Here is a 57,671-nt window from a genome sequence, read left to right as displayed (position 1 = left end):
TATTTTTCCATGCACGTTCATCGTGCTGTTTTTTCCGATCGTGATGAAATTCACGCATGCAGGACTATGAAAAATTCCATCCACACAGCGACCATGCACACCGGCAGCGGTGAGCACCGGCTAGAACTCAAGCTGGCCGACAATTTTCTGCGGCGCTTCCTGGGCCTGATGATGACCCGGCCGATGCGCATGCAGGCGGACCGGACGCCGGGCATGCTGATCACGCGCTGCCCGAGCGTGCAAACCGCGTTCATGCGCTATGCGATCGACGTCATCTACCTCGACGGCGGCGGCACGGTCACCAAATGCACGCCCAATCTCAAACCCTGGCGTGGCAGCACCAGCTCGGGCACCGATGCGCAAGGACAGCGCTATGCGCGGGCGGCGCACACGCTGGAACTGCCGGCCGGCGCCATCGACAAACTTGCCATCCGCCAGGGCGACCGGCTATGCCATCCGTATTTTGATCGGCAGCAACAGCGCCAGCCCGCCGCAAAAAAAGCCGTGCCGTCCAGCCGCATGCAGCGCGGCGCATCGATGATCGAGTTTGCCGTCGTCGGCCCCGTCATCAGCCTGCTGGGACTGGCGGTACTGCAATACGGCATGCTGTTCTTCGCCAAGAATCAAATGAACCAGGCCAGCTTCATGGCCGCGCGCGCGGGCAGCATGGCCAACGCCAGCCTGTCGTCGGTCAGCAAAGCCTATACCACCGCGCTGATCCCGCTGTACGGCGGCGGGCTGACCACGCAAGAATTGGCGCGCTCCCGGGCGCTGGCCATCTGCGAAACCAGCAAGGACCCGACCGACCTGGCCGCAGCCAAGGCCCTGGCCGGATCGGCGTTTACCGCAGCCGACCAGAAAGCCTGCGAAAAATCGCTGACTGAAGGCGGCGCCTGGATCGAGCTGCTCAACCCCACCAAGCAAAGCTTCGACGACTGGAAGGACGACAGCCTCAAGCAAACGGTCGGCAAGGGCAAGCGCGTCATCCCCAACCGCAACCTGGCCACCAAGGATTCGAGCCAGATCGGCGGCAACTCCGGGCAAAGCATTCAGGACGCCAACCTGATCAAGCTGCGCATCACCCAGGGCTACGCGCCCAAAGTCCCGCTGATGGGCCTGATCTACACCAAATACCTGAAATGGCTGGACACCAAAACCGACCCGGTCTACACGCAGCTGGTCGAGAGCGGCCGCATACCTGTGGTGACCCACGTCACGATGCAAATGCAATCGGACGCGATCGAACCCGATAACCCGGTATCGGCGCCGGGCATGGGCAATGGCGGCGCTCCCAGCAATCCGGGCGACCCGCCGGTCGTCACCACCGATCCGCCGGCCTGCGGCACCATCGGCTGCACGGTGCCGCCGACGCCGGTCGACCCGGGCGGCAATCCCTGCACTGGCGACAACTGCCCGGTCTGTAACGGAGGCAAGTAGCCATGCGCCCAGGCACGACACTGTTCTCCACCCTCATTCTTTTCTCACGGGAGCCTCGCATGACGGCACTCACACAAAAACTATTCGCCACCCTGGCCCTGCTGGGTACTTTGTTGTTAAGCGTCGCGCCGGCGCAAGCGGACCTGCCGCCCGGCTTCGGCGGCGGCGGCGGCAGCAACGCCTGCGACCCGACCAAACAAAGCTGCGCGCCGCAACCGTGCAGCGCGGCCGACCAACTGCTGGGCAAATGCGGCAGCGGCACCAATCCCACCACGCCGCCGGGCGGCGGCACCTGCAGCCCGAGCCCGGGCGGCCAGACCTGCAAAAGCAGTACCCAGCCGGCCAGCCTGGGCAACAGCAGCAACACCAACCAGGGCGCAGGCAACCCGATCAACATCATCAACGGCAATAAATACCAGCAGGAAGTCGATCTACCGGCGCTGCCGGGTGTGCTGGGGTTGGAAATCGTGCGCCACTACAACAGCCAGTACAGCCTGCCGAACGTGCCCAACGGCGCGTTCGGGCGCGGCTGGAAGCTTAGTTACGAGACCGAGCTGTACGTACAAACCGACACGGTGCAGATCGTGCAGGCCGACGGCACCCGCATCATCTTCAACCGCGATGCGCAGCATCCGAGCCTGTGCAGCAGCGCCGACCCGGCCAACGGCCGGCTGCGGATCGACAAGAAGGGCAACGGCAACGAGTACGTCTGGACCTGGCCCAACGGCCGCCAGCTCGATTTCAACAGCGACGGCCAGCTGGTGCAGATCGCGGCGCCCTCCGGCGAATTCGTCAGCCTGACGCGCGACGCCAAAGGCATGCTGCTCAAAGTGACCGACCCGCAAGGGCGCAGCCTGCGGCTGAACTATCTGGACAACCAAAGCGCGCGCGCCGGCGACCGTTTCCGCGGCGCGCAAAGCATAGACAGCCCGGTCGGCCGCTTTGAGTACGCCTATGGCAGCGCGGCGCCCAAGGGCAGCACGCTGGACAAAACGCTGTTGCTGGCCAACTTGGTCAAAGTCACAATCCCGACCAGCTACGCCGCCAACCAGAAAGTCCACGCCTACACCGAGCGCGGCATCAGCAGCAGCACCATCAGCCGCAGCTATCACTACGAAGACCCGCGCTTCCCGACGCTGTTGACCGGCGTCAGTGTCGACGGCAGCGGCAGCGACGGCCAGCAAGTGCATCAACGCCTGAGCACCTGGGGTTACGACCAGAACGGGCGCGGCATCCTGAGCGTCAAGGGCAGCCCGGCGCAATGGCAAAAGGGCGCGGACGGCAAACTGCTGGAACCGAAACGGCTGGTGCCCGGTACCGGGCTGGAGCAAGTCACGTTCGACCGCAGCCCCGTCAACCAGGTGATCCTGACCAACAGCCTGGGCCAGCGAACCAGTTATCGTCATGCGATCATCGGTGGCCAATACCGCTTGCTGGAAGTGCGCGGCGCCGGCTGCGCCAGCTGTGGCCAGAGCAATGTGCGCTACGGCTACGACTTGCTGGGACGGATGACCGAGACCACGCAGCTCGACGACAACGGGCAGCCGGTGGCCGGCGACAAGACCGAGTACGACGCCTACGGCCGAACCGTGCGCAGCGGCCGCATCGCTTACCGCGACGGCAAAGCGCAAGCGGTGCAATGGCTGATCCGTTATGAATATCCGACGCTGGAGGCGAATGCGCCCGAAGCCCAAGCCAGTACTAACCCGACGCTGATCGCCCGCCCCAGCGTGATCCCGGGCCGGGAAGCGGTCACCCGCATCGCCTACAACGCCGCGGGGCAGGTGACGCAGGTCAGCGAGAGCGGCTACGCGCCCGCCCTCGACGGCAAAGATTCCGAGTTGATCGAACGCAGCACCCGCTACGGCTATCGCACGATCAACGGCCGCAGCCTGCTGGCGCGGATCGACGGCCCGCTGGCGCATGGACCGAACAACGACCCGAGCGACTCGGATGTCACCTTGATCGACTACGACCAGCGCGGCAGCTTCGTGACCGCGATCACCACTCCGCAAAACCTGGTGCGCCGCTTTACGCGCGACACCGGCACCGGCCGCTTGACGCGAGCCATAGGTGTCGACGGCATCGCCACCGACTATGCGTACAACACGCAAGGCATGCTCACGCGCACAGCGCGCGCCGGCCAAGTCACCGAGCGACAATACGATGCGCTGGACCAGGTCAGCGCGCTGTCGGACGGCGCCGGACGCGGCATCAGCTTGCGCTACGACGGCGCCGGACGGCCGGTGCGGCTACAAGACGCGCAGGGCTACTTCAGCCAGTTGAGCCTCGACAGCGAAGGGCATATCCAGGTCAGCGGCTTGTACGAGCCGGCGGCGGAGCAAGGCAAGCTGGTGCGGGCGAGCTACCGCAGCTACGACCAGCACAACCGGCTAGCCAGCCAATTGCAGCCGGACGGCCGGCTCGACACCTATGGCTACGATGCGCAAGGCCGAGTGGTACGGCACGTGGACGGCGACGGCGTGCGTCACTTCTCTGCGGACAACCGCGAACAGACTGCGCGTGCCGACATCGACCTGGCTGCAGACGGCATGCTGCGGGTCAATCTGCAATTGGTGCCGCCGACATCCAACAAAGCATCGAGCCAAGCGCAACCTGACATCGTGCGTGACGACTTCGGTCGCATCCTAAAAATCCGGTTGGCCGATTACGGCAACAAGACTGCTCGCTACGACGTGCGTGACCGCATGCTGGAACTGGTGCAAGCCGACGGCAGCCGCATTGCGTACCGCTACGACCTGGCCGGCCGCTTGACCGAAAAAACCACGACCGCCGCCGGCAGCGCAAAAGCCGCCACAGTGAGCATGCGCTATCAAGGCAACCGGCTGATCGAAATCACCGACCCGGTGCAGCGCACCGCCTACAGCTACGACGCCGCCGGCCGCATCGCGCAGACCCGGATCACGCTTGGCGAGTACAGCTACACGCTGGCGACGACCTACGATGCGCGCACCGGCCAGCCGAGCACGCAACGCCTGGCCGATGGCCGGGAAATGCAAATCGAGCGCGACCCGGCGACCCAGGTGGCGCGCAACATCAAATTGCAAGGCGAACGGATGGCCGCGATCGCGCACCGGATCGACCAATTGCCGTCCTGGCTGCACTGGCTCAAGGCTGCATTGCCGCAACAAACGGTGGTGGCCGGGATCGGCTTCCATCCATACAACGGCGTCACCGGTTACGCCCAGGGCAATGGCATTCAAACGGCAAAAGGCTTCGACATTGCCGGCCGCCTGACCTCGGTCAAGATCGGCGCGGATCGCAATAGCATCGCCGACTGGCGCTACGACTACGGCGTCGGCCCGCGCATCCGCGCACTGCAGGCTGCCAATGCCAGCGGCGGCATCGTCAAAACCGGCTACGACTACACCGGCTTCGGCGCGCTGAAACCGTTTGCCGCCGCGCGCAATCCGCGTAATGAACGCGACGCCCTCGGCCGTATCGTGGACGATGGCCATTACCGTTATGGCTACACCCCCGAAGGCCAGATCGAGACGGTGACCGACGCCAAAAGCGGCAAGCCGGTCGCGACCTACCGCTACAACAGCTTCCACCAGCGCGTCGCCAAAACGGTCGGCAGCAGCACCACCTACTACCTGTGGCAGCACAACCGCCTGGTGGCGGAAGTCGACCAGCAAGGCCACATCAGCGCGCAATACCTGTACCTGAGCGAAGACGGCAAGGCGACCCCGGTCGCCAAGCTGGAAAGTGAAGCGGGCAAGGCGGAACGGCTGCTGTACATCCACGCCGACCAGCGCGGCGCGCCGGTGGCGATGACCGATAGCGAGCAAAAGGTGGTGTGGCAAGCCGAGGTGTCGGCATGGGGCGACGCCAAGGTGCAGAGCAAGGACGGCAGCACACTCAACTTGCGCCTGCCGGGCCAGTACTACGACGCCGAGACCGGGCTGCACGATAATTTCCACCGGACATACAACCCGGCGACCGGGCGCTATTTGCAGCCTGATCCGTTGGGGTATGTGGATGGGCCTGATCCTTATTTGTATGTGCAGGGCGATCCGGTTAACAAGATTGATCCGTTGGGCTTGTACCAATCGGATATCCATTACTACATGACGTATTTCCTGGCGATGGCGGCCGGCATGGATGTTAATGATGCACGCGTTATGGCATTGGCGGCCCAATACGTCGACGACAACCCGGACACTGAACCGATGAACCTGTCGGGCGGTCTCGATGATTCCCATCGGGCGCGCTTGCTGTCTTACCATTTCACGATGGTGTCTTCTACGGTCGATTCTGTAACGGGAAGGATCAAGGGAGGTGTTAGCGATTACGGTAGCCCAACCAACAGTACCGACTATATAAACATTCCTGAAAATGACCAGCTAGGAAGGCTATATGCCGCTGTGTCGATGAGTGCGACCGAATCAAACCTGGTCAACAAGCGTTGCACAAAGCTGCAATTCATGGGGGAATATTTGCACGCATTCGAAGACACGTTTGCTCATCGTGACTCGAACAATCATCCGTTTGCACTCGATGTTGGGTTGGGGCATGGCGGTTACGGCAGTAATCCTGACTACACTTATAACCATAAGGCGCCTTTGCCATTCCCCGGAGCGTTTAACTGGAATCACAACGAAGAGCGTACGCTGGAAGCGGAAAAGGAAGTGTTCAACAAACTCACTGGTTTAGGGGATCCATCCAAGGCACAGAAATGGAGCGACATTGAGCAGAAGCTAAAGGATTACAACGCAATTCCTGAACATGAAGGGCATGGTTTCGAGCCTAAAAATCCATCAACTAGCACGAAGATTCAGATGTTGCAGAGTATTTTGCAGAGCTGGGATACGACACGTCCTGATCTAAAGGACATTAATTTATCTGATCCAAATAAACCAAACTTCATGGGATATCTAGCCTCGAAGGGCGAAGAAAATCGCATGCAATATCTCTGTGATAAGGATGGCAAGCCGTTGAGTCAGACCTTGTATGCCGGTACGATCTTGCCTACTGAGCTTGAGTGTAAAAAATAGGAGCAGCCATGAATAAATTACTCGTTTTGCTTGGTGTTTTAGGAGTAGTAAGCATGCATGGTATGGCGCAGGAATGTAAATCCATCTATCAATTAGAAAACCATGCTTCGCGTACAGGGTATGTCAGTACTACGGGAAAGCACTGCCTGACCTACGACATTGTTCAATCACGTGTCTTTGATATCCATGCGGGGGGGGATAAAACACTTTCCACTGCCCTTATGGAAATTAGCTATCCGGATGAATACTTGGATCGATCAAAACATAAATTTGTTCGTAATTCACCATGGGTAGAAGGCAGCAATTTTGATATAGACCTGCAAGGACATTTGCTAAAGAGCGATGAAGAAAATTCAATTGGTGTGCGAGCCTTGGGCGGGATTCGTCATGTCCTTGTGCGAAATGGTACGGTCGTTGTTCCTGGTGCACGCAGCTCATTGGGCGTGAGTCTTCAAAACGGAGACGGTGATCTGAGAATTGCAGGCCTCCCATCGTATGCCAATCGGAAGAGTGTTAGCTATGCAGATTACGAAGACCTGCCCGCCTCCGAAGCACTAGATAAAAAAGCCCCCAGCTACCAGCCAACCGGCAACCTGGTCGAACACGTGACGATCCATGCCGGCTGGCGCGGCGTCGTCATGGCTGGCGGCGGCAACGTGCTGCGCGACAGCACTATCGACGTCGATGGTCACACGGCCGTGTATATGTACGGCCCCGGCAGCATCATCGAGAACAACACCATCATCATTCACGGCAAGGGCGACGCCAAGCCGTTCGATGCGGCAATCAAGTTACGCGATGCGCACGGCGCGGTGGTGCGCAACAACCGGATCATTTATAAAGGCGGATGGTTTGGCAAAGCGCCGGCCGCGGTCAACCTGCTCGATTCCACCGATGTGCAAATCGAAGGCAATACTGTAGAAAATTTCGACAAGCTGGTGCGCGTCAATGGGGAGAGCAAATATGCGGAAAAAGGCAATTCGCTGAAATGAGACAAGCCGCGATATAGGCCTGTGTCATTAGCCGAGAAATCAAATGAATCGTCGGACCTTATTGCAACTAGGCTTGGGCGCAGCACTGGGCCAACTGGCGTCCAGGGCGTCAGCCCAGACCGATCTGCTGAACGGCTTGAATCCCAATATTTGGCCGGGCCAGAAGCGTGTGGATTACAACACAGCGCAGTCGCCGTTGATCGAATGGGAAGAAGTCAAGGACGAGTCTGTCAAGCGCAGTCAGCCGGAAAAAAGGAGGATGCTGGGATTTATCGAGGGCATGGCGACCGAGACGGTGCTGCCGGTACTGATGCCTATCGGCCTGGGCGTACAACCGCGGCCGTGGGAGGGGCGCGACGAGACGGAAAAGAGCGTGCCGACGTTTCCGCGTTCGGGCTTGTACATGGGCTTTCGGCAAGCCGTAGGGATGTTGCCTCTTCCACGCCGTGGTCAAAGACCGGACGGATCACCAATACCTCGTCACGCATATTTTGATCTTATGGACTTGGACAGTCACGACCGAATAGCGGCCCCGGCTTGCCTGCTTAAACTGGACCATCGAAAGATCCGTCTGATTACCGATAGCCGCACCTATCATCCGGATCCAGAACTGTGGCACGTCTATTCGTATCAGCGCGGGATCAGCTCCGTCGATGTCGAGCATCCGGAAAGTCGTGTGCCGAAATATTATTTGCGCCCGCCAGTTCCGGCCTGCAGCTACAGCTCGCCTGTTCAGTCAATTGTTTCGATTGATTTCATCATGCGCTTCAACACCGGCCCGGTGATCCCGACCCGCTTCCGGATGGCACTGCCGCCACTGGAATACGCCGGCAAGTCGCTGCCGATGCCGACCGTGTATTTCGAGCCATATAACATGCGCACCGACGATTGGGTCAAGTAACGTATCTCGGGCACCCGGATGGATCGTAGAAACCTGGTTTGGCTAAAGAATCAGGTTTTTTTTATAACAAAACACCTTACATCATCATGCGTACTCAACTACATCAATTCTTAAAAGTGGCCGTCATGGTCAGCGCGTTGTTATCGCTGACCGGGTGTGAGTCCATTGCACGATTCATCTTTAACGATGGGAGCGGCCTGCGCAATTTGCAGTCGGAAAATTCGAAGTTCTAAATCAGAACTTCATTCACATTAAAGGCAAATTGCAATGCGACACCTGCTATTGACATTGTTGTGCATGGCTGGCGCATCCCATATTTCAGCGTGGGCTTCCGATACGTACAAATGCCATGTCAATTCTTGCGCGTCTGGAGACGGGCCATGCGTAGTCGCACGGATGATTGACCCTGACACGACCACCGAAATAACGGAAGACGCGCAAGGCGTGAATATCACCTTATGTGAGCCTGTCAGGGGAAGGAACATTTCAGCAGAAGGTGCTTGCGAGGCATATCGTACCGACCAGGTTGAAGTTCGAAATATCTGTGGAAGGGGCGGCCGTCGTTTCAACAAGGGGGAAGAGGGCTATTGTGGAGCGCATCAAAAATACTACATCTTCGGCTCTCAGAAAGATTTTCAAATATTCACCCATGCAAACTCAGAACCGAACCAGTTTACTTTTTAATATGGGGAGCGGAGTGATACTTTTTGGCAGCTGCGACATCGCCAAATGAGTAGGCCTTTGCAAGGCTGCTTGATATTTAGCCTGTTAGCCACCGCCTTTCCAATGGAGGCTGAAGAAATCGCATTTACTCCAGCTTTCGTTTTTCGAGAGTTCATTCTCAAGAACCCTCAAGCTGATCAGCGCTCGCAGGCTGATGCTGCAAAGTCTGAGCCAACGCATTCGTCAGCCGACGCGCAGAACGACTCCGACAGCGGGTGTGCCGTATTGCGCTGGGATAAAGCGAGTTTTAACAAGCCCTACATCGCTATTAGAAAGCCGGGTCGCTATTGCCTGGACCAGGACTATGATTTTTCCTGTTCACCTTGGACTCATGGATGCGGCGGAAATTTTATTGATATTGAAGCGGATGATGTTGACGTGGACTTGCGCGGACATACGCTCAGCACGAGCGGTACGCGAGGGTATGCAGGCATAAAAGGACACGGAAAGAATATCCGTATTCACCATGGGACGATGAAAGGTGTAGGTACGGGAATCAAGCTGGCTCAGCGCAGTACAAATTGGCAAATGGCTCCTGTTTATTCCTATCCGGCTTATCCAACCCTGCCGATTGCTCAATTTACAGAAACCCGATTCGTCATTGAAAACGTTAATTTCATTGATGTTTATAGCCCGATTCTTCTGTCTGGCGCAGGTAATGTGATCCGCAACAATCAGATTGGAGCGATTCTCGACAATCGCTTCGATGAAGATGGTGCGCCGAAATTTGCAGGTGAGGACGAGCCCAAAGTTTCGGTCTTGAATTCCGGTCCCAAGGCACTCATTGAATACAACACAATTAGCCAGAAAACCGACAATCATGGCATCGCCGCCTACACGCTCTATCTTCGCAACGGCGATGGATCAATCGTTCGCAACAATCGCATCCGTGTTGACGGCAGCACGGACAAGACGATTGCGGTTGGATTGAGTAACAGCCGCAATGTCCTCGTGCAGGACAACATCTTTGCGAAAGCGGAAACGCCGATTGAAATCAAAGATGGCAGAACGGCCAAGGAAAGCGGGAACAAAGTTAATTCCTCGTTCTCGTTGTGGTAACTGATTCTTACGGAGCATCTAAAAATCACAGTGCGGTAAAGCATCGCCGTGCTTGAATACAAGGATAGGATCGTAGGTCGGAAAAGCGCAGCGCCTTCCGACATCCGGCGCACCACCAAGGAAAGCCAAGGGCTTGATCGATGACAAAAGCGCCGAGTTGATCTAACGCTGGTACAACGACAGCCATTTCACAAGCCTGCCAGGCACCGCCGGAACGCTAACCAACCTCGGACGTCATCACTTCTCGCTGCCGTATTGATTGGACCGACCTGGCAACCTTGTCAGGTCGCTTCGCCCTCCAGGCGCCGCAAGCCCGCCAATCGCTTGGTTATAGCGCTTATGCATAAACGCAATTGGTAATTACTATTTTATAGTTAACAACTATTGAGCGTAGATTTACCCTCGCGCAATATCGCGCATATCAACGAGGGGTAATCAAACATGCATCTACCAAGAGGTTTCGCGGTTTCGCAGTTGAGCGTACTCGGATTGGCCACATTGCTGGCAAGCGGCGTCAGCGCACAAACATTAACCCGCGATAACGGCTCGCCGGTCGGCGACAACCAGAATTCGCAAACCGCCGGGGCGCGCGGTCCGGTCTTGCTGCAAGACACGCAATTGATTGAAAAACTCCAGCGCTTCGACCGCGAGCGCATTCCGGAACGGGTGGTGCATGCGCGCGGCACCGGCGCCTTTGGCGAGTTTGTCGCAAGCGAAAACTTGTCGGGCCTGACGCGCGCCAGCCTGTTTGCGGCGGCCGGCAAAAAGACCCCGGTCTTTGTCCGTTTTTCTACCGTGGTGCACCCCTCAGGATCGCCGGAAACCTTGCGCGATCCGCACGGCTTTGCCACCAAGTTTTATACCGACCAAGGCAACTGGGACCTGGTCGGCAACAACTTGCCGATCTTCTTTATCCGCGACGCCATCAAGTTCCCGGACATGGTGCATGCGTTCAAACCGTCGCCGGTCGGCAATGTGCAGGACCCCAATCGTTATTTCGACTTCTTCAGCCACGTGCCGGAAGGCACTCATATGCTGACGCGGGTGTATTCCGACCAAGGGATTCCAGCGTCGTATCGGATGATGGACGGCAACGGCGTGCACGCCTACAAGATGGTCAACAGCCATGACGAAGTGCGTTACGTGAAATTTCATTGGAAAAGCCGGCAAGGCGAAAAAAACCTGACCCGCGCCGAAGCCGCCAAAGTGCAGGCCGAGGACTTCAACAATCTGACCAACGATCTGTACGCGGCGATCAGGCGCGGCGATTTTCCGAAATGGGATTTGTACCTGCAAATCATGAAGCCGGAAGACCTCGACAAGTTCCCATTCGATCCGCTGGACGCGACCAAGGTCTGGCCCGGCATCGCCGAAACCAAGGTCGGCACCATGACCTTGAACAAGGTCCCGGATAACTTCTTCGAGACCACCGAGATGGTGGCAATGGCGCCGTCGCACCTGGTGCCCGGGATCGAACCGTCGGAAGACCGGATGCTGCAGGGGCGCTTGTTCTCGTATGCCGATACCCAGTTGCACCGGCTCGGCGCCAATCACCAGCTGATGCCGATCAACCAGCCGCTGGTCAAGGTCGACAACTACAATTCGAACGGCGCCGGCAATCCCGGCAAGCGCACCGGCGATGTCAATTACCAGCCGTCGCGGCAAGCCGGCAGCGCGGTGGACGACAGCCAGCACAAGTATGTAGCAACGCCGTTGGCCGGCAACACGCAACAGGCGGCGATCGCCAAAACCGACAATTTCACGCAAGCGGGCAGTTTCTATCGTTCGCTGTCCAAACAGCATCGTGAAAACCTGATCGGCAATCTGGCCGCCGATCTGGGCCAGGTGAAGAATGCAGAAATCCGGCAAATCATGCTCAGCCATTTCTACAAAGCCGATACCGAATACGGCACCCGCCTGACGGCTGCGGTCAAAGGCGATTTGACGGATGTCCAGCAGCGCGCCAAAGCGCTGGTGGATTAAGCCCGACGGTAGCGCCGCTGCTGGCGACCTGCGTGAAAAAAGGGGCAAGCCGCAGCAACTGCGGCTTGCCCCTCTGAATAGCGAATCAGTTGTTAGCGCTGCGCTTTTTCGAGAGCCACGGCAACGGGCTTCTTGCCCGCCAGGGAAACGTCCTGCCGGGCAGCTTCCTCATCCAACGCGCCTTCCCATTTGGCGATCACAGAAGTCGCGATGCCGTTGCCGACCACGTTGGTGGCGGTGCGTCCCATGTCGAGGAATTGGTCGATGCCGATGATCAACAGGATGCCGGCTTCCGGCAGGTGGAACATCGGCAGGATGGCCGCCACCACCACCAGCGAACCGCGCGGCACCCCGGCCATGCCTTTGCTGCTGATCATCAACACCAGCAACATCGTCAGTTGCTGCGCAAACGACATTTCAATGTTGTAGGCCTGAGCCACGAACAATGCGGCGAACGCCTGGTACATCATCGAACCGTCCAGATTGAACGAATAGCCGAGCGGCAGCACGAAGCCGGTAATCTTGTTGTTGATGCCGAATTTTTCCAGCTGCTCCATCGTCTTCGGATAGGCGGCTTCGCTGCTGGCGGTTGAAAATGCCAGCATGATCGGCTCTTTCAGCAGCTTCAACAAGGTGAAGATCGAGCCGCGCAGGAACATATAACCGATGCCGATCAGCACCGCCCACAGCGTCGCCAGCCCGGCGTAAAAGCCGCCGAGAAACTTGGCGTAAGTGGTCAGCACGCCGAAGCCCTGCACCGTGATCACCGCGGCGATCGAGGCAAACACGCCGAGCGGCGCAAACTTCATCACGTAATCGGTGACCTTCAACATCACGTGCACCAAGCCGTCCAGCGCGGTGGTCAAGGTTTTGGCGGTTTCGCCTTTGATCGAAGCCAGGCCAAAACCAAAGAACAGCGAGAACACCAGGATCTGCAGGATTTCGTTTTTCGCCATGGCGTCGACGAAGCTGCTAGGGAACACGTGCGTGATGAAGTCTTTCAGATGAAAACCGCTGGTATTCAACTGGACTTCAGCGCCGACTGCCGGCAGCGGCAGGTTGAGCGAGTGGCCGACCTGCAGCACGTTGACGAACAACATGCCCAGCGTCAGCGAAACCAGGGAAGCAATCACAAACCAGCCCAAGGCGCGAATGCCGATGCGGCCGACCGAGCTGCTGTCTTTCATGCCGGCGATGCCGGTCACCAAGGTGCCGAACACCAGCGGCGCGATGATCATCTTGATCAAGCGCAAAAACACATCGGTGATGATGGAGAAATACGCCGCGATATCCTTCGCCGCCTGCGCATCCGCCGCGTTCTCGTGGCAAATATAGCCGACCACTATCCCGAGCAACATTCCGACCAGAATCCAGGTCGTTCCCTTGATTTTTTTCATTCGTTTCTCCCCGCCTTCATATAAAAATATTTCCGATGCGCAACCATAAATATTGCCGAGTTGCAATAGGGTTAGTGCATAGGTTCTAATCACTGGCGCGCATTTTATCCGAGTGCGTGCCGCCTGTACTTTTCGGTTGGATTTCAAATGACATTTAGTAACTATGGAGGGCTGGGCGTCGCAGTTTTACAACTAAAAATTGCTGTCTTTGCGGGTTGTTGTTGCGGCGGGTTTGTTGCCGCATTGCTAAAGAAGGTCTATAGTCGCTTTCGTCCCCGAAAAAGAAGGGACCTTGCTTCGCAGCTTGACTACTGTTACTACGCGGACCGCGTCATGCGGCTATGCGTACGCATCTATCTCCGTCCTCTATGGGCGGTGATAGTGGGGAGCCTTCGGGCTGCCGGTGGTGCGTAAAGTAACAGGCCGGTCTGCGAACCTTACTACTCGCCGCCCTCCCGTTTTGGCACAGCGCGGCTCAATCCCCCTCAATCACAAAGGAGCCCGTATGACCTTCGCTATCACGCCTGACAACAAACTGATTTTTCCCCCAACCGACCACCTCCATGAAGCCGCCGAATGCGCCCGTCTCGGCATGTTCTGCCTGGAAGAGGTGCTGCGTCTGCTGCGACCGCTGCGCGAGATCAACAAAGACAACGCGATGACGCATGACTTGGTGCAGGCCATCATCGACCTGGCCGATGACAGGCACAACCTGTTCGATGTGATGCGTGCGCGATTTGAGGAGGAAGAGAAAGCGCCCAAGAAGTAGGGCGGATGAGCGCAGCGTTATCCGCCGCCGCATGTGGTCGACGCATCCAAAACGGCGGAAGACGCTGCGCTTATCTCGCAATCACAGTACAGGTCATGCCGGCCGCCAGCGTGACGCCAGCCGGCACGTGGTCGATATGAATCCGCACCGGCACCCGCTGCGCCAGCCGCACCCAGTTGAAGCTGGGATTGACGTTGGCCAGCAAGCCGCTGCCGGTCGGGTTGTCGCGGTCGGTGATGCCGCGCGAAATGCTGTCGATATGGCCGCTCAATAGTTGCTCGCCGCCGAGCAGGCGGATCTCCACCGCGCCGCCGGTTTTCAACAACGGCAGCTTGGTTTCCTCGAAATAGCCGTAGACCCAGAACGATTTGGCGTCGATCAGCGCCAGCTTGGCGACGCCGGCCTGGGCGAAGTCGCCGGCGTGGATGTTCAGGTTGGAGACCCAGCCGTCGACTTGGGCGCGCACTTCGGTGCGCTGCAAATTGAGCTGGGCGGCATCGCGCGCGGCCAGCGCTTCCTGGTACACGGCTTGCGCGGCGGTGGCGTCGGCGCTGGCGTTCTCGCGGTTTTCGCTGGAGATGACATCGCTGTCGAGCTTGGCGCGGCGGGCGGCATCGCTGCGCTTCATGTTGAGCGCGGCCTTGCGTTGCGCGACCAGCGCATCGGCCTGGGCCAGCGCAATCCGATAGCGGGCCGGATCGATTTTCATCAGCAGTTGGCCCTTGTGCACGTAGGCATTGTCGTGCACCGGCACCTCGACCACCAGGCCGGAAACATCGGCCGCGACGTCGATCACATCGGCGCGCACCCGGCCGTCGCGGGTCCAGGGCGAGTTCATGTAGCGATTCCAGAGCGTGTCGCCAAGCAGCAAGGCGGCCGCCACGACCAGCGAGGTGAGAGCGATGCCTGACAGGGTTTTGGGCGAAACCAAACTTTTCATAGTGACCTCAAACGACATTCAACAGCAGCGCGAGGCTGCCAAAAAGACACGCGAACACGGCAATCCGGAACAAGCCCGGATGCCAGACATGGCGATACAGTCCGAGCCGGCCGAATAGCCAGTCGAGCAATATCTGCAAAAAGACGCAGCCGATGAAGACCAGCAGCAAGCTGGGCACCAGCGCATCGAATAAGGGAATTTCACGCGGCACGGTATTGATCCTTGGTTTGGGAATTGACGGCGAGCGCGGCCAGCACCGAGGTCTCATCCAGCAGCGAACTGCGGATCAGGTGCAGGTTGGCGCTCAGCGCCGGCATCGCCTGGCATTCGGCGATCGCTTGCAGCGCGGCGTCGATCGCGGCCTGTCGCCGCGCCGGGTGCGGTTTGGTAAACAGGCTGGCGATGCTGCGCACGCAACGTTCGACGGCTGCGGCGGCCGCGGGCTGGACATCCTGCCGCAAATGGATCACGGCACGGCCGATTTCCAGCACCGATAGCAACCAGGCCAGCACTTCGCGGTCGTCCTCGTTGTCGAGTTCGTGGCTGACCGCGAAGCGTTGCAGCAGGTCGCGGGTGGCGCTTTCGAAGGCCGGCATCAAGCCCGCTAGCGGCTGGCGGCAAGCCAGCACCACCTGGCGTCGCAGCGCGCCGGCCAGACGCCGTTTGACCCAGCGGCTGTCGGCCGGGTCGATCGCGACATACATCACGCTGGCGATGCCGACCCCGATCAAGCCGGCGATCAGACCATTGAAAAAGCTCAGTGCATCGAAGCTGTAGGCGCTGTCGAGTGCGCCGTAATTCAAGGTAAAGAACAGCATGCCGGTGCCGATGCCGGCGTATTTCGGCTGCATCGCCAGCCATGCGGCCAGCAGTAAAAACGGCGCGAGGGCCAGGCACAGCATCACAAAATTTTCGGCGTGCGGCTGCAGGCCGTAGGCGAAGATGAACGCCGCCAGGCCGCCGCCCGCGGCGCCGATGATGAAGTGGCGCACCGTGCGCGACGGGAACGGCGCGGCCGCAAACAAGCTGCTGACGACCGTCGCCAGCACCACCGCCTCGACCCCCGACGGCCAGCCGGACAGAATCCAGAACAGCATGCTCAGGCCGAATGCGGTCGCGGTGCGCAGCCCGGCAAACAGCACCATCAGCGGATCGGTGCGCGGCACGTAATGCGCCGGCAGCGTCGTATCGTCGGCCAGGCTGGTGTCGCCATCGCCAAGCAGCGCGGCATGGGTCAGCGTGTACGCCAGCAGTTCATCGGCAAAGCGCAGCAGCAATTCGCTGGCCGAGTCGAAGTCGAGCAAGGCTTGCGAATCGACCTTATCGCCGGCTGCAGCCAGCACGGCGCTGCGCGTGTTTGCCAGTTGCGCCGGCAGACGCAGGCGCAGCGCGCGCAGTTGTTGCGCGGCCGCAGCGGCGTCGACCTGCAGCGCGTCGGTGATTGCGCGGTATTGGCGCAACAGCGCAGCCAGCGCGGCTTGCTTGCCGGCGTTCTGCAATCGCATCAGCAATTGATCGAGCGAATGGAAGGTGGTCGAGGCGGTCATGAACGCCGTGTTGAGTCGCCGCAGTTGGGTGCTCTGCAAGCGGTGGCCGGGATTTTCGAAGACCGAGGACGAGCGCAGCGCTTCCAGCGAAATCACTTCGCCGATAAAGCGCAGCATGGTGCGCTCGCCGCTCGCCGCATGGGCGGCGTCGCGCCGGATGTACTGGGCGAAATCGGCATAGCGCCGACGCACCGCGGCCAGCAAGCTGTCGCTCAGCCGCTGCGGGAAGACGACGTCGCTGACGACGCCGGCGCACAGCAGGCCCAGCATCACTTCGGACAAGCGGGTGACGGCAATGTCGAACGCCTGATCCGGCTGCAGCGCGGCCGGCAGGCCGACGATCACCAGCGTGTAGCCGGCCAGCACAAATCCATACGACTGAAAATTGCGGAATACGGTCGAGCCGGCCGTGCATAAGGCCAGCCAGCAAGCGCCGGCCAGCAGGAACAACGTCGGCTCTTGCGAAAAACAGGCGACCAGCAGCAGCGACAGCATGACCCCGGCCACCGTACCGAGAAAGCGGTAAAAACTTTTCGCCAGCACCAGCGCGCTGCGCGGCTGCATCACGATGATCACGGTCAGCATCGCGGTGCTCGGTTTGCTGAGGTCGAAGCGCAGCGACAAGCCCAGCGCCAGCAACACGGCCACCGTCAGCTTGAGCATGTAAATGATGACCGGCGCTTGCGCCATCACCCAGGCGGCGCTGGCTTTTTTAAGCTCTTCCGGCCATGCGTGTGCTGCGCGCATTACAGCGCTGCCTGCGCCGGCGGCGTCGGCAAATCGTCGCCCAGACCGCCGCCGAGCGCCTGCATCAGCTGCACCCACGCATCCAGATATGCATTGCGCGCTTGCGCCACTCTTTGTTGTTGCCGCAGCAGCGAGGTTTGCGCATTCAGCACGCTGAGATATTCGGTCAGCCCGGCGTGAAAGCCGTTCTGCGCAATGTCGTAAGACTTTTGCGCCAGCGCCAGGGCTTGCTGCGAGTGGCGCTGCTGCTGCGCGCTGGACTTGAGTTTGACGATCTGGTCGGCCGCGCTTTGCAGCGCCAGCACCAGCGTGTTGTTATAACTTTCGACGGCGGCGTCGTAGGCGGCGGTTTCCGCGCCCAGCTTGCCGCGCAGCCGGCCGCCTTCGAAGATCGGCAACGAGATGGCCGGGGCGATGCCGCGCATGCCCGAGGCGCTCGTCAACAAACCGGCAAAGCCGAGCGACTGGAAGCCGAGGAAGGCGCTGATATTGATGTCCGGGTAGAACGCCGCCTTGGCGACGTCGATGTTCTTGCCGGCCGCTTCCACCCGCCAGCGTTGCGCCACCACGTCCGGGCGGCGGCCGATCAGGTTGGCGGGGACGTTGTCGGGCAGGCTGATCGGCGGCTGGGCTGTGTCGCGCTGCTGCGCCAGCGACGGCCGCCGGATCGCGTCGCCTGCGCCCGGACCCTGACCGCTCAGCGCCGCAATCTGGTTGCGCAACAGGGCGATGGCTTCGTCGACTTGCTCAATCTCGGCGCGCGAATTGGGCAGTGCGGTTTCGGCCTGGCTCAAATCCAGTTGCGTTCCCAGCCCGGCCGTCAGCCGGCGCCGGGCAATGCTGACGATAGACTCTTGCTGGCGCAGCGTGGCCTCGGCAATATCGCGCAGCGCGTATTGCAGCGACAGTTGCAGATAGCTGCGGACGACCGCGGTTTCGAGATTGAGCTGGACGCTGCGCGCTTCGGCGGCGCTGACCTGGGCTGCGCTGAGCGCGGCATCGAGCGCGCTGCTTTCCTTGCCCCACAGGTCGAGGTCGTAGCTGGCCTTCATGGCGATTTCGTTATCCCAATCCCAATTGCCGGCCAGCGGCGACGGCACCAGGCCTTGTTCGGTGAAGCGTTCGCGCGTGAATTCAGCCTTGGCGCCGACTTGCGGCAGGGTCCCGGCACGGGCTATGCCGGCCAGCGCGCGCGCCTGTTCGATCCGTGCGCGTGCGATTTTCAGGTTAGAGCTGCCGCTGACGGCTTGCTGCACCAAGGCGTCGAGCTGCGGGTCGCTGAAGGTTTGCCACCAGGCGTTGCCGGGCCAGTGACCGTCGACCGCGGTGCCACCCATCGCCGAGCCGAGCGCCAGGCTGTTGCTGTCGGTCGGTTTGGCATGCGGCGCAATGCCGGCCATATTGGCGCAACCGCTGACCAGCACAACGGCCAGCGTCAGTATCACGGTGGTGTGGGCGGACTGGTGCAGCAGGGGGGGCAGGATAGAGAAATGCATGGTTGCCGGAAGGGCTGTTGTTCTTTGAGGAAGTTGCTGATGCTGAGGGTGGCGCATGGTGTCGCCAATGCAAAGAGAGAGCGCGGAACTGCGCTCCCATCTTCACACTACCGCTTTCAAACTAAGCCGGGAATCAGGCGCCGGAATAAGTCGCATCGACCTCGCGGCCAGGTTTCGATTGCGTCGCCAGCTTGCGGGCTTGTTCGCTGCTTTTTACTTGTGCTTCAAGCGGGTATACAGCGTCGCTTTGGTTCATCAGGCCTTGGGCACGGGCTTGTTCCATCTCGGCGATGACTTCGGCGCGGGTCTTGCTCGATGTGACCTTGGTTTCGGGCGGGTAGCTCGCGTCGGCGAAAGCAGAACCGGCGGCGGCAAACACGGCAACAGCAGCGATCAATTGTTTGGCATTCATTTTTATTCTCCAAAAAGGTTAAGTTGCTAACAGCGGCTTCGGCCGATCGGGCATTGGTGTCAGCCGCCTCGGTGAGTCGCGCACTTCGCTAGTTAGGTGTGGGGCCCATCGATGGAGCTCAGTTTATGCGTTGTATAATTCGGAAAAAATAGGACTTATTGCAATGATCCATTCCATTTTATGAAACGATTGGGGTCTTGATTTATGGATAGACTGCGCTCAATGCGGGTTTTTCTGAAGATAGTGGAGCAGGGCAGCTTTGCCCGCGCAGCGCAGATGCTGGACCTCTCCAACGCGGCGGTGACGCGCCATGTGGCCGAATTGGAAAAGCATCTCGGCACCCGCCTGTTAAACCGCAGCACGCGCCAGCTGTCGCTGACCGAGACCGGCCAGGCCTATCTGGAGCGGGTGCGGCAGATCCTGACCGATATCGACGACGCCGACGCCATTGCCTCGTCGCTGTCGACCAAGGCCAACGGCACGCTCAGGCTGTATGCGCATTTGAGCTTCGGTCAATTCCAGTTGCCGCAACTGTTGCCGCTGTATGCGCAGCGCTATCCCGAGGTGTCGCTGGATGTGACCTTGTCGGATCGGACCGTGGATTTGGTCGAGGAAGGTTTCGATGTCGGCATGTTCAACAACCTGCAAAAATTCGACGCCACCATGATCGTGCGGCAATTGGGGGTGGCCAAAGTATCGCTGTACGCGTCGCCGGACTACATCAAACGGCATGGCGCGCCCGAGACGCCGGCGGATTTGTCCAACCATGCCTGCTTGAATTTCGCCTACGAACATTTGCGCCATCACTGGTCGATCGAGGGCCCGGAGGGCGAGGTGCGGGTCCCGATCACCAGCAAGATGGTGTCCAACAACGGCGACCTGCTGAGCAATTGCGCGCTGGCCGGAATGGGCGTGGTGCTGCGGCCGTCGTTCGCACTCGGCGATGCGTTGAAGAGCGGCCGCCTGGTGCCTGTGCTGCCCGATCATCGGGCCAGCCTGCTGACGGTCATGATGGTCTACCCGAGCCGGCGTCTGCTGTCGGCTACCGTGCGCAGCTTTGTCGATTTCATGATCGAGCAGTTTCCGCAGCCGGAGATTGATCCGTGGCTGGGCAAGTAAAAGGCGGTTGGGCGGCAAACCCCAACGTTTGGTAGCGATGAAAGGCTAGACCGAGGCGGTATTGGACAAATCCGAGACCAGCGTTGATTACTGCCACCGTCGGTAGGGCGGATGAGCGCAGCGTTATCCGCCGTTTCACCGTGTTAGATACATCGAATGCAGGTGACGCATCCAGCGGCGGATAACGCTACGCTCATCCGCCCTACAGTAGTCCGGCGGGTCGTCAACGGTGTTAAAAGAATTGACGTCGACCTTCGGAAGCTTGCCAATTTGGTCAAATGAAAGGCGGGCGCAGGAATTCGGCCAATGCCTGCAGCGCCGGGGACAATTGGCGCTGACTCGGATAGTAGAGAAAGAAGCCGGGACGGGCCCAGCACCAGGCGTCGAGCAAAGGCAGCAGCCGGCCATCGTCCAGATACGGCTGCAAATGGTCTTCGGCCAGCAGCACGATGCCGGCGCCGTTCAGGGCGGCTCCCAACGCAACGTGCGCATCGCTCAATATCAGCGGGCCGCCGACTTTTACGTCCAGGAACTGGCCGTTTTCCATGAAGCGCCAGGGGGCTATCGCGCCGCTCGATGGACGCCTGATGCAGATGCAATCGTGGCTTTGCAAATCGCGCGGCATCAGCGGATAGCCGCGGCTGGCGAGATAGCCCGGAGCCGCAGCCGCGACGAAGCGGCGATCGGGGCTGATGCGGCGCGCGACCATGTCTTGATCGAGCATTTCGCCGCGCCGGATGCCGGCGTCGAAGCGGTGCTTGACGATATCGGTCACCTTATCCTCGACCGCAAGATCCAGCGTGATCGCCGGATACCTTGCCCGGAATTCCGCCAGCCGCGGAACCAGCAGCAAGTCGGCGGCGACCCGCGGCACCGTGAGGCGCACCACGCCGGTTGGCGTCTCCCGGAAATCATTGATGGCGTCGGTCGCGCGCGCCAGTCCTTCCAGGGCCGGGCGCAGCTGGTCGAGCAGCCGCTCTCCGGCCGCGGTGGTGGAGACGCTGCGCGTGGTGCGATTGAGCAAGCGCACTCCCAATCGTTCCTCCAGCAACCGGATCGATTGACTCAAAGCCGAAGCCGAAACGCCCAGATGCGCCGCCGCCTTGGCGAAACTCGCCCGCTCCGCGATTGCGGCGAAGGCGCTCAGTTCGGCGAATTCGGTGCCACGCATTTGATTAGTCCAGCTAATGAGATTGTGAAGATTTTATAGTATTCAAAGCAATAATCAATCGCCTTATACTTTGCGACTTATTACCGGCAAGACATGAAAGGGAGAGGGAGATATGAGCTACGAGTCAAAAATCTACAAGGTCGGCGACGCCACGGTCACGCGCGTCAGCGAATTGGCGCTGACGACTTTTACGCCGGAAATGCTGTTCCAGGGATGGCATCCCGATGTGCTGCAAGACCATGCGACGTGGTTGTCGCCGGGCTCCATGGATGACGCGCGTCAACGGGCCTTGATGAGCGTCCACACCTGGGTGATCCAGACCGGACGCCATACGATCCTGATCGATACCGGCGTCGGCAACGACAAGAATCGCCCGTTCACTCCGATGTTCGACCATCTTCAGCTGCCCTATCTGGCCCGGCTCAAGGCCGCCGGCGTCGAGCCCGAAGCGGTCGATTTCGTGTTGCTGACACACTTGCATGTGGACCATGTTGGATGGAACACGCGGCTGGTCGATGGCAATTGGGTGCCGACCTTCCCCAACGCGAAATACCTGTTTTCCCGTGACGAGTATCAGTACTTCGCCGACCAGCGCAATCACAGCGAGCGCAACAAGACCAGTTTCATTGTTCAACAAGACAGCGTGCTGCCGATTGTCAGAGCCGGGTTGGCGCAGATGATCGATTTTGACGGCAAAGAGGTGATTGACGGTCTGACTTTTCATCCGACAGTCGGGCACAGCTTCGGCCATGCCTCCATCAGCCTGAACTCGGCCGGGGAGCGGGCGCTGTTCTCCGGCGACGTGCTGCATCACCCGATCCAGATTCACCGTCCCGAGTGGAACTCGAGGTTCGATGCGTTTCCCGAGCAGGCGCGCGCCTCGCGGCGATGGGCGCTCGACTATGCGGCCGACAACAATGCCATGTTCTTCAGTTCGCATTTTCCAGAGACATCGGTGGGGCAGGTTACGCGTAAGGACGGCGGATTCGAGTGGCGCTACGTCTAAGTTTGAAGGCGACGGCAAAAAGTAGTTAAACGGGGTCAGTCTGCGGTTGGGCTTTGCAGCCCAACCAACAACACAGCGTTATCGAGGCCGCCGTGGCATGGAATCCGCTATCTCTTGCGGCCTTGATTCTTATCGAAACAAGCCATCCTTTCGACGGCCGGCGTTCCTTCTTCCTTGACCTCGCATCGCTTGAAAGTCTTGGGCAATTGCTTGATCAGCGTGGCGGCATTTTTTTTGTCCTGGCAAAGGATCCAGAACGGCGGTTCATTTTTGTCTCTCGTCCAAATTTGCTTCTTGCCTTGGTTGAGGAAATCCGGTTTCAACTGATAGTTCTTGGACGGATGGTCGGAGAAAAACTGCACATGATGATCAAGATACGCATAGTCCTTATTGCCGTCGTACGCGATCCAGTCCTTGGCAACCGCGCTGGCAGTGATTGCAGCCGGGCAGGCGGGTACGGCCGGTGCTGCATGGGAAACGATGGCTGCGCCAAGCAGGGCGGTGAAACAGAGTAAGCGGCAATGTAATTTCATGTCGGTTAATCCTTATGTAAATATAAACACTCCGGCCATAGTTAACCAAAGAATCCGATCGGTCAACTAGTGGACTGGGCTGCCAAGCCCATCATTCCTTTCATCGCTACCAAACGTCGGGTTTTTCGGCCTAAGCGCAGTACGCCCGCCGATGTATTCAAACAGTCATCTAGACGTCACGATGACGTAATAAATGGCCGCTACGATGCCTCCCAGTCGATCACCAACGCCCACCTAACCAGGAGCATCCACATGCAGATTCGTCATTTGCTGAAGCCAGCCGCCTTGCTATGCGCATTGAGCTGCAATCTCGTTCACGCGGACACCAGTCTGACCGTGTATACGGCGCTTGAAGCCGACCAATTGAAGGCTTACCAGCATCAGTTCGAAACCGAATATCCCGATATCAAAATCCGCTGGGTGCGCGATTCGACCGGCATCATCACGGCCAAACTGCTGGCCGAAAAAGCCGCGCCGCAGGCCGACGTGGTGATGGGCGTTGCCGCCACCTCGCTGCTGGTGCTGGCCAAGGACGACATGTTGCAGCCTTACGCGCCTAAAGGCATGGACAAGCTGTCGAAGCGCTATATCGACAACAGCACGCCGCCTAACTGGGTCGGCATGGATGTGTGGGGCGCGGCGATTTGCTTCAACACCGTGGAAGCGAAGAAGCTGGGCCTGAAAAAGCCCGAGTCCTGGAAAGACCTGCTGAAGCCGGAATACAAAGGCAAGATCGTCATGCCTAACCCGGCCTCCAGCGGCACCGGCTATTTCGATGTCAGCGCATGGCTGGCCCAGTTCGGCGAAAAGGACGGCTGGGGCTATATGGACAAACTGCACGACAACATCGCGCAATACACGCATTCCGGCTCCAAGCCCTGCAAGCAAGCGGCCAGCGGCGAGTTCCCGATCGGCATCGCGTTTGAATATCGCGGCGCCAAGCTGAAAGAGGGCGGCGCGCCGATCGACCTGATCTTCCCGAAAGAAGGCCTGGGCTGGGACGTCGAAGCGACCGCCATCATGAAGGGCACCAAAAACCTGGATGCGGCCCGCAAATTCGCCGACTGGTCGGCCTCGAAATCGGCCAACGAACTGTATGCGAGAAATTTTGCGATCGTCGCCTATCCCGGCGTCGCCCAGCAAAGCCCGCTGATCCCGGCCAATTACGAGCAGCTGCTGATCAAGCAGGATTTGAAGTGGGCAGCGGTCAACCGCGATCGCATCCTTGCTGAATGGAGCAAGCGGTACGACGGCAAATCGGAACCTAAATAATAAGGTCACCCCTAAAACCTACTGCGCGACCCAATCTCGGGGCTGCGATGCTCGCTGTACCTCCGTACAGCTGCGCTTCTTGCCCCGACCTTGGGCCGCTCGCTACGGTTTTAGAGGCGACCATAAATAGCATTGCAGGATGGCCCGGATCGCTATCCGGGCCGATTTACTTTTGAGGATAACAACGCGCATGACGCTTTCGGTGAACGACATCAGTCAGCTGTTTAATCGGGCCGGCGGCGAGCTTTACGGCGGCGAGGCAATCACGCAGCGCGAGCACGCGCTGCAAGCCGGCTGGTTGGCCGAACAGTCCGGCGCCGACGAGCAGTTGATCATCGCCTGTCTGCTGCACGATCTTGGACATATGTTGTTCGGCCAGGGCGACGACGATCTGGCCCAAGGCCGGGACGATCTGCATCAGGTAAAAATAATTCCGTTCCTGCGCGGCCTGCTGCCGCCGGAAATCATCGAACCGATCGCCTTGCACGTGGATGCCAAGCGCTATCTGTGCCACGTAGAGCCGGCGTATTTCGCGGCGCTGTCGGATGCCTCGCGCACCAGCCTGGCGTTACAGGGCGGCGCGATGGACGCGGCGGCCGCGCAGCAATTCGCCGCCAGGCCGCATGCCGCGTGCGCCATCGCCTTGCGCCGTTGCGACGATGCCGCGAAGGTGGTCGGCATGACGGTTCCACCTTATGAATACTTTTTGCCGCGCTTGCTCGCCATCGCGGAAACAGCGGGGGCGCAATGAAATTGCATGAACCTGGCGTCGCCTCGGAGCAGGCCGCAAGCGAACAGCGCGACTGGCTCCGCATTCACGGCGTCAGCAAACATTTCGGCGCATTCAACGCGTTGCAAGAAATCGACCTCAGCGTCAACAAAGGCGAGTTCATCTGTCTGCTGGGACCATCCGGCTGCGGCAAAACGACTTTGCTGCGCATCATCGCCGGACTGGAAGCGCAAGACCGCGGCGGGGTCAGCATGGCCGGGCGCGAAATCGGCCAGCTGCCGCCGGCCCAGCGCAACTACGGCATCGTGTTCCAGTCGTACGCGCTGTTTCCCAATCTCGACGTCGCCGCCAATGTCGGCTACGCCCTCAAAACCAGCCGCGCCGAAAAAGCTCGCCGGGTCGATGAGTTGCTGGATCTGGTGGGGCTGGCCGGCACCGAGCAGCGCTACCCGTCCCAGCTGTCCGGCGGCCAGCAACAGCGGGTGGCGTTGGCGCGCGCCTTGGCCACCTCGCCCAGCTTGCTGCTGCTGGACGAACCGCTGTCGGCGCTGGATGCCAAAGTGCGCGAACGCTTGCGCCAGGAGCTGCGCCAGCTGCAACGCAAATTGGGCGTGACCACCATCATGGTGACTCACGATCAAGAGGAGGCATTGGAAGTGGCCGACACGATCGTGGTCATGAGCAATGGCCGCATCGAACAAATCGGCACGCCCGAACAGGTGTACCGCGAACCCGCATCGCGCTTCGTGGCCGAGTTCATCGGCCGCGCCAACTGGTTGCCGCTGCTGCTGGATCAGCACGGCCAGGCGACGCTTGCCGGCCAGCCGCTGAAGGTGCGGATTCCGACTTCGATGATAGGCGTCAATTTCAGCGCCAGCGCCTTTTGCCGGCCGGAAGACGTGCGCATCGAAAACCGCTGGGAAGTCGGTTCGGATTCGATGATGGCAGTGGTCGAGCGGGTCGATTTTCATGGCGGACTGCGGCGCGCCGCGCTGACGCTGTGCGCCGATCGCACCATCCGCATCATCGCCGATGTCGGCCCCAACGATGCCGGCTACGCGATGCTGGAACCCGGCCGCCGGGTGCCGGTCACGCTGCCCGGACATAAAGTCCGCGTGTTTCCCGGTACCTCGCCATGCTGAGCCTCAAGCTTCGTTTCGCCGGAGCGCGGCCTGCGATTTCATTACGCAGCAGCGACGAAACCTTGGCGGTAGCGCTGGCGTGGTTGGCTGCGCTGGTGCTGCTGGCCTTCATCGCCTGGCCCTTGATGAGCATGTTCGGCATGACCACCCAGGCCCGCGACGGCAGTTATGTCGGCTTGTCCAACTGGACCGGCCTGCTGCTGGAATCCCGGCTGCGCGACGCCACCTGGAACAGCGTCGCGCTGGCGCTGGCGACGCTGCTCGTGGTGCTGCCGTCGGCGATGGCTTTCGCGTTTGCGCTGACCCGTTCCTACATTCCCGGCCGCCGCCTGTTCCGCCTGATCGCGCTGTCGCCGATGCTGGCGCCGTCGCTGATGCCGGCCATTTCGCTGGTCTATTTGTTCGGCAACCAGGGGCTGCTGAAAGGCTGGCTAGTCGCGCACAGCATTTACGGCCCGATCGGGATTGTGCTGGGCGAGGCCTTCTATACCTTTCCGCATGCCTTGCTGATCCTGACTGCGGCGCTGGGCATGGCCGACGCCCGTTTGTATGAGGCGGCTGAGACGCTGGGCGCTGGCAAATTGCGCCGCTTCCTGACGATTACCGTGCCCAATGCGCGCTACGGCATCGTGTCTGCCGCGATGGTGGTGTTCACGCTGGTGGTGACCGATTTCGGCGTGCCCAAGGTGATCGGCGGCCACACCAATGTGCTGGCGCTGGAAGCCTACAAACAGGTGATCGGTCAGCAAAATTTCAGCAAAGGCGCGGTGATCGGCGTCTTGCTGCTGCTGCCGGCGGTGCTCAGCTTTGCGGTCGAGCAGTGGCTGTCGCGCCGCCAATCGGTGCAAATGAGCGGCCGCTCGGTGCTCTACCGGCCGCGCAAGAGTGTCGCGCGCGATACCGCGCTGTGGTCGTGGTGCGCGCTGGTGTCGATTTTCTTGCTGGCGTTTCTAGGTGTCGCCGCTGCTGCCGCGTTTATCAAGTCGTGGCCGTATGACTTCAGCCTGACCTTGGCGCATTTCGATTTCGATCAACTGGACGGCGGCGGCTGGCAATCGTTCCGCAACAGTGCAAAGTTGGCGCTGCTGGTCACCATGTTCGGCACCGGCTTTATCTTTGTGTGCGCCTACCTGGTGAGCAAGATGCCGGTGCCGCGCTTGGCCGCGACCACCATCCGCAGCCTGGCGCTGCTGCCGATGGCGGTGCCCGGCATGGTGCTGGGGCTGGGCTATATCCTCTGCTTCAACAATCCGGCCAATCCCTTGCACCGTTTGTACGGCAGCATGGCGCTGCTGGTGATCGCGACGATTGCCCATTTTTATACGACCGCGCACCTGACCATCACAACCGCGCTGCGCCAGATGGATGGCGAGATCGAAGCCGTCGCGCGCAGCCTGCGCAGTCCGTGGTGGGTCACGTTGCGGCGGGTCACCTTGCCGGTCAGTCTGCCTGCGATTCTGGACGTTGCCAGATACCTGTTCGTGTCCAGCATGACCACCGTCAGCTGCGTGATCTTTTTGTATACGCCCGATACCGTGCTGGCCGCGCTCGCCGTGCTCAACATGGACGACGCCGGCGACACCGCATCCGCTGCTGCGATGTCGACCTTGATCGTCGGCAGCTCGCTGCTTGCCACGCTGTTGATGAACGGCGTCGGCTGGTGGGTCAATCGGCGCGCACAAGACTGGCGTCGAACTTGCCACTGAAGATTTCTCCGTTGCTTCCTTACTCCACTTTTTTTAATAAGGTCAAATAACTGCAATGCGCGATCCAATTTTGCTGACACCCGGTCCGCTGACCACCACGCTCGCAACCAAAAGCGCCATGCTGCATGACTGGGGCTCGTGGGACGAAGACTTCAACCGCCTGACCGCCAAAGTCCGCGCCAAATTGCTGGCTATCGTCGATGCCGACGAACGCTATGTCTGCGTGCCGCTGCAAGGCTCCGGCACCTTTGCGGTGGAAGCCGCGATCGGCACTTTGCTGCCGAAACAGGGCAAATTGCTATGTCTGGCCAACGGCGCTTACGGCAAACGAATCGCGCAGCTGACCGAAGTGATGGGCCGGCGCGTGACCGTCATCGACTTCGGCGAATCGGCGCCGGTCGATCCGGCAGCCGTCGCGCAAGCCTTGGCGCGCGATCCGGAAATCACCCACGTCGCGCTGGTGTATTGCGAAACCGGCACCGGGATTCTCAATCCGCTGGATGCCATCGCCGCGGTGGTCGCGGCGGCGGGCAAGAAGCTGATACTCGACGCCATGAGCGCATTCGGCGGCTTGCCGCTGGCGCTAGCCACACTCCCGGTCGAGGCCGTGATCGCCTCCAGCAACAAATGTCTGGAAGGCGTGCCGGGCATGGCGTTCATCCTGGTGCAAAAAGACGCGCTGGAAAACGCCGAAGGCCGCGCCCATTCGCTGTCGCTCGATTTGCATGCGCAATGGAAGTACATGGAACGCACCGGCCAGTGGCGCTTTACGCCGCCTACCCATATCGTCGCCGCGCTCGACAGCGCCTTGGATCAATATGAACAAGAGGGCGGCCAGCCGGCGCGGCTGGCGCGCTATCGCGACAACTGCCAGGCGCTGATTGCCGGCTTGGAGCAATTGGGTTTGCGCCCGTATCTGCCGGCCGAACTGCAAGCGCCGATCATCGTGACCGTGCACGCGCCGCAGCACCCTAACTGGAATTTCCAGGAATTTTATAGATTGACCAAGGCGCACGGAGTGATCATTTATCCCGGCAAGCTGACCGTGGTCGAGACCTTCCGCGTCGGCTGCATCGGCGCGATCGGCCAAGCCGAGATGGCGATGGCGATCGACACAATTGCCCGCGCCTTGCGTGCGATGGATATTCCCTGCTAAACGATTCTGCCGGAGCCTAAACATGACCCAATTTCAATCTGACTACCAATACAGCCGGACCTATCAGGGACCGGTGCAAGCCGTTATTTTCGACTGGGCCGGCACCCTGGTCGACTTCGGCTCGTTCGCGCCGACCCAGGTGCTGATCGACGCCTTCGCCGGTTTCGGCGTTGAAGTGTCGCTGGCCGAAGCGCGGGTGCCGATGGGCCTGGCCAAGTGGGACCACATCCAGGCGCTGGGGCGGCAAAGCGGCGTGGCGCAGCGCTGGCAAGCCAAATATGGGCGACCGATGAGCGATGCCGATGTCGATGCGCTGTATGCCGCCTTCCTGCCGTTGCAGATCGAGCGGGTTGCGCACTATTCGGCGGTGATTCCCGGTGCGCTGGAGGTGCTTTCCCAGCTCGCCGGCCAAGGCATCCGGATCGGCTCCTGTTCCGGCTACCCGCGGGTGGTGATGGATCGCTTGCTGGCGCATGCCGCCAGCCAGGGCTTGACGGTCGAGCATGCGGTCGCCACCGACGACCTGAAAGCCGGCGGCCGGCCGGGGCCGTGGATGGCGCTGGCCAATGTGATCGAACTGGGCGTGACCGAGGTGTGCGCCTGCGTCAAGGTCGACGATACCGCGCCGGGGATAGAAGAAGGATTGGCGGCCGGCATGTGGACCGTCGGGCTGGCCTTGTCCGGCAATGAGGCGGGCTTGACGCTGGCGGAACTGGAGCAGTTATCGCCGGCGCAGCGCGCCCAGCGCCGTGCGCTGGCCAGCCGCAAGCTGGTGCAGTCCGGCGCCCATTACATCATCGACACCATCGCCGATCTGCCGGCCGTGATCGAAGCCATCGCCGCCCGCATCGCCAACGGGGAACGGCCGTGAGCAGTGTGCACAATGGCCGCCGGATCGCCATCGTCGGCGCCGGCATCGTCGGCCTGGCGCATGCCTGGGCCGCGGTGCGGCGCGGCGATCATGTCACCGTGTACGAACGCGATAGCGAAGCGGTCGGCGCCTCGGTGCGCAACTTCGGTCTGGGCCTGGTGCTGGGGCAGCCGCTGGGCGATTTGCATGATCTGGCGCAGCGCAGCCGCAGCCTGTGGCTGCAGTTTTTGGCGGCGACCGATTGCTGGCACAAACAGCAAGGCAGCCTGATCGTCGCCCGCAGCCAGGCCGAACTGGATGTGCTGGAAGCCTTCCAGTCGGCGCAAGGTTCTGCGTATCAGACGCAGATGATCGGCAGCGCGGAAGTCGCCGGCCATCACGCCACAGGGCTGGCCGGCCTGTATAGCGGCAGCGAGATCACGCTCGTGCCGCGGATCGCGATCCCGACGCTGGCGCGCTGGCTGGCGCAACAGCACGGCGTGGTTTTTCATTACGACACCCAGGTCAATGCGATCGAGCTGCCGAGTATTCACACCAGCCGGGGCCTGCATCAAGCCGATCAAGCCGTGATCTGTTCCGGCCACGATTTCCAGACCTTGTTCCCGCAGCAGTACGCCGCGCTCGACATGCGTCGCTGCGCGCTGCAAATGCTGCGCGTCGCCAATCCCGGCATCAAGCTGGGGCCGGCCTTGATGACCGGCCTGTCGACCTTGCACTACGGCGCGTTCACCCAATGCGCCGCGCTCGTCGCGCCGCTGGCTGCTTTGCGCCAGGAGGTGGAGCAGCGCGAGCCCTTCCTGCTGGAGCACGGCATCCACCTGATCGTCCAGCAATCGGGCGCGGACGGCAACCTGATCATCGGCGACTCGCACGCATACGGCGCGACCGTGTCGCCGTTCAACCGGGCGGAAATCGACGCGCAGATCGCGGCGCTGGCCGAGACGCTGCTGCAACGCCGGCTGCAAGTGCTGGAGCATTGGCAAGGGATCTATGCCAGCGGCCCGCGTCCGTATGAAGTGTTTCAACCGGCCGAGGGCGTGCAGGCGGTGACCATCTCCAGCGGCATCGGCATGAGCATTGCGTTTGGTTTGGCAGAGCGGAATCTTGCAGCGTGACGGACAAAACCATCGTCCGCAGCGCCGGCACCACCGTCTGGCGCCAAATCGAACAAGCGCTCAGCGCCGACATCCTGGCCGGCAACCTGACCGAGCGCCTGCCGAACGAGACCGCGCTGGCCGAACGCTTCAGCGTCAACCGCCACACCGTGCGGCAGGCGGTCAAGGCGCTGGCCGAGCGCGGCATGGTCGAAGTGGTGCACGGCAAAGGCACGTTTGTGCGCAACGACGCGATCGCCTATCAGATGGGGCGCAAGACCCGTTTCGCGCATAGCGTGGCCAAGGCCCGCCGCGCCGGCAAGAGCCAGCTGCTGCATTGGTCCGAGCAAGCGGTCGATGGCGAAATCGCGCAACTGCTAGACCTGCGGCCCGATGCGCAAGTGCTGAAGGTGGAATCGCTCGACCTGGTCGACGACAAGGTGATCGGCGTCGGCAGCCAATGCTTCCCATTGCCCAGGTTCGCCGGCTTCGGCGAAATCTACGCGCAAACCGGCAAGACACATTTGGCGCTGGCGCATTTCGGCGTGCACGAATTCCAGCGCCGCATCAGCCGCGTCACCGCCAGATTGCCCGACAAGGAAGTGGCGCAACTGCTGGGCCAGCCGGCCGCGCTGCCCATCCTGTATGTCGAAACGGTGTATGTCGATGAGCGCCAGCAAGCGATCGAGTATGGGGTGACGCAGTTTGGTAGCGCTTCGGTGCAGGTGTTGATTGAGCCTGATTAGGTGTGGTGTGACGCCGATAAGTAACGTAGGGCGGAAAAGCGCAGCCCTTGCAGGGCGCGTATCCGCTTGCAAGCGGATACCGTTCCGCAGGCAGATGGCATGCCATCTGAAACCCCTGCTACACCCTTCCGCCGTCTTGGATGCGTCAAACACATGCGGCACATCCAACGGCGGATAACGCTACGCTCATCCGCCCTACTCTCTGGTAATGAACAAGCAGCCTCGCCTCACCTGCACCCGGATCGGGGTCTGGGGCGTGAAGCCTGCGTCCAACAGCCACTTGCCGCGTAGTCGAATCCAGGGAGTTCTGAGCTTACCTTCCGGGCAGACGCCGACGGTTAAATGCCGGTCTGGCAAGTTGTTGTTGGTGGAACTGTCTTGAGTGGATGAAGTGGATTTGCCTGGTTGGTCTGGCTTGTTTGCGTAGCTCATGCGGTCTCCTCTTACGGTGATTTTTCCGCCCTTCGTCGGCTGACGAAGGAGGCGGGCACAAAGCAAGGTTGAGAGACCGGGTGATTCACCAAAAACCGGCAGGGCCGTAGCCCTCCCTACCAAGTGTCCGCCATAGAAGACGCAACAATTGATAGGGGCAGGCAAAAAAAAACCGCTCGGGAGCGGCTGCCTGCCCGGTGAATCATTACTGGCTCTCAAACCAGATCGCTCTTTCTCACGACGTAAGGACGATAGCGCAGATTTTATTGAAGTTCAAACACTATTTTTGTCGTCTCTGCGCTGTTCAATTCTTTAACCGCCACGCAGCAGGATCGTAGGCTGTGGTTGAGCCGAAGGCGAAGCCCAACATTTCTTTTATCGCGACCAAACGTTGGGCTTTCCAGCCCAACCTACCGACTGGGCTTGAGATCAGCAGGGCGCCGATATTTGTGCACTCGGTAACGTAGGGCGGAAAAGCGCAGCGTCTTCCGCCGTTCTGGATGCATCACACACCTGCGGCACATCCAACGGCGGATAACGCTACGCTCATCCGCCCTACTTGCTTTAACGGCCGCGCAGCAGGATCGGTTGTGGTTGAACCGAAGGCGAAGCCCAACATTTCTTTCATTGCTATCAAACGTTGGGCTTTGCAGCCCAACCTACGCTCCGCTCCTGCCCCGCATGAATCACCGCCAACAATTGCGCCACCGCGTCCTCTAAAGAATGCCGCGCCGTATCGAGCGTCAGGTCCGGCCGCTCGGGCGCTTCGTAAGGCGACGAGATGCCGGTGAACTGCGCGACCCGGCCGGCCCGCGCCTGCCGATACAGTCCCTTCGGGTCGCGTGCCTCGCACACGGCCAGCGGGGTGTTCAGATAGACCTCGCGCACATTGGCTTGGCCGATGATCTCGCGTGCCATCGCCCGGTCGTTGCGATACGGTGAAATAAACGCGGTGATGACGATCAGCCCGGCGTCGTTCATCAGCCGCGCCACTTCGGCGATGCGGCGGATGTTCTCGGCGCGGTCGGCCGCCGAGAACCCAAGATCGCGGTTCAAGCCGTGCCGCACATTGTCGCCGTCCAGCACATAGCAGGCGCGGCCTTGCGCGATCAGTTCCCGCTCCAGCGCAAAGGCCAGCGTCGATTTGCCGGAGGCGCTGAGGCCGGTCAGCCACAGCGTCAGCGGGATTTGATCCAGCAAGGCGCGGCGCTGGGCGGCGGATACCTGGCCGCCGTGCCAGGCGATCAATGGCGCGGTTTTTTCTGTCATCGGATCGGAGGTATGAAGGCGCCGTCGTACTTGGCTGCGACCTGTTCCAGCAGCGCATGCAGTTCGGATTCGGCGTACCAATTGCCGTTGGCCATGACGCCTAGCGGGGCGCGCAGCGCGGACAGATCTTGCAGTGGATTTTTGGCGGAAAGAATCAAATCGGCCCGGTTGCCGACCTTGATCGTGCCAAACGATTCGGCGTCGGGCGCCGAACGGTGAATCAGTTCGCCGGGCACGCGGGTGGCGGTCGACAGCGCCTGGAATCGGCTCAGGCCTGCGTCCTCAAGGGTGCGCAGTGCATCGTGCAGCGAAAAGCCGGGAACCAGGCCGGGAATGGTCGGGGCATCGGTGCCGGCCACCAGCGAGACGTCGGCCTGCGCCATTTGCTTGGTGAAATACTTCAGAAATTCAACCCTGGCGCTGAGGTCGCCCTGGCGTTTGGGGTAGCTTTCCGCTTTCCAGCGCAGGCGTCCGCTCGGCGACAGGTAGCGCATCTCCGGAATGTGCAAATAACGTTCAGCGACCGCAGGCTTGCCCCATTGGCTTGCAATCGTTGCGTAGGTGATCAGGTCTGCGGTAACGAAAGCATGATTGCGCTTGATGAAAGCGATCGCGGCTGGAATTTCGGCGCGATCCGGCGCCTTGTCGGTCTGTCCCGATCCGCCCTCGTTGTCTTTATCCGGATGAGAGAAGGTCGTGTAAAAAAATTCTTCGGAATGCGCCACCAGCAGTTGGCCGGCGTCGAGCTGGCGTTCCAGTCCGACCTGGGTCACGCCGTGGCCGATGACGGGCAGGTGTTGGATACGGCCTTCCTCGATCAGCGCCTGGAATGCGACCGGCGACAGGTCGTTGTAGACCTTGATGAAATCGTAGCCGTTGGTTTTTAGCAGACGCACCAGGGAACGCGCCTCGTCCGCCGTTGTCACGATGAAATTGCCGTAGCGGGCCGAGCCGTCAACCACAAAACCGGCGTACACATGCGGCGCTGCAATTGTCCCGCGGTTGGCCTTGGGCCGGACTTGGTCCATGAAGCCGGCTGATGCGCCGCCCATGTTCAGCACCGTGGTGACGCCGTTGGCCAGGTAGACCTTCAACTCGTCAGCCGTGTCGGAATGGACATGCATGTCGGCCAGCCCCGGCGACAGGAAGGCGCTGCCGTGACCGTCGATGATGCGGGCATTCTTGGGGATAGTCAGCGACGCTCCGATCGCGGTGATTTTGCCGTTCTCGACCAGCACGGTCTGGTTGGGCAGGATGCGATCCGTGTCCATCGGCAGCAGGTTGACCGCGACGAACGCGGTCATCACCGAGGGCTGCGGTGTTTGCGCGAAGGCGGGGGAGCAGAAGAACAACACGGATGTTGCGAGCGAGACGAAGACTTTCAATTGCTATTTCCTTTGACGTTGAAGTTGTTGTCTAAAACTTGAAGATTCCGGCTACCTCTACAACCCTGCATTAAAAACTCAACTCACGCTGCACCAGCGTGATGGCACGCCGCAGATAAGTCCCGGCGATGCTACTCCAGGCTCCATGCAAATGCATCACCCCGCGCAACTCGCGCGCAGGCGCGCCGCCGCCGCACTGGTCCAGCCGCACCCGATACCAGGCCGCGGTCGGCACCAGTGCGCCGTGCCGGTCTTTTTGCACCGGGATCGGACCGCCGTAGGTCGAGGCCAGATACAGCGAGTCGATGGCCGCCAGGTTGACGCGGTCGATGCTGTCGACCCGGCACTCGGCGCGGTGCAGCTCGGCGGCGTCGGCGATAAAGGTGGCGCGGCCGCCGGCCTGCAATTGCGGCAGCGCCGTTTCGCCGACAAGGGCTTCGGCCTTGGCGCCGTGCGGTGCGATCACTTCAAACAGTTTTTCCTTGGCCGCGATCCAGGCGCCCGGCGCCAGGCTGTCGTTGGCTTCCGCCACTCGGCCGGCGAACGGTGCGCGCACGATCAGTTGCTCGACTTGCTGCTGCAAGCCGCCGACGCTGGCCGCGGCTTCGGTCCAGCGCTCGCGCAGGGCGCTGCCTTCCTGCTGCAATTTGGGGTCGAACGGTTGCTGTTCCAGTTCCCAGTGCAGCAGGCGTTCGCGATTCTGCTCTTGCGCCAGACGATAGCGCAGGTCCAGCGATTCCAGCTGCACCAGCACTTGCCCGGCCTGCACTTCGGTGCCGACCGCGACCGGCGGGCTGACTACCCTGGCCGCGCTGACCGCGTACAAGCCTTGCGCCTCGGCTGCGCCCAGCACGGCCGGCGCCCGCACCTCGCTCGACCAGGGCAGCAGGATGACGGCCAGCAGGGCCGCAGCGATCAGTGCGCTGCGGCGGCTGGCGCGATTCCAGTGCATGGCGTCCTTGTTGCGCCACCAGGTTTTCAGTTCGGCGACGATAGGCAGCGCGATAAACCAGCCCAGCTCGATCAGCAGCAAAACGATGCCGAGCAGTTTGAAGGCGATGTGATACACCAGGAAAGCGATGCCGAGAAACACCACCAGCCGGTAGATCCAGGTGGCCAGCGCAAACGCGATCAGGAAGCGCTGCCGCCCCGGGGCAAATATCTCCGGCGGCGGATCGTCCCAGCCGAACAGTTGCCGCCGTAGCCACCAGCGGCCGAGCGCGAACGCGCGGCTGTGCAGGTTGGGCAGATCCAGCCAGTCCGACAGCAGGAAGTAGCCGTCGAAACGCATGAAGGGGCTGGCGTTGACCCCCAGCGTCAACAGCCAGCTGGTGGTCGCAAGCAGGAACGCCCCTGCTTTCAATGGGCCAAAAACGGGACCATCCGGCAGAAAATTCCAGGCCAACGTAGCGACTGCCGCCAATGCCAGTTCCGCCAGCATGCCGGCGGCGGCGATCGCCAGCCGCTGGCGTTTGTCGGGCAGCTTCCAGGCTTCGTTGGTATCGGTGTACAGCACCGGCAACAGCACCAGGAAAGCCACGCCCATGGTCGGCACCCGGCAGCCGTAGCGCTGCGCGGTGAACGCGTGTCCCAGCTCATGCAGCAGCTTGGCGAACGACAGCGCGGCGCCTATCGCCAGCCAGCCGGTCAAGCTGTTATAGGCTGAAAACGTGTGCAGGAACTGATCCCACTGGCGCGCGGCCAGCACCAGTCCGAACAGCGCCGCGACCGCGATCGCCAGCCAGAAGCGCGGATCGAACGCCCACTGCACATACGGCGCGCAGCGATTCAGGAACGCCGCCGGGCGCACCAGCGGCAGGCGGAAGAACAAATAATTTTTCAGCAGCCATTGCATCCTGGACAGCTTGGCGGCGCGGGCCGCCGTCGCCAGCCGCTGGGTATCGGTCGGACCCAGCGCCTCCAGCAAATCGTAGCCGGACAAAAATTGCAGCAGCGACAGCAGGTCTTGCCCATCGACTTGCAAGGTGGTGTCGCGGTTGACCGCATCCAGGATCGCTTGCGGATCGTTGAGCGGCCAGCGCGACAACATTTCGAAGGCGGCCCAGCCGAGCCGGTAAAAGCGGTTGGCGGCCGGGTCGTGCAGGGTCCAGGTCGGCGCGCCGTCGGCGGCCGCCGGTCCGGGATGCAGGCTCAAGTCTTGCCGCAGTGCGGGTAGCATGCGCCGCCGCCTTTACCAGCCGAGCCACTGGCGGGCCGCCGCCAACGGCCGCCGCAGCACGATGTAGATCAACGGCGCCCAGCCGCCGCGCACTTTGGCGGTGCCCATCAGGCCCAGCCGCGGCAGTGCCTGGCCGCGGTCGAAGCGGACTTTGAGGCGGTAGGCCAGCACCCCGTCCGGGGTCGGTTCGGCGCGGTAAGCGGCGCTGCTGAGAGTGCCGTCGTAGGAGGCGAACAGCGCGCCGTTCGGATACAGCGTGACCGCGGCGTCCGGTTGGAAGTCGAACGCTTCCGCCACCGGCAACGAGACCGCCAGTTCCACCTTGGCCGGATCGGCCAAGGTCAAGACCCGTTCGCCGACCGACAGCGCGCGGCCCTGCCAGTCGTTGACGTCGGCAAACACCGCGACGCCGTCGCGCGGCGCTTTGATCTGGACCCGGGCCAGCAATTCTTTCGAATAGTCCAGCTCGACCGCTTTCTGCTCCAGGCTGCCTTTCTTCAAGGTCATGTCGAGCTTGCTTTTTTCATCGTTCAAGGCCAGCTGCGCGGCTTGCCGGTATTCTTCGCTGGCGACGTCGTAAGCCTTGCGCGCCACCCCCAGCCGCGAGCGCAGCACGGTGGTGTCGAGATCGAACAAGGGATCGCCGGCCTTGACTTGCTGGCTGGGGCGCACGTGGAAGTTGTCGACCACGCCGTCGAGCGGGGCCCGCACCGGGAACGGCTCCAGCGGCACCACTTCAGCCGGCGCCAGCACGCTCAGGCGCACCGGCAACAGGCATACGGCCAGCGCTGCCAGCGCGATTTTCCAGCGGCTCTTGGCCGGCAGCGCCCATAGCCGCAGCTTGTGTTGCCAGCTGTCGCTGCCGGCAAAGCGCGCCAATGCGTGACCGTAGGCGTGCGCCAGTTCGGCCGCGAGCAGCATTTCATGCGCATCCCACGGTTGTTCGCGGGCCAGCAGCAAATTGCCCAGGCAATGCCGGTCTGGGCCGTGCAGCGGCAGCAGCAATGCATATTCGGGCAGCCAGGCGGCCCAGTCGCGCGCCAGCAGTTCCGGCAGTTCGCGCGCATTCAAGGCGCGCACGGCGGCCCCCGGTTCCGGGATGTCTTGTTTTGCGAGGTAGGCAAACACCTGTGCCAGCCATTGCACGTAAGGCGCTTGCGGGTCGGGCTGGGGCAAGCCGGAGACCGCCATCACCGCGCCCGGCAGCCACTGGCCGACGGCGCTGACCCGGCCCAGCGCCGCTTGCCGGTATTGGAACAGCTGGCGGCTTTCGTTGACCGCGACGAAGCCGAGCACCTCAATGTTGTCCGCTTCGCGTGCGCGCCGGCCCAGTTGCAGCAAGGTCGCCAGTTCGCGCAGGGCGGGGTCTTGCGCTGCTGCGGCGCGGCTGGAATTGGCTGCCTGGTTCACTTCGGCGTCACTTTTCAACCTTGAACATGGCCGCGCCGCTCATGCCCGGCAGCAGTTCCGGATGCGCGCCTTCGACTTCGCCGGCCAGCGATATCGACTGGCTGACCGGGTCGATGCGCGCGCCCAGGCGCACGATGCGGCCGCTGTATTCGCGATCCAGTTCATCCACCTTGACGTTGAAGCGGCCGCCGACCTTGAGCCACGCTAGCCATTTGGACGGCACGATCATTTGCAGCTCCAGGCGGCGGGTGTCGAGAATTTCCAGCAAGGGTTTGCCGGGCGCGACATACTCGAACGCTTGCGCCCCCAGCTTGGCGACCCGTCCGGCGAACGGCGCCGCCAGCGTGCATTTGCCGACCGTGGCGCGCATGGCGCCGGCTTCGGCGGCGGTTTCCCTGACCTTGGCCGCGGCCAGATCCACATCCAGCTGACCGATCGAATTCAGTTGCGCCAGCCGCTGATCGACTTTCAGCGTCTGGCGCGCCGCCTCGGCCGCCGCTTCGGCCTTGTTGAGCTGGGCCCGGAACAAGCCGCAATCGAAACTGACCAGAACCTGCCCGGCGCGGAAGGTGTCGCCCTCGCGGAACGGTATGCTGGCGATCCGTGCCGACAATTCGCTCGACAATACGCTTTGCTGGAAGGCGACGAACTGGACCCGGATGCGGCCGTCCTTGCCGGCCTCGACCGCTGATTCGGCGGCGCTGCTCTGCTGCGCGATAACGCTGGCGGCGATCAGCAAGGCCGCACTGAGGTGGCTTAAAGTCATTGGCTGATTTTCTCGCTAGCGGGGGCGGCGTCGGGGATGTTCAGGCGGCGGCTGTCGGCTTGCTCGACCGCTTTGGCCAGGGTCTCGATGTCGTGCCCGGCCACTTCGTCGGGCAGAGGATCGACGCCCAGCGTGGCCAGGATCGCGCCGTACGCATTTTGCAATGCGCCGTAGTTTTGCTGCAGCCGCAAATCCGAATACAAGGCGCTCAACTCGGCGCGAATCTGCACCAGCTTGCCTTGGGCATCGCTCCTGGTTTCGTTTTTGGTTTGGTCCAGGATGCGGTGATCGACTTCATCCAGGTTGAGCGCCAGCTCGTATTGACGGTTGTGGCCGTGGTAGTCGCGATAGGCGATATACACCTGCGACAGCACCGCCATGTTGAGCGCCATGCGCTGCATCTTGGCGACTTCGACCTGGGCTTGTGCGGTTTGCGTGATTTTCTTGGCCGACAGCAGGTTGAAGATATTCCAGGACACGCGCAAACCGGCGTCGGCCCAGCGCTTGTCGACCAGGAAGCTATTGCTGTCGTAGTGCTCGCCGAGGCTGAACTCCAGGCCCGGCATCAGCTTGGCCATGGCTTTCTTGGTTTCGGTGACGCTGATGCGTTCGTTGTAGCGCGCCTCGACCAGTTCCGGCCGGTTCAGCAAGGCGGTCTCGACCATTGCCGGCAACGCCGCGTGCAACTCCGGCACCGGCATCTTGCCGTTGTTGGCCAGTTCGAACGGCTGGCCTGGATCGAGATTCATCAGCGCCGCCAGATGCGGCTTGGCTTGCGCCAGTTCGTCGCGGATCGCTTCCAGCTGGCGCAAGGTGTCCAGCAGTTGCCGCTGGTCGTACAAAGTCTCTTTCGGCGGCCGCAATTTTTCCTGTTCGATGCGGCGGATATCGGCCAGCGCCGATTCCACCTGGTGCAGCATGGGCGCCACTTTGCCGTCCAGCTCCTGCGCCCCCAGCGCCAGCCAATACGCCTGGCGCACTTGCTGCATCAGGCTGTGCAGCACTTTGCGGCGGCGCTCCTTCAGGATCAGGGTGCGGTCGGCCTGCTCCTGTGCCTGGTAGTAGCTGACGCCGAAATCCAGGATGTTCCAGGTAAAGGTCAGATCGGCGGTGCGCAGGTGGCGGTCGGACGAGGTCGACGGCGCCAGCGATTGGGTGTGGGTGAACACGTCTTCCGACGACGCCGCCTGGAAATTGCTGCGCGCGGTATAGCCGGCGGCCAGCGTCAGGCGCGGCAGCAGATCGTAGCTGGACAAATCCAGCTGGCGCTGCGCGACCGCCTCTTCCATCAATTTGAGCCTATGGTCGAGGTTGTATTTGATCGCCCGCGCCATCGCTTCCGACAAGGTGATCGGCTTGCTCACCGGCTCCTGGTCGCGGAACATCGCGGCGCGGTCGGTCCTGACCTGCGCTGCTTGTTCGGCGGGGGTGAGCGGGGTGGTGGTGATCGCGCAGCCGCCGATTGCCAGCGCCAGCGAGCCGGCCAGCATGGCGTTGCGCAGAGGCGGCAAAAGAGAGGCCGGTTGCATCAAGTGGGTGGTCGATGGATGTTTTCTCATAAGTTATTTATCGAGTCCAAAGGTTGCAGGATGCGTAGGGCGGATGAGCGAAGCGTTATCCGCCGATGAATGTACCGCTGACGTGTTTAAAACGGCGGATAAGTTGGCAAATAAGGCTGCGCTCATCCGCCCTACCCATGCCGCCGCGCATGGTTCAACAATGCCGATTTCTCGCGCTCCCGCGCAGCTTGCCCATAGCGCGCGAATTGCTCGTTCAGAGAAGCCTTGCCGGCAAGCGGCGGCGGCAATTCGGCAAGCGGCCGTTCCGCCGGCTGCTCGCGCAGCATCAGCAGCGGCTCGGGCGTTTGCTCCGCTGCCGGCGGCGCTTGCCAGCTCAGGTTGTCGCTGCGGTCGATGCCGGCGCTGCCCAGCGCCACCAGCTCGGTCGGCGGCGGACTGACCAGCTGGTGGATAAACGATGGGCTGGCGCTGCTGAAGCCGGTGCTGCCGACCGCACTTTCGCTGCCGCGGCTGACGCCGGCGTCGACATGGCCGTAGCCTTGCTGGCCGGCCGACAACAAGGGCACCGACGACCAGGTGGCTTGGGCGGTGGCCGGCATCGTTTCCGGCAACTGCGCGGGGGCGCTGGCGGTCGGCAGCACCCAGATGAACGGATCGACCGCAGACATCAATTGCAAGCCGTTGCCGCGCTCCAGCAAACCGCGGCCCGGTCCGCCGGCGATGGGCGGCGTCGACGTCGGCCCCGGCAGCGGCCCGACGTCGATGTTGGCGGTCGGGCCGACGCCGTGCAGGGTCGGGTCGGCATTGTTGCCGAGCGCATCCTGCAAGCTGCTGCCGTTCAGGTTAAGGGCGCTGGCGAGCCCGATGCCGTCGCTATGCCGGTTGCCGGCAGCGACCACGTAGCGGAAGGTCAACGTATTGCTGCCGCTGCCCGCCACATAATCGGCGTAGACCGTGCCGCCGTCGGCTAGCGTGAGCGCAATGCGCGGACCGGTGCCGCCCGCGCCAACGATCACCGCCTGGTCGAAATTGACCGTGAAATCGAGCGTCTGACCCGCCAGGTAAGTACCGGCGGCAGGCACCCCGACCGAGACCACGGTCGGCGCGGCATGGTCGAAGGTGTACGCGGCGCCGCCGGTAAATCCGGTGGCGATCGGATTGCTCGCCAGGTCGGCAATGCCGGTGCCGCTGCCGTTCAAATCCAGCCGCAGGGCGCCGTCGCCGCTGATGCCGTCGACCGTCACCGTATAGGTATGGCCGTTGAGTGCCGCGACCGAGGCGATGTGGCCGACGACGCTGCCGCCGGCGCTCAGCGTGAAGTCGCTGGCATCGACGCCGGTGACGTTTTCGGAGAAGGTCACGGTGTAAGTCACGCTGGCGGCATTGGTCAGGCTGGGGCCGTTGATGGCGATCGCACTCACCACCGGCGACACCGCATCCACCAGCACGCCGGCGGTCGACGCCACGCCGGCCAAGGCCGGTAGCGCGGCATTGCCATGCGCGTCCACCATCGTCGCGCCGTTCAGCACCATCGTGCTGCCGAGCGCGATGCCGTCGGTGTCCAGATTGCCTGCGGCCACGGTGTAACGGAAGGTCAGCGCGCTGCTGCCGGAGCCGGCGATGTAGAAGGCATCGACGGTGCCGCCGTTATCCAGCGTCAGCGTGATATACGGCGTGCCGCCGCTGGTATCGAGCGTGACGTTCTTGCTCAGGTTGACGGTGAAGTCGAGGGTTTGGCCGGCGCCGTAGGTGCCGTTGGCCGGTACTTCGACGCTGGCGACGATAGGCGCAATGGCGTCGACCTGGATACCGGTAGTGGATGGCTCATCGCCCAGGTTCAGCAGCGCGTTGTTGGCGGCAGCATCCCTGATCGCGCCGCCGTTGGCGTCGATGCTGGCGGCGGTGACGATCCCGGTCAGGTCCTGCTCGCCGGCGGCGACGGTCAAGCGGAAAGCCAGCGTGGTGCTGCCGCTGCCCGCCAGATAATCGGCATACACGGTGCCGCCGGTATCGAGCGTGATGGCGATGCGCGGCGTGCCGCTGATCGTGACCGCTTCGCTGAAAGTGACCGTGAAGTCGAGATTCTGGCCGGCGACATAAGTGCCGTTGGCCGGCACCGTCATCCCGGTTACGGTCGGTGACGTGTGGTCCAGCGTGTAGCTCTGGCCGGCGGTAAACCCAGTGGCGATGGCATTGCCGAAAGCGTCGGTGATGCCGGTGCCGCTGTTGTTCAGGTCCAGCCGCATCGTGCCGTCGCCGCTCACACCATTGACCGTCACCGTGTAGGTGCTGCCGCTGCCGCTGACCGAGGCAATGGTGCCGGCGGCGGTGCCGCTGTCGTGCAAGGTGAAGTCGCTGATATCGACGCCGGTCACCGCACTTGAAAAAGTCACCGTGAACGTCTCGCTGCCCAGGTTGTTGGGGCTGCCTGCCACCGTGTGGATAGCAGACACCGTCGGCGGGATCGCATCCACCAGCACGCCGGCGGTCGATGCCACGCTATTCAAGGTCAGCGTCGCGTCGTTGCCGGTGGCATCGCGTATTGTGCCGCCGTTGACCGTCAGACTGGCGCCCAGCGCAATGCCGTCGCTGTCGTCATTGCCGCTGACGACTTGGTAACGGAAAGTCAGCGTGCTGGTGCCGGAGCCGCTCACATAGCTGGCATGCACGGTGCCGCCGGTGTCCAGCGTCACGCTCAGGTAAGGCACGCCGCCGCCGGTGTTGACGGTGACCACCTTGTTGAAGTCGACCGTAAAGTCCAGGTCTTGCCCGGTGCCGTAAGTGCCGTTGGCGGGCACTCCGACCGACTGCACCACCGGCGGCACTGCGTCGATGTCGATGCCGGCGGTCGACGGCTCGTCGCCCAGATTCAACAGCGCGTTGTTGGCGGCGGCATCCCTGATCGCGCCGCCGTTGGCGTCGATGGCGGCAGCGGTGGCGATCCCGGTCAGGTCTTGCTCGCCGCCGACCACGGTCAGGCGGAAAGTCAGCGTGGTGCTGCCGCTGCCCGCCAGGTAGTTGGCATACACGGTGCCGCCGGTATCGAGCGTGATGGCGATGCGCGGCGTGCCGCTGACCGTGACCGCTTCGCTGAATGTGACCGTGAAGTCGAGATTCTGGCCGACGCCGTAAGTGCCGTTGGCCGGCACCGTCATCCCGGTCACCGCCGGCTGCGTGTGGTCCAGCGTGTAGCTCTGGCCGCCGGTAAACCCGGTGGCGATGGCATTGCCGAAAGCGTCGGTGATGCCGGTGCCGCTGCTGTTCAAATCCAGCCGCATCGTGCCGTCGCCGGTCACGCCGTTGATCGTCACCGTATAGGTGCTGCCGCTGCCGCTGACCGAGGCAATGGTGCCGGTGGCGGTGCCGCTGTCATGCAGGGTGAAATCGCTGATATCGACGCCGGTCACCGCGCTGGAGAAAGTCACCGTGAACGTCTCGCTGCCCAGGTTGTTGGGGCTGCCCGCCACCGTATGGATCGACGACACCGTCGGCGGGATCGCATCCACCAGCACGCCGGTGGTCGATGCCACGCTATTCAAGGTCAATACCGCCGCATTGGTGGCGGCGTCCTTGATGGTGCCGCCGTTGGCGCTGATCGCCGCGCCGAGCACGATGCCGTCGCTGTCGTTGTTGCCGCTGGCCACTGTGTAGCGGAAGCTCAGCGCGCTGGTGCCGGAACCGCCGATGTAAGTCGCATGCACGGTGCCGCCGGTGTCCAGCACTACCGACAGATAAGGGGTGCCGTCGCCGGTATCGACCACCACGTTTTCACTGAAATTGACCGTGAACACCAAATCCTGTCCGGCGCCGTAGGTGCCGTTGGCCGGCACGCCTACCGAGCTGACGGTAGGCGCAATCGAATCGACCAGCACGCCGGCGGTCGAGGCCACGCTGTTCAAGGTCAGCAGCGCGTCGTTGCCGGCAGCATCGCGCACGGTGCCGCCGTTGGCGATCAGGCTGCCGCCGACCGCGACGCCGGTCGCGTCCATTTCACCGCTGACTATCGTGTAACGGAAGGTCAGGGCCGAGGTGCCGCTGCCGCTCAGGTAATCGGCATGGACCGTGCCGCCGGTATCCAGCGTCAAGGTCATCTCGGGCGTGCCGATGACGGTCACTGCCTCGCTGAAGTTGACGGTGAAGTCGAGATTCTGGCCGGCGATATAGGTGGCGTTGGCGGGAACGCCGACCGAGGTGACGGTGGGCGGCGTGTGTTCCAGCGTATATGCCTGGCCGGCGGTAAAGCCGGCGGCAATCGCATTGCCCGCAGCATCGGCGATGCCGGTGCCGGAGCTGTTCAGGTCCAGCCGCATGGTGCCGTCGCCGGTGACGCCGTTGACGGTCACCGTGTAGGTGTTGCCGCTGCCGCTGACCGAGGCTATCGTGCCGGCCGCGGTGCCGGTATTGGTCAATGTGAAATCGCTGATATCGACGCCGGTCACGCTTTCCGAGAAGGTAACGGTGAACTGTTCGCTGTTGGCGTTATTGACGCTGCTGCCGACCCGGGTAATCGACGACACGGTCGGTGCGGTATGGTCCAGCGTATAAACCTGACCACTGGTAAAGCCGGCGGCAATTGCGTTGCTCGCCGCATCGGCGATGCCGGTGCCGGAACTGTTCAGATCCAGCCGCATCGTGCCGTCGCCGGTCACGCCGTTGACGGTCACGGTGTAAGTGCTGCCGCTACCGCTGACCGAGGCGATGGTGCCGGTCACGCCGCCGGTGTTGGTCAGCGTGAAATCGCTGATATCGACCCCGGTCACGCTTTCAGAGAAGGTGACGGTGAACTGTTCGCTGTTGGCGTTATTGGTGCTGCTGCCGACCCGGTTGATCGACGATACGGTCGGCGCGGTATGGTCCAGCGTATAGATCTGACCGCTGGTAAAGCCGGCGGCGATCGCATTGGTCGCCGCATCGGCGATGCCGGTGCCGGAGCTGTTCAGATCCAGTCGCATGGTGCCGTCGCCGGTCACGCCGTTGACGGTTACCGTGTACGTGCTGCCGCTACCGCTGACCGAGGCGATGGTGCCGGCCGCGGTGCCGGTATTGGTCAGCGTGAAATCGCTGATATCGACCCCGGTCACGCTTTCGGAGAAGGTGACGGTGAACTGTTCGCTGCCGGCGTTGTTGACGCTGCTGCCGACCCGGGTAATCGACGACACGGTCGGTGCGGTATGGTCCAGCGTATAAACCTGACCGCTGGTAAAGCCGGCGGCAATCGCATTGGACGCCGCATCGGCGATGCCGGTGCCGGAACTGTTCAAATCCAGCCGCATCGTGCCGTCGCCGCTCACGCCGTTGACGGTCACCGTGTAAGTGCTGCCGCTACCACTGACCGAGGCGATGGTGCCGGTCACGCCGCCGGTGTTGGTCAGCGTGAAATCGCTGATATCGACCCCGGTCACGCTTTCCGAGAAGGTGACGGTGAACTGCTCGCTGCCGGCGTTGTTGGTGCTGCTGCCGACCCGGTTGATCGACGTCACGCTGGGCGGCGTGTGTTCCAGCGTGTATGCCTGGCCGGCGGTAAAGCCGGCGGCAATCGCGTTGCTCGCGCTGTCGGCGATGCCGGTGCCGGAGCTGTTCAGGTCCAGCCGCATCGTGCCGTCGCCGGTCACGCCGTTGACGGTCACGGTGTAAGTGTTGCCGCTGCCGCTGACCGAGGCGATGGTGCCGGCCGCGGTGCCGGTATTGGTCAGCGTGAAATCGCTGATATCGACCCCGGTCACGCTTTCCGAGAAGGTGACGGTGAACTGTTCGCTGTTGGCGTTGTTGGTGCTGCTGCCGACCCGCGTGATCGACGACACGCTCGGCGCGGTATGGTCCAGCGTATAGCTTTGACCACTGGTGAAGCCGGCGGCAATCGCATTGGTCGCCGCATCGGCGATACCGGTGCCGGAGCTGTTCAGATCCAGCCGCATGGTGCCGTCGCCGGTCACGCCGTTGACGGTCACCGTGTAGGTGCTGCCGCTGCCGCTGACCGAGGCGATGGTGCCGGTCGCGGTGCCGCCATCGGTCAGCGTGAAATCGCTGATGTCGACGCCGGTCACGCTTTCCGAGAAGGTGACGGTGAACTGCTCGCTGCCGGCGTTGTTGGTGCTGCTGCCGACCCGGTTGATCGACGATACGGTCGGCGCGGTATGGTCCAGCGTATACACCTGGCCGCTGGTATAGCCGCTCGCGATCGGGGTCGAACTGCCGTCGGTAATGCCGGTGCCGGAACTGTTCAAATCCAGCCGCATGGTGCCGTCGCCGCTGACGCCGTTGACGGTCACGGTGTAGGTGCTGCCGCTGCCGCTGACCGAGGCGATGGTGCCGGCCGCGGTGCCGGTATCGGTCAGCGTGAAGTCGCTGATGTCGACTCCGGTCACGCTTTCGGAGAAGGTGACGGTGAACTGTTCGCTGCCGGCATTGTTGGGACTGCCGCCGACGATGGCGATGGACGAGACCACCGGCGCCGGCGGCACATAGTTGGTATTGATGATGCCGGAGCCGGTGTTGATCCTGGCGGCCGCGGTCGGCGATGTGACGCCGGTGTTGTTGCCGCCGTTGACGACGCCGCCGATGCTGCCGCTGGAGCCGACATTGCCGCTCATCGCGGCATAGGCGCTGGCAGTCATCTCGAGCGTGCCGCCGCCCGAGTTCCAGATGCCGCCTACGCCTTGGCCGCCGACCCCGCCATGGTTGCCGGAACCGCCGCCGCCGCCGGCGCCGCCGGCCGCGCCCAGGTTATTGGTAATGGCCGAGCTGCCGATCACGTACAGCGTGCCGGAATTGAAGATGCCGCCGGCCGCATTGCCGCCGGTGCCGCCGGTCGCATCCCAGCCGCCGCCGCCGCCGCCGCCGCCGATGGTCAGGCCGCCGCCGCTCGCGGTGGCGCCGTTGCCGCCGGCCGAATAACCGGTGCTGCCGCTATTGCCGCCGGCGCCGCCGCCGCTGCTGGTGCCGCCCGAGCCGTCCAGATGAATGCCGTCGTAGGAGCCGCCGCGGCCGCCGCTGCTGCCGCTGCCGGCCGCCCCGGCGTAGTTGCCGGTACCGGGACCGGCGATGCCGCCGGCCGCGCCGCCTCTGCCGCTGGCACCGCCGCCACCGCCGCCGCCGCCGCCGACATACGAGATCGAAACGCCGCCGCCGCCACCGCCGCCGGTAGCGACGTTTTGCGTGACGATGACATTGTTCAGGGTCAGGATGCCGGCGTTCGAGATCCCGGCGCCCAGTTCGTTGCTGCCCGCATGTCCGGCCGCGCCGCCGGCGCCCGCCAGCAGGCCGTGCTCGATCGTGACGTTTTCTATGATGACGTGGCCGGCGCTGATCGAGATGATGCGGTTGAGATAATTGCCGTTGATGGTGTGGCCGCCGCCGTCGATGGTCAGGGTGCCGCTGCCGGTGTGGTTGATCACCAGGGTGTCGGCGGCCGACGCAAACGTGATGTCGGAGGTCAGCGTGATGGTGTCGTTGCTGTTGCTGGCATTGTCGGCCGCAATCGCCGCCTGCAACTGGGCGTCGGTGCTGACGTTGGTGTTGCCCAGGCTGTAGTCGTAATGCGCCAGCGCCTGCGCCGACAGCACCGGCACGGCGGAGATGTTGCCGGTGGTGACTTCCAGGTTCCAGTCGCCGCCGACGCCGGTGGCGTTGGAGGAGGCGGCGATATTGTGGCCGGTCAGTTGCGCCAGCGTATCGACGAAAGCGACGCCGCGCGCATCGGCCGCGGTGTTGCAGGCGTACAGCAGGATATCGGCGCCTTGCCGCAAATTGCCGCCGATCGCGGCCAGGGTTTGCGCATGGGCGTTGATGTTGTCGGCGTTCAGGTCGGTGCTGCCCAAAAACAGCTCGCCGTCATTGCCGTGCGCCACAATCTCGACCGAGCCCGCTTCATGATGCTGCGCCAGGTAGCTGGCAATCTGCAGCAGGCCATCCTGGTTCGCTTGCAGATAGACCACTTCGGTGCCGGCCGCCACGCCTTTCACCAGGCTGGCGGGATCGCTCACCCGGGCATCGATGAACAGCACCGCCGGGCGCGGTGTGGTTGGGGCGGCAGAGGCTGCCGCCACGGCCTTGACCGCCGCCTCGATCGGGTGCAACTGGTCCGGCGCGGCGTGTCCATGCTCGGCTGCCGGGTGCGGGCCATCCGCATGGGCGGCGGCGACCGCCACCGCGCCGTCGAACATGAAGCGCGGTTCGAGCGGCATGATCAGCGGCGCCCGGCGCTTGGGCGCGGGGGCGGCTGATTGCATGCGAGCTTGCTGGTTGTTGCGCGACGACTGTTTAGACCACCACATAGCGATCACCTTTTGGGCTTGTCGGTTTACTCGGCCTTGCTCCTGGCCCGTATCACCTGCGCGGCGCTGCCTGCGCCGTCCTGCCAGAACGACAGCTTCGAATACTGCTCAAACAAATCCGGCGGCAAGATCGTGCGGCGCGCTTCCAGCGCCACCTTGGGCCGGACCCGGTGCAGACCGGACAAGCCGAGCGCCTGGTCGAACTCCGGCGCGTCGTATTCGACATGCTCGAAGTCGTGCGCAAACCACGGCTCGCCGATAAAGTCGTAGACCAGCCGCAGCACTTTTTCCGGGGCCTGGGTCAGCAAGTCGTAATCCACCACCAGCAGCGCTTTGGCATGCTCGCCGAAATACGCTTCTTTCAGCGCCGCCCACGGAAAGCCGACCAGGCGATTGCGCTGCGCCAGCGTGTCGACCCGGCTGTAGACGGTATTGCGTTCGACCTCGTCGATAAACAGCTTGGTGTGCTCGTAAGGATTGGCGCGGTACAGCCGCTCTATGCTGTCCATCACCCAGGCCACATTGCGCACGCAGGCGATGATTTTGGTATCGGGGAACAGATCGACCAGCGCCGGCAGCTTGGCGCACCACATGCGGTTGGTGTCGAGAATCACATCCTGCTCGGCCTGCTCGGCATAAAAGCTGTCGAACAAGCCGCGCAACAAGCGCCGCCGCTGCTCGCGCGAAATGACCGGGCCGAATTCGCTGCCGGCGCTGAACTGGCCCAGCATGCCGGAAAACAGCGCCCCCACCGGGCTGGTCATGCCGGTATGGAAACGCGGGTTTTGCAGCAGCAGCGCAGCCAGCAAGGTGGAGCCGGAGCGCGGCAAACCCGAGATGAAATGGAATTTCCTGTCCGACAAAACAGTGCCTCCCAACGCCGATTGACATCGCACATGTTATTTCTCATGGGAAATGTTACACGAAGTCCGGAGCAAGCAAACTAGCTGTGCCAAGTAAATTTTTGCCGCAATGCAAAATCCGGATTGAGAGCAAGGAGTGCATATTTCAACCATTAATCCAGCTGTCAAAGTTGATAGGTTTCTGCTCATAAATTGTGCAACCTGACCTTGTAAAAGCGCCGCATTCCTGCTCAACTGTTTCTGCAAGTAAATAGAAAATGGTCCCCCCGGCGATGTACAAACTCACGCATGACTCTTTATTAAGGAGACTCCCATGGAAGTGTTTGTGGGCAGCATCATGACCTTCGGCTTCGACTTTGCCCCTCTGGGCTGGCAAACCTGTTCCGGGCAAACGCTCGGCATTGCTCAATACTCGGCGCTGTTTTCGCTGCTGGGCACGCACTACGGCGGCGACGGGGTAAGGGTGTTCCAGTTGCCCAATCTGCAAGGGCGGCTGCCGATTTCGCAAGGAGCCGGCCTGGGCCTGACGCCGCGCGTGATCGGCGAAGCTTCCGGCACGGAAGATGTGACGCTGTTGGTCGGCAATATGCCGGCCCACACGCACGTGGCAACGTTCACGCCGTCGGGAGGCAGCGCCTACAACGTGTCCAGCAACACGGCGGGCAATACGATCGTGCCGACCGCCACCAATAACGTCCTGGCCGGCTCGCCCGGGGGACCATCGAGCGCCGCCATCTGGGCCACCTCGACCCCGGCTCCTTCCATCCCGCTGGGCGGCGTCAATGGCGGCGGCGGTGGCGCGGTAATCAACGGCATCACCGGCAGCAGCTTGCCGACTGCCATCATGAACCCGTTTTTGGTGCTGAATTTCAGCATCGCGCTAGTCGGCGTCTTCCCCCCTCGTAATTGACGCCTCTATAAACCTACTGCGCGGCCCAATCTCGGGGGTTGCGATGCTCGCTGTACTTCAGTACAGCTGCGCTTCTCGTCCCCGACCTTGGGCCTGCTCGCTACGGTTTCTAGAGGCGCCTTGAGTGCTGTGCGTGTCACGGCAAACCCCATTACCTATCTCATAAAACCCATGCTAGAACTTGTTGAAGCCTCGCATTTCAGTTCTTTGAGCGGCACCGTGTGCGACCTGTATCTGACCGACGGCAGCACGCTGCCGGTCCTGGTCGATTGCGTGACCAGCAAGCCGCAGTCGCGCAACCCGTATGCCGGGGATGCGCAGCGGATGCCGTTTTCGGTCAGCTTGACCGCGCAGCAAGCCACCGCATTTGTCGAAGGGCCGTGCGCGATGGACCTGGGGACATTGGGGCGGGTGGATGGGATCTACGTTTCCCGGGTGGCCGCGTTGGGGCGCGATCCGGCTGTCGCGTATTTTCAGATGGTCTTCAACTAGCTCGCCCGCTGCTGCGCGCCCGGATACCACACCAGCCGCTCGGCCAGCAATTGCGATTCTTCGACCTGGAAGCCCAGCTCCAGGTAAATCCGCTTGGCGCCGGGGTTGTTGTGCCAGACCACGGCCGCCACCGGGCAATGGCTGCTGGCGGCGGCTTGCTGCACCCCTTGCAGGATCGCCTTGCCGTAGCCGAAGCCGCGCGCCGTGGGAATGAAGGCGACGTAGATCACGCGCACTTCGTTGTGGCCGAAATCGACTACCAGGCCACCGATGCTGTGCTGGGTTTTTTCAATGACGAAGTGCATCGCGTTCGGATAGCTCTCGCCCGCGCCTTGCAGCTGGGCCGCGTACTGCTGCGTGACCACCGTTTCGATCAGATCCTGTTCGCCGTCGATCAACTGCAAATCGGGGCGGGCGGAGCGGTACAGGGTTTGCAGGAAGGGCTGATCGGCGGCGGTGGCGGGCCGCAGCGAAATCCCGCTCGGCATCGAAGAAGAAGTGGATAGCATGCTGGAAATTCCTCGCAATATTGGGAAGAAAAATCAAGGTCAGGCAGCTTGCAGTGCAGCAACAAGATTACAACAATTTAGGACAATTCTCATCCCCGGCCGCCATCACTTCACGGTACCCACCGTAAATCCCGCCACGAAACGATCGACGAAGAAGTTGTACAGCACCGCAATCGGCACGCTGACGATCAGGCAAGCTCCCATCAGCGAGCCCCAGAAATAGACGTCGCCGCGCACCAGGAAAGTCGGCACGCCGACGCTGACCGTGTATTGCGACGAACTGGTGATGAAGGTCAGGGCGTAGATGAACTCCTGCATCACCAAGGTCAGCGTGAAAATCACCACCGTCAGTATCCCGGCCGACGACACCGGCACCGCCACTTTCAGGAACGCGCCGAAGCGGCTCAAGCCATCCATCATCGCCGCCTCCTCGATGTCGCGCGGCACCGCCTTGAAGAAGCCCATCATCAGCCAGGTGCAGAAGGGCACCGTGAAGCTGGGGTAGACCAGCACCAGCGACCACAGTGAATCCTGCAGCCCGAGTGCGCCGATGATGCGCGAGAACGGGATGAACAGGATGGTCGGCGGAATCAGGTAAGTCAGGAAGATCCCGATCGCCAGTTGCCGCCCCCAGCGCCCCGACAGCCGCGCCAGGCTGTAGCCCGCCGGCACCGCCAGCAGCAGCGTGACGAGCACGACGGCGACGCCGACCCCCAGCGTATTGAGCATCCAGCGCACGAATTGCGTATCGAACAGCAGTACCCGCAGGTTGTCCAAGGTCGGCGCAATGTTGAACAGGAAAGGATTGTTGGCCGTGTTGATCAAGTCGTGGATGTCCTTGAAGGTGGTGATCAGCATCCAGTAAAACGGAAAAGTGCAGAACGCCGTGAACGCGGCGACGATGCCGAAATGGCCGCCGCGCGCGGCCAGGCGCTTCCAGCTGGTTGGTGTCATATGCATTTCATATTGCCCCTTATGTAAGCGCCTCTAAAAACCGTAGCGAGCGGCTCAAGGTCGGGGCGAGAAGCACAGCTGTACGGAGGTACAGCGAGCATCGCAGCCCCGAGATTGGGCCGCGCAGTAGGTTTTTAGAGGTGCTTCAGGTCACCTCTATCCGGCGCGCCACACTCAGCAGCAGCACCACGACCGCCACCAGCAGCGGGAACAGGAACAGCGAAATCGCCGCCCCCGCGGCCAAGTCGCCGCCCTGGATGCCGGTGAAGAACGCCAGGCTGGCCAGCACTTGCGTCGTGTCGTACGGCCCGCCGCGGGTCAGCACAAAGACGATGATCATGTCGGTGAACGTGAACACGATGCCGAACAGCAGCGCCACCAGCATCACCGGCATCACCAGCGGAATATTGATGCGGAACAGGTGCCGCCAGAAGCCGGCGCCATCCATCGCCGCGGCGTCGTGGATATCCTGCGGGATGCCGCTCAAGCCGGCCAGGATGATCACCGTCGCCAGCGGCAGCAAGCGCCAGACGTCGACCAGGATGATCGACGCCATCGCCAGGTTCGGCTGGCCGAGCCAGATCGGCCAGCTGTTCGGGCCGAGCAAACCGAGCGCGCGCAAGCTCCAGTTGATGATGCTGTATACCGGATCGAAGATCCACAGCCAGCCGATGGTCCCCAGCGAGATCGGCGCCACCCACGGCAGCAGGATCAACAGCCGCACCAGCCACTTGCCGCGAAAATCGCCGACCAGCGCCATCGCCAGGATCTTCGCCAACACCACCACCAGCAGCTGCGACAGCAAGGTGAACACCAGCGCATTGCGCAGCGAACGCCAGAAGGCGGCGCTGTCGAGGATGCGGCGGAAGTTTTCCAGGCCGACGAAATGCAGAACCCGGCTGCCGACCGTGGCGTCCGACAAGCTGTAATAAATCGACAGCAGAAACGGAAAGCCGACCAGCAGCACGATGTAAATCACCGCCGGCGCCAGCATCATGCGGCCCAGCCAGCGCTCGTCCTCAAGCCTATGCTGCAGCTCAGCATCCGGCTTCATGGCAATGCCGCTCCCAGGCGCAATCCCGATACCGGGTCGAAGCGCCGCAGCTCGCGCCGCGGCACCACAAAACCATAATCGCGGCCGGTCTCGAGCGGGACGGTGACCGTGCACGGAATGCGCGAGATGGCTTTGACCGGCGGCAGCGGCGGCTGCAGCATGCCGTACACCAGGCGGTCCGAACCCAGGTTCTCGATTCGCGTGACATGCAAGGGCAAGGGGCTCAATGCGGCGTCGGCCGGGTACGCGGCGCGCGGCAAGAAATGCTCGGGCCGGAAGCCGATCAACGCGCCGTCGGTCTCGACCAGGTTCATCGGCGGCGAGCCGATGAAGGTGGCGACGAAGATATCGGCCGGATGCTCGTACACCTGCTGCGGCGTGCCGAGCTGATGGATGCGGCCGTGGTCGAGGATGGCGACGCGGTCGCCCAGGCCGAGCGCCTCGATCTGATCGTGGGTGACGTAAATCGTGGTGGTCGCCAGGCGCCGCTGGAACTGCTGCAACTCGTCGCGGGCCGAGGTCCTGAGTTTGGCGTCCAGGTTGGACAGCGGTTCGTCCAGCAAAAACGCTACCGGCTCGCGCACCACCGCGCGCGCCAGCGCCACCCGTTGCCGTTCGCCGCCGGACAGTTGGCGCGGCTTGCGGGCCAGCAGGTGGGCGATGCCGAACAGGGTGGCGGCCCAGTCCACTTTTTGGGCGATGGCGTCGCGCTGCATGCGTTGCGCGGCCAGCGGAAACGCGATGTTGTCGAACACGCTCAGATGCGGGTACAGCGCGTAGCTCTGGAACACCATCGCCATCTTGCGCGCCCGCGGCGGCAGCTCGGTGACGATGCGGCCGTCGACCAGGATCTCGCCCGAGGTCGGCGTTTCCAGTCCGGCGATCATGCGCAGCAGGGTGGTTTTGCCGGAGCCGGATGGGCCCAGCAGCACCAGGAACTCGGCCTCGCGCACGGCCAGGTCGATGCCGTCGACGGCGTTGCTGCCGTCGAAGCGCTTGGTGATTGCGCGGGTTTCTACGGTGGACATGGTGGTGTCTTCGCGCGTTCTTGTTCAAAAAAGCAGTCAAATGGGGTCAGAGTTTTTTTTCGTCGGCTGTTTGACGAAAATTACTCTGACCCCTTTTGACGGGCTACGGAGCGCCGAGGGTTGTTTTGGTTTGCAGTTGTCTTGGCGCGCTCAGCTTTTCGCCCTGACGGCGACTTCCTTTCTTTTGCTTCGCCAAAAGAAAGGAAGCAAAGAAAAGGCGACCGCAAGCCACTGCCTTCCCTTCGGTCTCCTAGTCAGTTGAGGACAGAGTACCGCTACGCTTAACTCTGTCCCGCAATAGATAAAACTGCGCCGCCTATCAGCCGGGTGTGAAGACAAACTCGCCTGCGGCTCAAACATGTCTTCCCACAATTCCCGGCTAACAGTCGGCTCATTTGGCAGCGTCCCAATGCGGAATTCAACGTCAAAAACAACCCCTCGGCGCTCCGTGGTCCGTTCATTGGGTCGTAGGGCGGAAAAGCGCAGCGCCTTCCGCCGTTTCAAATGCGTCAAACGCATGCGGCACATCAATCACACCAAGCCCCGTTCCCGCCATTTCGCAAAAATCTGCTTGCACGCGACTTCCGCCTGCCGCATCGCGTTCTCCGGTGTCTCATCGCCGGTGGCGGCCTTGGCGAACATGGTGTTGAGCACCCAGGTGTTGAAGATCTCGTCGGTGGCGGCGTTGGCGTAGCCGGGGTAGCCGACGTTGGTGGCCTGGTTCATCAGCGTGCCTAGCACTTTGTACTTGTCGTGCGGCTGGGCCTTGGGATCGTCGGCGATCAACTTTTGCAGGTCGGGCACGGTGCCGGGGAAGCACGGGAAATTGTAGAACTCGCTACCCAGGAAGCCCTGCCGGAAATTGTCGATATAGTCGACCAGGAACTTCTTCGCGCCGCCGATGTTTTCGGCAAATTTCCAGATCACGTAGCAATCCATCACGTGCTCCATCGCGATCCGCCGCACCGGGCCTTGCAGCGCCTGGGTCAGCCAGATGTCGGGGGTGCCCGGGATGTTCTTGTTCTCGCCCTCGCGGGTGATCGAAATGGCGTTCAGGCAGAGCGAGATCTTACCGGCCAGCATGGCGCGATTGTTGGACGACGGGTCCCACGCCAGCACCTCCGGCGTCATGGTTTCCTGGTACAGCGCCTTGACGTACTTCAGCGCTTCCAGCGTGTTCTTGGAGTTCAATACCACCATGCTGTGCTCGTCCTGGATCGAGCCGCCGTAGGCGAACAAAATCGTGCGCATCGCCATCGCCGTGTCGAGCTCGGCCGACAAGCCGATGCCGACCGGAATGTTGCGCTTCTGCTTGATCTTGCGGCCCGCGTTCAACACGTCATCCCAGCTGTCGGGTGCCGGCATGCCGACCTCGTCCCACAGATCCTTGCGGTAATTGATCGGATCGGGCACGAAGCTGTCGGAGAACGCGAAATATTTTTTGGTCTTCGGATTGAGGGTGCTCTTGACCGCCAGCGGCACCGGCTTGCCGTGCTTGCGCTGGCACTCTTCGTAAATCTCGCGGTGGTCGATCACCTGTTCCTCATACACCGGCGGCGGCGACAGGAACATGAACAGATCGTGGCCTTTCTGCGCCGACACCTCGGCCGCGGCGCGCGTGCTCAAGGCCGGGATGCCGACGTGATCGACGATGACCTCGGTATCGTTTTTCTGCCCCCATTCCTTCACATAAGTATTGTCGAACCACTTGTCGTAACCCGGTACGAAGTGGTTCCACTGCAATATCTTCAAGGTCTTTTTCGCCGCATGCGCGTTGCGCGGCAGCACCAGACTGCCGAAACCGGCGGCCAGGCCGACCGCCGCGGCGGCTTGAATCAGGCGGCGGCGGTCGGCATCGGTATCGGCGGCAATTGCGGTGGAATGGACTTGACCCGGATAAACCTGCTTGATCTGGTCCGTCATGGCGGCCTCCTCGATCGAAAGAAAAGTCGGCACTCGTCCTGATGGCGCGGCGAGGTCTTTCACTTTTTTTAATATTAGGAGTTGGACTAGATAAAGCAAATGGCGCGTAGAGCCGTTGGCGGCGCTTCCAAAAATAGCAGGACGCTGATAGCAAGTAGGGCGGAAAAGCGCAGCGTCTTCCGCCGTTCTGGATGCATCACACACCTGTGGGACATCTAACGGCGGATAACGCTGCGCTCATCCGCCCTACCGGCGACTACTCCAAAAATAGCAGAACGCTAATAATTGCCATAGCGATTGATAGCAAGTAGGGCGGAAAAGCGCAGCGCCTTCCGCCGTTCTGGATGCGTCGCACACCTGTGGCACATCCAACGGCGGATAACGCTGCGCTCATCCGCCCTACCAGCGACAACTCCAAAAATAGCAGAACGCCAATAATTGCCTTAACGATTGATAGCGTCTATAGTCGCTCCCGTCCCTGCAGCATTGGGGGACCAGGTTTGACAGCCTGAGCTACGAACAGCGTAAAGATCGCACGATGCGGTCTTTGCGATCACCTTTGCACGTCCCTACGGACGGCAGTGGTGAGGAGCCTCCGGGCTGCCGGTTTTTCCTGTTCGTACCGGTCTGTCAACCTTGCCATCTGCCGTCGTGTGTCAAGAACGCAAAAGCCGAAGTATCGGCCGCTGCGATGCTTTATTGAAGATGAGGGTCGGCCCCTCGTGATCGGCGTGCAG

Annotated in this window: 43 protein-coding genes (1 of these 43 running past the window's edge); 21 read left to right on the top strand and 22 right to left on the bottom strand. The window is 61.8% G+C overall.

Annotated features, from left to right (window positions below; all coding sequences use genetic code 11):
* The 8 genes from ACFPM8_RS15990 to ACFPM8_RS15955 all read left to right on the top strand — a co-directional run.
* A protein-coding gene (locus ACFPM8_RS15990; RefSeq protein ID WP_378998777.1) for a type II secretion system F family protein crosses the window boundary here: on the top strand, nt 1-70 show its final stretch. 863 nt of this gene lie to the left of the window's left edge; 70 of the gene's 933 nt are visible here — the last part of the coding sequence; its start codon lies off the left edge, out of view; it ends in the stop codon at nt 68-70.
* Nucleotides 67-1,437 (top strand): DUF192 domain-containing protein, encoded by a 1,371-nt coding sequence (locus ACFPM8_RS15985; RefSeq protein WP_378998776.1) that lies wholly within the window; start codon nt 67-69, stop codon nt 1,435-1,437. The genes ACFPM8_RS15990 and ACFPM8_RS15985 overlap by 4 nt, the downstream gene beginning before the upstream one ends.
* Nucleotides 1,438-1,496: 59 nt before the next feature.
* Nucleotides 1,497-6,455: a DUF6765 family protein gene (locus ACFPM8_RS15980; protein ID WP_378998774.1), complete on the top strand. Its 4,959-nt coding sequence runs from the start codon at nt 1,497-1,499 to the stop codon at nt 6,453-6,455.
* Between the two features lie 8 nt (nt 6,456-6,463).
* On the top strand, nt 6,464-7,447 hold the full coding sequence (locus ACFPM8_RS15975; RefSeq protein WP_378998772.1) for a right-handed parallel beta-helix repeat-containing protein: 984 nt from the start codon (nt 6,464-6,466) through the stop codon (nt 7,445-7,447).
* Nucleotides 7,448-7,490: 43 nt separating this feature from the next.
* On the top strand, nt 7,491-8,348 hold the full coding sequence (locus ACFPM8_RS15970) for a hypothetical protein (RefSeq protein WP_378998770.1): 858 nt from the start codon (nt 7,491-7,493) through the stop codon (nt 8,346-8,348).
* A gap of 396 nt (nt 8,349-8,744) precedes the next feature.
* Entirely contained in the window at nt 8,745-9,032 is a 288-nt protein-coding gene (locus tag ACFPM8_RS15965) for a hypothetical protein (RefSeq protein ID WP_378998769.1), read from the top strand.
* Between the two features lie 57 nt (nt 9,033-9,089).
* Nucleotides 9,090-10,130, top strand: coding sequence for a right-handed parallel beta-helix repeat-containing protein (locus ACFPM8_RS15960; RefSeq protein ID WP_378998768.1), 1,041 nt, complete (start codon nt 9,090-9,092; stop codon nt 10,128-10,130).
* Between the two features lie 441 nt (nt 10,131-10,571).
* Nucleotides 10,572-12,113, top strand: coding sequence for a catalase (locus ACFPM8_RS15955; RefSeq protein ID WP_378998766.1), 1,542 nt, complete (start codon nt 10,572-10,574; stop codon nt 12,111-12,113).
* A gap of 92 nt (nt 12,114-12,205) precedes the next feature.
* Here the strand turns inward: ACFPM8_RS15955 and ACFPM8_RS15950 are convergent, their stop codons facing one another.
* Complete coding sequence (locus ACFPM8_RS15950) at nt 12,206-13,510, bottom strand: dicarboxylate/amino acid:cation symporter (protein WP_378998764.1); 1,305 nt, start codon at nt 13,508-13,510, stop codon at nt 12,206-12,208.
* A 505-nt stretch (nt 13,511-14,015) separates the two neighbouring features.
* On the opposite strand from ACFPM8_RS15950, the gene ACFPM8_RS15945 reads away from it, so the two are divergent.
* Entirely contained in the window at nt 14,016-14,279 is a 264-nt protein-coding gene (locus ACFPM8_RS15945; protein ID WP_378998762.1) for a hypothetical protein, read from the top strand.
* A gap of 70 nt (nt 14,280-14,349) precedes the next feature.
* On the opposite strand, the gene ACFPM8_RS15940 is transcribed toward ACFPM8_RS15945, so the two are convergent.
* From ACFPM8_RS15940 to ACFPM8_RS15920, 5 genes are all read right to left on the bottom strand, one after another.
* Nucleotides 14,350-15,219, bottom strand: a complete 870-nt coding sequence (locus ACFPM8_RS15940) for an efflux RND transporter periplasmic adaptor subunit (RefSeq protein ID WP_378998761.1) — start codon at nt 15,217-15,219, stop codon at nt 14,350-14,352.
* A gap of 7 nt (nt 15,220-15,226) precedes the next feature.
* Entirely contained in the window at nt 15,227-15,430 is a 204-nt protein-coding gene (locus ACFPM8_RS15935) for a DUF1656 domain-containing protein (RefSeq protein ID WP_378998759.1), read from the bottom strand.
* Nucleotides 15,420-17,513 (bottom strand): FUSC family protein, encoded by a 2,094-nt coding sequence (locus ACFPM8_RS15930; protein WP_378998757.1) that lies wholly within the window; start codon nt 17,511-17,513, stop codon nt 15,420-15,422. The genes ACFPM8_RS15935 and ACFPM8_RS15930 overlap by 11 nt, the downstream gene beginning before the upstream one ends.
* Nucleotides 17,513-19,009 (bottom strand): efflux transporter outer membrane subunit, encoded by a 1,497-nt coding sequence (locus ACFPM8_RS15925; RefSeq protein ID WP_378998755.1) that lies wholly within the window; start codon nt 19,007-19,009, stop codon nt 17,513-17,515. Before ACFPM8_RS15925 ends, ACFPM8_RS15930 begins: the two co-directional genes overlap by 1 nt.
* Nucleotides 19,010-19,142: 133 nt before the next feature.
* Nucleotides 19,143-19,421 (bottom strand): DUF4148 domain-containing protein, encoded by a 279-nt coding sequence (locus ACFPM8_RS15920; RefSeq protein WP_378998753.1) that lies wholly within the window; start codon nt 19,419-19,421, stop codon nt 19,143-19,145.
* A gap of 204 nt (nt 19,422-19,625) precedes the next feature.
* Here ACFPM8_RS15920 and ACFPM8_RS15915 point away from each other — a divergent pair, with 204 nt between their 5' ends.
* A complete protein-coding gene (locus ACFPM8_RS15915; RefSeq protein WP_378998751.1) occupies nt 19,626-20,540 on the top strand; it encodes a LysR family transcriptional regulator in 915 nt (304 codons plus the stop codon).
* A gap of 274 nt (nt 20,541-20,814) precedes the next feature.
* Here the strand turns inward: ACFPM8_RS15915 and ACFPM8_RS15910 are convergent, their stop codons facing one another.
* Entirely contained in the window at nt 20,815-21,711 is an 897-nt protein-coding gene (locus tag ACFPM8_RS15910) for a LysR family transcriptional regulator (protein ID WP_378998749.1), read from the bottom strand.
* Nucleotides 21,712-21,823: 112 nt separating this feature from the next.
* Between ACFPM8_RS15910 and ACFPM8_RS15905 the strand changes: the two genes are divergently transcribed.
* Complete coding sequence (locus tag ACFPM8_RS15905) at nt 21,824-22,717, top strand: MBL fold metallo-hydrolase (protein WP_378998748.1); 894 nt, start codon at nt 21,824-21,826, stop codon at nt 22,715-22,717.
* A gap of 107 nt (nt 22,718-22,824) precedes the next feature.
* On the opposite strand, the gene ACFPM8_RS15900 is transcribed toward ACFPM8_RS15905, so the two are convergent.
* A complete protein-coding gene (locus tag ACFPM8_RS15900) occupies nt 22,825-23,250 on the bottom strand; it encodes an STY0301 family protein (protein ID WP_378998746.1) in 426 nt (141 codons plus the stop codon).
* Between the two features lie 252 nt (nt 23,251-23,502).
* Between ACFPM8_RS15900 and ACFPM8_RS15895 the strand changes: the two genes are divergently transcribed.
* The 8 genes from ACFPM8_RS15895 to phnF all read left to right on the top strand — a co-directional run bounded on the left by ACFPM8_RS15895 (nt 23,503) and on the right by phnF (nt 31,967).
* The gene (locus tag ACFPM8_RS15895) at nt 23,503-24,522 is read left to right on the top strand and encodes a putative 2-aminoethylphosphonate ABC transporter substrate-binding protein (RefSeq protein WP_378998744.1); all 1,020 of its coding nucleotides are present in this window, start codon (nt 23,503-23,505) and stop codon (nt 24,520-24,522) included.
* Between the two features lie 190 nt (nt 24,523-24,712).
* Complete coding sequence (locus tag ACFPM8_RS15890) at nt 24,713-25,273, top strand: HD domain-containing protein (protein WP_378998741.1); 561 nt, start codon at nt 24,713-24,715, stop codon at nt 25,271-25,273.
* Nucleotides 25,270-26,394 (top strand): putative 2-aminoethylphosphonate ABC transporter ATP-binding protein, encoded by a 1,125-nt coding sequence (locus ACFPM8_RS15885; RefSeq protein WP_378998740.1) that lies wholly within the window; start codon nt 25,270-25,272, stop codon nt 26,392-26,394. Before ACFPM8_RS15890 ends, ACFPM8_RS15885 begins: the two co-directional genes overlap by 4 nt.
* Nucleotides 26,388-28,100, top strand: a complete 1,713-nt coding sequence (locus ACFPM8_RS15880) for a putative 2-aminoethylphosphonate ABC transporter permease subunit (protein WP_378998737.1) — start codon at nt 26,388-26,390, stop codon at nt 28,098-28,100. The genes ACFPM8_RS15885 and ACFPM8_RS15880 overlap by 7 nt, the downstream gene beginning before the upstream one ends.
* Before the next feature lie 55 nt (nt 28,101-28,155).
* On the top strand, nt 28,156-29,256 hold the full coding sequence (locus ACFPM8_RS15875; RefSeq protein WP_378998735.1) for a 2-aminoethylphosphonate--pyruvate transaminase: 1,101 nt from the start codon (nt 28,156-28,158) through the stop codon (nt 29,254-29,256).
* A gap of 22 nt (nt 29,257-29,278) precedes the next feature.
* A complete protein-coding gene (gene phnX / locus ACFPM8_RS15870; protein WP_378998732.1) occupies nt 29,279-30,127 on the top strand; it encodes a phosphonoacetaldehyde hydrolase in 849 nt (282 codons plus the stop codon).
* Nucleotides 30,124-31,242 (top strand): TIGR03364 family FAD-dependent oxidoreductase, encoded by a 1,119-nt coding sequence (locus tag ACFPM8_RS15865; protein ID WP_378998731.1) that lies wholly within the window; start codon nt 30,124-30,126, stop codon nt 31,240-31,242. Before phnX ends, ACFPM8_RS15865 begins: the two co-directional genes overlap by 4 nt.
* The gene (gene phnF / locus ACFPM8_RS15860) at nt 31,239-31,967 is read left to right on the top strand and encodes a phosphonate metabolism transcriptional regulator PhnF (RefSeq protein WP_378998729.1); all 729 of its coding nucleotides are present in this window, start codon (nt 31,239-31,241) and stop codon (nt 31,965-31,967) included. Before ACFPM8_RS15865 ends, phnF begins: the two co-directional genes overlap by 4 nt.
* Nucleotides 31,968-32,162: 195 nt before the next feature.
* Here the strand turns inward: phnF and ACFPM8_RS15855 are convergent, their stop codons facing one another.
* The 9 genes from ACFPM8_RS15855 to ACFPM8_RS15815 all read right to left on the bottom strand — a co-directional run bounded on the left by ACFPM8_RS15855 (nt 32,163) and on the right by ACFPM8_RS15815 (nt 50,064).
* Nucleotides 32,163-32,399 carry a SymE family type I addiction module toxin gene (locus tag ACFPM8_RS15855; protein ID WP_378998727.1) on the bottom strand — a complete coding sequence of 79 codons (237 nt, stop codon included), beginning with the start codon at nt 32,397-32,399 and terminating at the stop codon, nt 32,163-32,165.
* 633 nt (nt 32,400-33,032) lie between these two features.
* Nucleotides 33,033-33,668: an adenylyl-sulfate kinase gene (gene cysC / locus ACFPM8_RS15850; protein ID WP_378998725.1), complete on the bottom strand. Its 636-nt coding sequence runs from the start codon at nt 33,666-33,668 to the stop codon at nt 33,033-33,035.
* Entirely contained in the window at nt 33,665-35,053 is a 1,389-nt protein-coding gene (locus ACFPM8_RS15845) for an amidohydrolase family protein (RefSeq protein ID WP_378998724.1), read from the bottom strand. Before ACFPM8_RS15845 ends, cysC begins: the two co-directional genes overlap by 4 nt.
* A 70-nt stretch (nt 35,054-35,123) precedes the next feature.
* On the bottom strand, nt 35,124-37,232 hold the full coding sequence (locus ACFPM8_RS15840) for a site-2 protease family protein (protein WP_378998722.1): 2,109 nt from the start codon (nt 37,230-37,232) through the stop codon (nt 35,124-35,126).
* 12 nt (nt 37,233-37,244) lie between these two features.
* Nucleotides 37,245-38,660 (bottom strand): efflux RND transporter periplasmic adaptor subunit, encoded by a 1,416-nt coding sequence (locus tag ACFPM8_RS15835; RefSeq protein ID WP_378998720.1) that lies wholly within the window; start codon nt 38,658-38,660, stop codon nt 37,245-37,247.
* Nucleotides 38,650-39,408, bottom strand: coding sequence for an efflux RND transporter periplasmic adaptor subunit (locus ACFPM8_RS15830; protein ID WP_378998719.1), 759 nt, complete (start codon nt 39,406-39,408; stop codon nt 38,650-38,652). The genes ACFPM8_RS15835 and ACFPM8_RS15830 overlap by 11 nt, the downstream gene beginning before the upstream one ends.
* Complete coding sequence (locus ACFPM8_RS15825) at nt 39,405-40,967, bottom strand: TolC family protein (protein WP_378998717.1); 1,563 nt, start codon at nt 40,965-40,967, stop codon at nt 39,405-39,407. Before ACFPM8_RS15825 ends, ACFPM8_RS15830 begins: the two co-directional genes overlap by 4 nt.
* 131 nt (nt 40,968-41,098) lie before the next feature.
* Nucleotides 41,099-49,201 carry an Ig-like domain-containing protein gene (locus tag ACFPM8_RS15820; RefSeq protein WP_378998715.1) on the bottom strand — a complete coding sequence of 2,701 codons (8,103 nt, stop codon included), beginning with the start codon at nt 49,199-49,201 and terminating at the stop codon, nt 41,099-41,101.
* Between the two features lie 26 nt (nt 49,202-49,227).
* On the bottom strand, nt 49,228-50,064 hold the full coding sequence (locus ACFPM8_RS15815) for a sulfotransferase family protein (protein WP_378998713.1): 837 nt from the start codon (nt 50,062-50,064) through the stop codon (nt 49,228-49,230).
* A gap of 313 nt (nt 50,065-50,377) precedes the next feature.
* Here ACFPM8_RS15815 and ACFPM8_RS15810 point away from each other — a divergent pair, with 313 nt between their 5' ends.
* Nucleotides 50,378-50,974 (top strand): phage tail protein, encoded by a 597-nt coding sequence (locus ACFPM8_RS15810; RefSeq protein ID WP_378998711.1) that lies wholly within the window; start codon nt 50,378-50,380, stop codon nt 50,972-50,974.
* Between the two features lie 171 nt (nt 50,975-51,145).
* Entirely contained in the window at nt 51,146-51,466 is a 321-nt protein-coding gene (locus tag ACFPM8_RS15805) for a DUF6916 family protein (RefSeq protein ID WP_378998709.1), read from the top strand.
* On the opposite strand, the gene ACFPM8_RS15800 is transcribed toward ACFPM8_RS15805, so the two are convergent.
* The 5 genes from ACFPM8_RS15800 to ACFPM8_RS15780 form a co-directional block, all read right to left on the bottom strand.
* A complete protein-coding gene (locus tag ACFPM8_RS15800; protein ID WP_378998707.1) occupies nt 51,463-51,975 on the bottom strand; it encodes a GNAT family N-acetyltransferase in 513 nt (170 codons plus the stop codon). The two genes, ACFPM8_RS15805 and ACFPM8_RS15800, sit on opposite strands and share 4 nt — an antisense overlap.
* 105 nt (nt 51,976-52,080) lie before the next feature.
* Nucleotides 52,081-52,929 (bottom strand): carbohydrate ABC transporter permease, encoded by an 849-nt coding sequence (locus tag ACFPM8_RS15795; protein ID WP_378998705.1) that lies wholly within the window; start codon nt 52,927-52,929, stop codon nt 52,081-52,083.
* A 145-nt stretch (nt 52,930-53,074) separates the two neighbouring features.
* Nucleotides 53,075-53,983, bottom strand: coding sequence for a carbohydrate ABC transporter permease (locus ACFPM8_RS15790; protein WP_378998703.1), 909 nt, complete (start codon nt 53,981-53,983; stop codon nt 53,075-53,077).
* On the bottom strand, nt 53,980-55,011 hold the full coding sequence (locus ACFPM8_RS15785) for an ABC transporter ATP-binding protein (protein WP_378998701.1): 1,032 nt from the start codon (nt 55,009-55,011) through the stop codon (nt 53,980-53,982). Before ACFPM8_RS15785 ends, ACFPM8_RS15790 begins: the two co-directional genes overlap by 4 nt.
* Nucleotides 55,012-55,542: 531 nt before the next feature.
* Nucleotides 55,543-56,934 (bottom strand): ABC transporter substrate-binding protein, encoded by a 1,392-nt coding sequence (locus tag ACFPM8_RS15780; RefSeq protein WP_378998699.1) that lies wholly within the window; start codon nt 56,932-56,934, stop codon nt 55,543-55,545.
* Between the last annotated feature and the right edge of the window lie 737 nt (nt 56,935-57,671).

Origin of the sequence: Paraherbaspirillum soli, assembly GCF_042654985.1 — a bacterium.
GTDB lineage: Bacteria > Pseudomonadota > Gammaproteobacteria > Burkholderiales > Burkholderiaceae_D > Paraherbaspirillum > Paraherbaspirillum soli.
This window is presented reverse-complemented; position numbering and strand designations above follow the sequence as displayed.

Excerpts from the sequence above, each read along its gene's own strand:
- ACFPM8_RS15980 (WP_378998774.1), top strand. The coding sequence starts at position 1,497 with ATGACGGCACTCACACAAAAACTATTCGCCACCCTGGCCCTGCTGGGT.
- ACFPM8_RS15855 (WP_378998727.1), bottom strand. The coding sequence starts at position 32,399 with ATGAGCTACGCAAACAAGCCAGACCAACCAGGCAAATCCACTTCATCC.
- ACFPM8_RS15810 (WP_378998711.1), top strand. The coding sequence starts at position 50,378 with ATGGAAGTGTTTGTGGGCAGCATCATGACCTTCGGCTTCGACTTTGCC.
- ACFPM8_RS15920 (WP_378998753.1), bottom strand. The coding sequence starts at position 19,421 with ATGAATGCCAAACAATTGATCGCTGCTGTTGCCGTGTTTGCCGCCGCC.
- ACFPM8_RS15885 (WP_378998740.1), top strand. The coding sequence starts at position 25,270 with ATGAAATTGCATGAACCTGGCGTCGCCTCGGAGCAGGCCGCAAGCGAA.
- ACFPM8_RS15910 (WP_378998749.1), bottom strand. The coding sequence starts at position 21,711 with ATGCGTGGCACCGAATTCGCCGAACTGAGCGCCTTCGCCGCAATCGCG.
- ACFPM8_RS15830 (WP_378998719.1), bottom strand. The coding sequence starts at position 39,408 with ATGACTTTAAGCCACCTCAGTGCGGCCTTGCTGATCGCCGCCAGCGTT.
- ACFPM8_RS15890 (WP_378998741.1), top strand. The coding sequence starts at position 24,713 with ATGACGCTTTCGGTGAACGACATCAGTCAGCTGTTTAATCGGGCCGGC.
- ACFPM8_RS15790 (WP_378998703.1), bottom strand. The coding sequence starts at position 53,983 with ATGAAGCCGGATGCTGAGCTGCAGCATAGGCTTGAGGACGAGCGCTGG.
- ACFPM8_RS15820 (WP_378998715.1), bottom strand. The coding sequence starts at position 49,201 with ATGTGGTGGTCTAAACAGTCGTCGCGCAACAACCAGCAAGCTCGCATG.
- ACFPM8_RS15840 (WP_378998722.1), bottom strand. The coding sequence starts at position 37,232 with ATGCTACCCGCACTGCGGCAAGACTTGAGCCTGCATCCCGGACCGGCG.
- ACFPM8_RS15915 (WP_378998751.1), top strand. The coding sequence starts at position 19,626 with ATGGATAGACTGCGCTCAATGCGGGTTTTTCTGAAGATAGTGGAGCAG.
- ACFPM8_RS15825 (WP_378998717.1), bottom strand. The coding sequence starts at position 40,967 with ATGAGAAAACATCCATCGACCACCCACTTGATGCAACCGGCCTCTCTT.
- ACFPM8_RS15950 (WP_378998764.1), bottom strand. The coding sequence starts at position 13,510 with ATGAAAAAAATCAAGGGAACGACCTGGATTCTGGTCGGAATGTTGCTC.
- phnX (WP_378998732.1), top strand. The coding sequence starts at position 29,279 with ATGACCCAATTTCAATCTGACTACCAATACAGCCGGACCTATCAGGGA.
- ACFPM8_RS15940 (WP_378998761.1), bottom strand. The coding sequence starts at position 15,219 with ATGAAAAGTTTGGTTTCGCCCAAAACCCTGTCAGGCATCGCTCTCACC.
- ACFPM8_RS15875 (WP_378998735.1), top strand. The coding sequence starts at position 28,156 with ATGCGCGATCCAATTTTGCTGACACCCGGTCCGCTGACCACCACGCTC.
- ACFPM8_RS15785 (WP_378998701.1), bottom strand. The coding sequence starts at position 55,011 with ATGTCCACCGTAGAAACCCGCGCAATCACCAAGCGCTTCGACGGCAGC.
- ACFPM8_RS15985 (WP_378998776.1), top strand. The coding sequence starts at position 67 with ATGAAAAATTCCATCCACACAGCGACCATGCACACCGGCAGCGGTGAG.
- ACFPM8_RS15795 (WP_378998705.1), bottom strand. The coding sequence starts at position 52,929 with ATGACACCAACCAGCTGGAAGCGCCTGGCCGCGCGCGGCGGCCATTTC.
- ACFPM8_RS15780 (WP_378998699.1), bottom strand. The coding sequence starts at position 56,934 with ATGACGGACCAGATCAAGCAGGTTTATCCGGGTCAAGTCCATTCCACC.
- ACFPM8_RS15925 (WP_378998755.1), bottom strand. The coding sequence starts at position 19,009 with ATGCATTTCTCTATCCTGCCCCCCCTGCTGCACCAGTCCGCCCACACC.
- ACFPM8_RS15900 (WP_378998746.1), bottom strand. The coding sequence starts at position 23,250 with ATGAAATTACATTGCCGCTTACTCTGTTTCACCGCCCTGCTTGGCGCA.
- ACFPM8_RS15905 (WP_378998748.1), top strand. The coding sequence starts at position 21,824 with ATGAGCTACGAGTCAAAAATCTACAAGGTCGGCGACGCCACGGTCACG.
- ACFPM8_RS15930 (WP_378998757.1), bottom strand. The coding sequence starts at position 17,513 with ATGCGCGCAGCACACGCATGGCCGGAAGAGCTTAAAAAAGCCAGCGCC.
- ACFPM8_RS15805 (WP_378998709.1), top strand. The coding sequence starts at position 51,146 with ATGCTAGAACTTGTTGAAGCCTCGCATTTCAGTTCTTTGAGCGGCACC.
- ACFPM8_RS15965 (WP_378998769.1), top strand. The coding sequence starts at position 8,745 with ATGATTGACCCTGACACGACCACCGAAATAACGGAAGACGCGCAAGGC.
- ACFPM8_RS15895 (WP_378998744.1), top strand. The coding sequence starts at position 23,503 with ATGCAGATTCGTCATTTGCTGAAGCCAGCCGCCTTGCTATGCGCATTG.
- ACFPM8_RS15955 (WP_378998766.1), top strand. The coding sequence starts at position 10,572 with ATGCATCTACCAAGAGGTTTCGCGGTTTCGCAGTTGAGCGTACTCGGA.
- ACFPM8_RS15970 (WP_378998770.1), top strand. The coding sequence starts at position 7,491 with ATGAATCGTCGGACCTTATTGCAACTAGGCTTGGGCGCAGCACTGGGC.
- ACFPM8_RS15800 (WP_378998707.1), bottom strand. The coding sequence starts at position 51,975 with ATGCTATCCACTTCTTCTTCGATGCCGAGCGGGATTTCGCTGCGGCCC.
- ACFPM8_RS15945 (WP_378998762.1), top strand. The coding sequence starts at position 14,016 with ATGACCTTCGCTATCACGCCTGACAACAAACTGATTTTTCCCCCAACC.
- ACFPM8_RS15975 (WP_378998772.1), top strand. The coding sequence starts at position 6,464 with ATGAATAAATTACTCGTTTTGCTTGGTGTTTTAGGAGTAGTAAGCATG.
- cysC (WP_378998725.1), bottom strand. The coding sequence starts at position 33,668 with ATGACAGAAAAAACCGCGCCATTGATCGCCTGGCACGGCGGCCAGGTA.
- ACFPM8_RS15880 (WP_378998737.1), top strand. The coding sequence starts at position 26,388 with ATGCTGAGCCTCAAGCTTCGTTTCGCCGGAGCGCGGCCTGCGATTTCA.